At 43.9% G+C, this 57671-nt stretch carries 54 protein-coding genes, 1 pseudogene and 2 riboswitches (1 of these 57 running past the window's edge); of the genes and pseudogenes, 12 read left to right on the top strand and 43 right to left on the bottom strand.

The features are described from left to right. The 24 genes from purD to mneS form a co-directional block, all read right to left on the bottom strand. A protein-coding gene (gene purD / locus CJU60_RS16510; protein ID WP_095714335.1) for a phosphoribosylamine--glycine ligase crosses the window boundary here: on the bottom strand, positions 1-661 show its 5' portion. 608 nt of this gene lie to the left of the window's left edge; the window shows 661 of its 1269 coding nt (coding positions 1-661); the start codon lies at positions 659-661; its stop codon lies beyond the left edge, outside the window. A 15-nt stretch (positions 662-676) separates the two neighbouring features. Then, positions 677-2215 (bottom strand): bifunctional phosphoribosylaminoimidazolecarboxamide formyltransferase/IMP cyclohydrolase, encoded by a 1539-nt coding sequence (gene purH, locus CJU60_RS16505; RefSeq protein WP_024120448.1) that lies wholly within the window; start codon positions 2213-2215, stop codon positions 677-679. Further along, positions 2212-2799: a phosphoribosylglycinamide formyltransferase gene (purN, locus tag CJU60_RS16500; RefSeq protein WP_024120447.1), complete on the bottom strand. Its 588-nt coding sequence runs from the start codon at positions 2797-2799 to the stop codon at positions 2212-2214. The genes purH and purN overlap by 4 nt, the downstream gene beginning before the upstream one ends. Further along, complete coding sequence (gene purM, locus CJU60_RS16495) at positions 2796-3836, bottom strand: phosphoribosylformylglycinamidine cyclo-ligase (protein WP_095714334.1); 1041 nt, start codon at positions 3834-3836, stop codon at positions 2796-2798. Before purM ends, purN begins: the two co-directional genes overlap by 4 nt. A gap of 100 nt (positions 3837-3936) precedes the next feature. After that, complete coding sequence (gene purF / locus CJU60_RS16490) at positions 3937-5367, bottom strand: amidophosphoribosyltransferase (protein ID WP_024120445.1); 1431 nt, start codon at positions 5365-5367, stop codon at positions 3937-3939. Then, positions 5343-7571, bottom strand: coding sequence for a phosphoribosylformylglycinamidine synthase subunit PurL (gene purL, locus CJU60_RS16485; RefSeq protein ID WP_095714333.1), 2229 nt, complete (start codon positions 7569-7571; stop codon positions 5343-5345). Before purL ends, purF begins: the two co-directional genes overlap by 25 nt. Beyond that, on the bottom strand, positions 7555-8238 hold the full coding sequence (gene purQ, locus CJU60_RS16480) for a phosphoribosylformylglycinamidine synthase subunit PurQ (protein ID WP_024120443.1): 684 nt from the start codon (positions 8236-8238) through the stop codon (positions 7555-7557). The genes purL and purQ overlap by 17 nt, the downstream gene beginning before the upstream one ends. Continuing rightward, a complete protein-coding gene (purS, locus tag CJU60_RS16475; protein ID WP_010333246.1) occupies positions 8235-8489 on the bottom strand; it encodes a phosphoribosylformylglycinamidine synthase subunit PurS in 255 nt (84 codons plus the stop codon). Before purS ends, purQ begins: the two co-directional genes overlap by 4 nt. Next, the gene (purC, locus tag CJU60_RS16470) at positions 8482-9207 is read right to left on the bottom strand and encodes a phosphoribosylaminoimidazolesuccinocarboxamide synthase (RefSeq protein ID WP_095714332.1); all 726 of its coding nucleotides are present in this window, start codon (positions 9205-9207) and stop codon (positions 8482-8484) included. Before purC ends, purS begins: the two co-directional genes overlap by 8 nt. Positions 9208-9281: 74 nt before the next feature. Further along, entirely contained in the window at positions 9282-10577 is a 1296-nt protein-coding gene (gene purB / locus CJU60_RS16465; protein WP_095714331.1) for an adenylosuccinate lyase, read from the bottom strand. Next, positions 10574-11716, bottom strand: a complete 1143-nt coding sequence (purK, locus tag CJU60_RS16460; protein WP_095714330.1) for a 5-(carboxyamino)imidazole ribonucleotide synthase — start codon at positions 11714-11716, stop codon at positions 10574-10576. Before purK ends, purB begins: the two co-directional genes overlap by 4 nt. Then, positions 11709-12197: a 5-(carboxyamino)imidazole ribonucleotide mutase gene (gene purE, locus CJU60_RS16455; RefSeq protein WP_024120439.1), complete on the bottom strand. Its 489-nt coding sequence runs from the start codon at positions 12195-12197 to the stop codon at positions 11709-11711. Before purE ends, purK begins: the two co-directional genes overlap by 8 nt. 140 nt (positions 12198-12337) lie before the next feature. Next, positions 12338-12439: riboswitch (purine riboswitch) on the bottom strand. A 79-nt stretch (positions 12440-12518) separates the two neighbouring features. Continuing rightward, the gene (locus tag CJU60_RS16450) at positions 12519-12716 is read right to left on the bottom strand and encodes an NETI motif-containing protein (protein ID WP_044152785.1); all 198 of its coding nucleotides are present in this window, start codon (positions 12714-12716) and stop codon (positions 12519-12521) included. Continuing rightward, positions 12716-13270, bottom strand: a complete 555-nt coding sequence (locus CJU60_RS16445; protein WP_024120437.1) for a DUF2179 domain-containing protein — start codon at positions 13268-13270, stop codon at positions 12716-12718. The genes CJU60_RS16450 and CJU60_RS16445 overlap by 1 nt, the downstream gene beginning before the upstream one ends. Positions 13271-13484: 214 nt before the next feature. Then, entirely contained in the window at positions 13485-13652 is a 168-nt protein-coding gene (locus CJU60_RS16440) for a Fur-regulated basic protein FbpA (RefSeq protein WP_010333239.1), read from the bottom strand. A 129-nt stretch (positions 13653-13781) separates the two neighbouring features. Next, on the bottom strand, positions 13782-14579 hold the full coding sequence (locus CJU60_RS16435) for a hypothetical protein (protein ID WP_095714329.1): 798 nt from the start codon (positions 14577-14579) through the stop codon (positions 13782-13784). Between the two features lie 215 nt (positions 14580-14794). After that, positions 14795-16117 carry a hypoxanthine/guanine permease PbuG gene (gene pbuG / locus CJU60_RS16425; protein WP_024120435.1) on the bottom strand — a complete coding sequence of 441 codons (1323 nt, stop codon included), beginning with the start codon at positions 16115-16117 and terminating at the stop codon, positions 14795-14797. 135 nt (positions 16118-16252) lie between these two features. Further along, positions 16253-16354: riboswitch (purine riboswitch) on the bottom strand. 146 nt (positions 16355-16500) lie between these two features. Next, entirely contained in the window at positions 16501-17967 is a 1467-nt protein-coding gene (locus CJU60_RS16420) for a DUF4179 domain-containing protein (protein WP_095714328.1), read from the bottom strand. After that, complete coding sequence (locus CJU60_RS16415; RefSeq protein WP_010787821.1) at positions 17949-18482, bottom strand: sigma-70 family RNA polymerase sigma factor; 534 nt, start codon at positions 18480-18482, stop codon at positions 17949-17951. Before CJU60_RS16415 ends, CJU60_RS16420 begins: the two co-directional genes overlap by 19 nt. 106 nt (positions 18483-18588) lie before the next feature. Beyond that, entirely contained in the window at positions 18589-20130 is a 1542-nt protein-coding gene (gene guaA / locus CJU60_RS16410; RefSeq protein ID WP_095714385.1) for a glutamine-hydrolyzing GMP synthase, read from the bottom strand. Between the two features lie 161 nt (positions 20131-20291). Next, positions 20292-22496, bottom strand: coding sequence for a DUF4129 domain-containing transglutaminase family protein (locus CJU60_RS16405; protein ID WP_095714327.1), 2205 nt, complete (start codon positions 22494-22496; stop codon positions 20292-20294). A gap of 20 nt (positions 22497-22516) precedes the next feature. Next, a complete protein-coding gene (locus tag CJU60_RS16400; RefSeq protein WP_095714326.1) occupies positions 22517-23713 on the bottom strand; it encodes a DUF58 domain-containing protein in 1197 nt (398 codons plus the stop codon). Beyond that, positions 23713-24675, bottom strand: coding sequence for an AAA family ATPase (locus CJU60_RS16395; protein ID WP_024120431.1), 963 nt, complete (start codon positions 24673-24675; stop codon positions 23713-23715). The genes CJU60_RS16400 and CJU60_RS16395 overlap by 1 nt, the downstream gene beginning before the upstream one ends. Before the next feature lie 159 nt (positions 24676-24834). Continuing rightward, positions 24835-25707 carry a manganese transporter MneS gene (gene mneS, locus CJU60_RS16390; RefSeq protein WP_024120430.1) on the bottom strand — a complete coding sequence of 291 codons (873 nt, stop codon included), beginning with the start codon at positions 25705-25707 and terminating at the stop codon, positions 24835-24837. A gap of 412 nt (positions 25708-26119) precedes the next feature. On the opposite strand from mneS, the gene gabP reads away from it, so the two are divergent. From gabP to CJU60_RS21615, 6 genes are all read left to right on the top strand, one after another. Next, positions 26120-27529 (top strand): GABA permease, encoded by a 1410-nt coding sequence (gabP, locus tag CJU60_RS16380; RefSeq protein WP_059293380.1) that lies wholly within the window; start codon positions 26120-26122, stop codon positions 27527-27529. A gap of 86 nt (positions 27530-27615) precedes the next feature. After that, a complete protein-coding gene (gene cotA / locus CJU60_RS16375; protein ID WP_095714325.1) occupies positions 27616-29157 on the top strand; it encodes an outer spore coat copper-dependent laccase CotA in 1542 nt (513 codons plus the stop codon). A gap of 104 nt (positions 29158-29261) precedes the next feature. Next, entirely contained in the window at positions 29262-30248 is a 987-nt protein-coding gene (locus CJU60_RS16370) for a DUF4003 family protein (RefSeq protein WP_095714324.1), read from the top strand. A 13-nt stretch (positions 30249-30261) separates the two neighbouring features. Beyond that, the gene (locus tag CJU60_RS16365; protein WP_095714323.1) at positions 30262-31077 is read left to right on the top strand and encodes an alpha/beta fold hydrolase; all 816 of its coding nucleotides are present in this window, start codon (positions 30262-30264) and stop codon (positions 31075-31077) included. A gap of 82 nt (positions 31078-31159) precedes the next feature. Beyond that, the gene (locus tag CJU60_RS16360) at positions 31160-31369 is read left to right on the top strand and encodes a cold-shock protein (RefSeq protein WP_003234008.1); all 210 of its coding nucleotides are present in this window, start codon (positions 31160-31162) and stop codon (positions 31367-31369) included. Positions 31370-31553: 184 nt separating this feature from the next. Beyond that, positions 31554-31712 carry a hypothetical protein gene (locus CJU60_RS21615; RefSeq protein WP_038954158.1) on the top strand — a complete coding sequence of 53 codons (159 nt, stop codon included), beginning with the start codon at positions 31554-31556 and terminating at the stop codon, positions 31710-31712. 32 nt (positions 31713-31744) lie between these two features. On the opposite strand, the gene CJU60_RS16350 is transcribed toward CJU60_RS21615, so the two are convergent. Both CJU60_RS16350 and walM read right to left on the bottom strand, forming a co-directional pair. Continuing rightward, positions 31745-32791, bottom strand: coding sequence for a PD40 domain-containing protein (locus CJU60_RS16350; protein WP_095714322.1), 1047 nt, complete (start codon positions 32789-32791; stop codon positions 31745-31747). 65 nt (positions 32792-32856) lie between these two features. After that, positions 32857-33228, bottom strand: a complete 372-nt coding sequence (gene walM / locus CJU60_RS16345) for a cell wall metabolism protein WalM (RefSeq protein ID WP_081638245.1) — start codon at positions 33226-33228, stop codon at positions 32857-32859. A gap of 441 nt (positions 33229-33669) precedes the next feature. On the opposite strand from walM, the gene bdhA reads away from it, so the two are divergent. Next, positions 33670-34710, top strand: coding sequence for a (R,R)-butanediol dehydrogenase (bdhA, locus tag CJU60_RS16340; RefSeq protein ID WP_024120423.1), 1041 nt, complete (start codon positions 33670-33672; stop codon positions 34708-34710). 49 nt (positions 34711-34759) lie between these two features. On the opposite strand, the gene CJU60_RS16335 is transcribed toward bdhA, so the two are convergent. Further along, on the bottom strand, positions 34760-36181 hold the full coding sequence (locus tag CJU60_RS16335) for a sugar porter family MFS transporter (RefSeq protein WP_095714321.1): 1422 nt from the start codon (positions 36179-36181) through the stop codon (positions 34760-34762). A gap of 637 nt (positions 36182-36818) precedes the next feature. On the opposite strand from CJU60_RS16335, the gene CJU60_RS16330 reads away from it, so the two are divergent. After that, the gene (locus CJU60_RS16330) at positions 36819-37814 is read left to right on the top strand and encodes a potassium channel family protein (protein WP_095714320.1); all 996 of its coding nucleotides are present in this window, start codon (positions 36819-36821) and stop codon (positions 37812-37814) included. A 64-nt stretch (positions 37815-37878) separates the two neighbouring features. Here the strand turns inward: CJU60_RS16330 and CJU60_RS16325 are convergent, their stop codons facing one another. From CJU60_RS16325 to gutB, 3 genes are all read right to left on the bottom strand, one after another. Beyond that, the gene (locus CJU60_RS16325) at positions 37879-38847 is read right to left on the bottom strand and encodes a carbohydrate kinase family protein (RefSeq protein ID WP_095714319.1); all 969 of its coding nucleotides are present in this window, start codon (positions 38845-38847) and stop codon (positions 37879-37881) included. A gap of 106 nt (positions 38848-38953) precedes the next feature. Continuing rightward, the gene (locus CJU60_RS16320; RefSeq protein WP_095714318.1) at positions 38954-40342 is read right to left on the bottom strand and encodes a glycoside-pentoside-hexuronide (GPH):cation symporter; all 1389 of its coding nucleotides are present in this window, start codon (positions 40340-40342) and stop codon (positions 38954-38956) included. An 83-nt stretch (positions 40343-40425) separates the two neighbouring features. Beyond that, a complete protein-coding gene (gene gutB / locus CJU60_RS16315; protein WP_095714317.1) occupies positions 40426-41487 on the bottom strand; it encodes a sorbitol dehydrogenase in 1062 nt (353 codons plus the stop codon). 233 nt (positions 41488-41720) lie between these two features. Here gutB and CJU60_RS16310 point away from each other — a divergent pair, with 233 nt between their 5' ends. Continuing rightward, on the top strand, positions 41721-44228 hold the full coding sequence (locus tag CJU60_RS16310) for an NB-ARC domain-containing protein (protein ID WP_095714316.1): 2508 nt from the start codon (positions 41721-41723) through the stop codon (positions 44226-44228). Between the two features lie 90 nt (positions 44229-44318). Here the strand turns inward: CJU60_RS16310 and CJU60_RS21910 are convergent, their stop codons facing one another. The 4 genes and pseudogenes from CJU60_RS21910 to groES all read right to left on the bottom strand — a co-directional run bounded on the left by CJU60_RS21910 (position 44319) and on the right by groES (position 48254). Beyond that, on the bottom strand, positions 44319-44942 hold the full coding sequence (locus CJU60_RS21910) for an alpha/beta hydrolase (RefSeq protein WP_255238355.1): 624 nt from the start codon (positions 44940-44942) through the stop codon (positions 44319-44321). A gap of 210 nt (positions 44943-45152) precedes the next feature. After that, positions 45153-45475, bottom strand: a pseudogene (locus tag CJU60_RS21905) (hypothetical protein); the annotation flags it as partial. An 813-nt stretch (positions 45476-46288) separates the two neighbouring features. Continuing rightward, positions 46289-47923, bottom strand: coding sequence for a chaperonin GroEL (gene groL, locus CJU60_RS16295; RefSeq protein WP_010333214.1), 1635 nt, complete (start codon positions 47921-47923; stop codon positions 46289-46291). 46 nt (positions 47924-47969) lie between these two features. Continuing rightward, entirely contained in the window at positions 47970-48254 is a 285-nt protein-coding gene (gene groES, locus CJU60_RS16290; protein ID WP_003155970.1) for a co-chaperone GroES, read from the bottom strand. A gap of 238 nt (positions 48255-48492) precedes the next feature. Between groES and CJU60_RS16285 the strand changes: the two genes are divergently transcribed. Then, a complete protein-coding gene (locus CJU60_RS16285) occupies positions 48493-49227 on the top strand; it encodes a CPBP family intramembrane glutamic endopeptidase (protein ID WP_095714315.1) in 735 nt (244 codons plus the stop codon). Continuing rightward, the gene (locus tag CJU60_RS16280; protein ID WP_024120410.1) at positions 49224-49415 is read left to right on the top strand and encodes a DUF4305 domain-containing protein; all 192 of its coding nucleotides are present in this window, start codon (positions 49224-49226) and stop codon (positions 49413-49415) included. The genes CJU60_RS16285 and CJU60_RS16280 overlap by 4 nt, the downstream gene beginning before the upstream one ends. A gap of 44 nt (positions 49416-49459) precedes the next feature. On the opposite strand, the gene tatC is transcribed toward CJU60_RS16280, so the two are convergent. Genes tatC through moaC form a run of 4 tightly spaced genes read right to left on the bottom strand, consistent with a single transcriptional unit; the run spans position 49460 to position 51576 of the window. Continuing rightward, the gene (gene tatC, locus CJU60_RS16275; RefSeq protein WP_081638244.1) at positions 49460-50218 is read right to left on the bottom strand and encodes a twin-arginine translocase subunit TatC; all 759 of its coding nucleotides are present in this window, start codon (positions 50216-50218) and stop codon (positions 49460-49462) included. A 6-nt stretch (positions 50219-50224) separates the two neighbouring features. Then, complete coding sequence (gene tatAY, locus CJU60_RS16270; protein ID WP_010333210.1) at positions 50225-50398, bottom strand: sec-independent protein translocase protein TatAY; 174 nt, start codon at positions 50396-50398, stop codon at positions 50225-50227. A gap of 21 nt (positions 50399-50419) precedes the next feature. Then, positions 50420-51067 (bottom strand): redox-sensing transcriptional repressor Rex, encoded by a 648-nt coding sequence (locus tag CJU60_RS16265; RefSeq protein ID WP_010333209.1) that lies wholly within the window; start codon positions 51065-51067, stop codon positions 50420-50422. Next, positions 51064-51576, bottom strand: coding sequence for a cyclic pyranopterin monophosphate synthase MoaC (gene moaC, locus CJU60_RS16260; RefSeq protein WP_010333208.1), 513 nt, complete (start codon positions 51574-51576; stop codon positions 51064-51066). Before moaC ends, CJU60_RS16265 begins: the two co-directional genes overlap by 4 nt. 126 nt (positions 51577-51702) lie before the next feature. Here moaC and CJU60_RS16255 point away from each other — a divergent pair, with 126 nt between their 5' ends. Further along, entirely contained in the window at positions 51703-53631 is a 1929-nt protein-coding gene (locus tag CJU60_RS16255; protein ID WP_095714314.1) for an ABC-F family ATP-binding cassette domain-containing protein, read from the top strand. Positions 53632-53857: 226 nt separating this feature from the next. Here CJU60_RS16255 and tsaD read toward each other — a convergent pair whose 3' ends face one another. Genes tsaD through thiL form a run of 5 tightly spaced genes read right to left on the bottom strand, consistent with a single transcriptional unit; the run spans position 53858 to position 57494 of the window. Then, positions 53858-54898 (bottom strand): tRNA (adenosine(37)-N6)-threonylcarbamoyltransferase complex transferase subunit TsaD, encoded by a 1041-nt coding sequence (gene tsaD / locus CJU60_RS16250; RefSeq protein WP_059335927.1) that lies wholly within the window; start codon positions 54896-54898, stop codon positions 53858-53860. Next, positions 54891-55346, bottom strand: a complete 456-nt coding sequence (gene rimI, locus CJU60_RS16245) for a ribosomal protein S18-alanine N-acetyltransferase (protein WP_095714313.1) — start codon at positions 55344-55346, stop codon at positions 54891-54893. The genes tsaD and rimI overlap by 8 nt, the downstream gene beginning before the upstream one ends. A gap of 9 nt (positions 55347-55355) precedes the next feature. Continuing rightward, complete coding sequence (tsaB, locus tag CJU60_RS16240; RefSeq protein ID WP_095714312.1) at positions 55356-56045, bottom strand: tRNA (adenosine(37)-N6)-threonylcarbamoyltransferase complex dimerization subunit type 1 TsaB; 690 nt, start codon at positions 56043-56045, stop codon at positions 55356-55358. Next, positions 56026-56502, bottom strand: a complete 477-nt coding sequence (tsaE, locus tag CJU60_RS16235) for a tRNA (adenosine(37)-N6)-threonylcarbamoyltransferase complex ATPase subunit type 1 TsaE (protein WP_095714311.1) — start codon at positions 56500-56502, stop codon at positions 56026-56028. The genes tsaB and tsaE overlap by 20 nt, the downstream gene beginning before the upstream one ends. Positions 56503-56516: 14 nt before the next feature. Continuing rightward, complete coding sequence (gene thiL, locus CJU60_RS16230; RefSeq protein ID WP_095714310.1) at positions 56517-57494, bottom strand: thiamine-phosphate kinase; 978 nt, start codon at positions 57492-57494, stop codon at positions 56517-56519. Positions 57495-57671: the final 177 nt, after the last annotated feature.

Here is a 57671-nt window from a genome sequence, read left to right as displayed (position 1 = left end):
TGTCTCCATCAAAAGCACGCTTATGATCCTGGGCAATGACCATCGGATATACCTTTTCTCCTTTGACAAACGCCATGAGGGAAAACTCTTCGCCAGATAGAAATTCTTCAATTACGACAGATGCGCTCGCATCACCGAATTTTTCATCCTCAAGAAAATCATGCAGACACGCGATGGCTTCTTCTTCCGTCATCGCAACAGTTACGCCTTTTCCAGCCGCAAGTCCGTCCGCTTTAATGACAATCGGAGCGCCTTTTTCCTGCACATAAGCCTTCGCTTCTTCAAAGGATGTAAACGTGTCGTATTCTGCGGTCGGTATGTCGTATTTCTTCATTAAATCCTTTGCGAACTGTTTGCTTCCTTCGATGATTGCAGCGGCTTTTGACGGACCGAACACACGAAGACCGGCTTTTTCGAACTCATCAACAAGGCCTTCAATTAAAGGAACCTCAGGTCCGACAATGGTCAGCCCGACCTGATTTTCTTTTGCAAATGAGACAAGCCCGGCGTGGTCGCTTTCCTCAATGTTTACAAGCTGTGCAGAAGATGCCATGCCGTCATTTCCCGGAGCGGCAAATACCGTATCAACAAGGCTGCTTTGCGCCACCTTCCATGCCAGCGTATGCTCTCTTCCGCCTTTACCGATAATTAATACATTCACGTCGTTTTCATCCCCTTAATGTTTGAAGTGTCTGATGCCGGTGAATACCATGGCAATGCCGTACTCGTCCGCTTTTTTAATGGAATCCTCGTCACGGATAGATCCACCTGGCTGGATGATAGCTGTAACGCCCGCTTTTGCCGCTTCTTCGACTGTATCAGGCATTGGGAAATATGCATCTGATCCGAGTGCGCTGCCTTTCGCTTTTTCTCCTGCCTGCTCGATTGCGATTTTCGCTGATCCGACGCGGTTCATTTGTCCGGCTCCTACACCTACTGTCATGTTATCTTTTGCGAGAACGATCGCATTGGATTTCACATGTTTCACGACTTTCCAAGCAAGCTTCAAATCTTCCCACTCTTGCTCGTTCGGCTCTCTTTTTGTCGGAATGCTGATCTCAGCATCATTAAAGCCGTGCATATCTAAATCTTGAATCAGCAATCCGCCTTGTACAGATGTCAGCTGTTTTTCTTTTTGGACGGCAGCTGTCACATCAAGTGTCAGCAGACGGAGATTTTTCTTCGCTGTCAGGATATCAAGCGCTTCCTGGCTGAATGAAGGCGCAATGATGATTTCTAAGAAAATATGATGAAGCGCTTCGGCTGTTGGCTTGTCCACTTCACGGTTCAACGCGATAATGCCGCCGAAAATCGATGTTTTATCTGCTTCGAACGCTCTGTCAAACGCTTCTGCGATCGTTTCGCCAGTTCCCACGCCGCACGGATTCATATGCTTCACAGCAACCGCTGCAGGCTCAGTGAATTCACGAACAATTTGAACAGCTGCGTCCGCATCTTTAATGTTGTTGTAAGAAAGCTCTTTGCCGTGCAGCTGTTCTGCTTGCGCAATAGATCCTTTGACAGGAAGCGCGCTTTGGTAGAATGTTGCTTCTTGATGAGGATTTTCCCCATAGCGAAGCGATTGTTTTTTCTCAAACGTAACGGTGAATTGCTCTGGTTCTTTTTCACCGACAACATTTGTCAGATAGTCAGCGATCAGCGCGTCATATGCCGCAGTGTGGCGGAATACTTTTGCCGCCAGCTCGCGTTTTTTCTGAAGCGAAACATCGCCTTCTTCTTTGATTTGATTCAGAACAGGGCTGTAATCCGCTGGGTCAACGATAACCGTCACATCCTGATGGTTTTTCGATGCCGCACGCAGCATGCCAGGTCCGCCGATATCAATGTTTTCAATAGCCTCTTCGTACGTCACATTCTCTTTAGAAATCGTTTCTTTAAATGGATAGAGGTTGACGACAACCAGGTCAATTGGCGCAATGCCGTGTTCATTGATCTGCGCCATATGCTCTTCATTGCCGCGAACTGCGAGAAGACCGCCGTGAATATTCGGATGAAGCGTTTTTAAGCGCCCGTCCATAATTTCCGGAAAACCTGTCACTTCAGAAATTCCGATGACATCAACACCGTTTTCTTGAAGAAGCTTTTTTGTGCCGCCGGTTGAAATCACTTCAACGCCAAGCTCTGTCAGTTCTTTTACGAAAGGAACAAGATTTGTTTTATCTGAAACACTGATTAGTGCGCGTTTAATGGTCATGCCTTTTCACCTCTGTTATTTAATCCTAATAGCTCTTTAATCACACTCGGATACCATTTGTGCTCAAGCTTGTGAATGTGATGTTCAATGGTTTCTAATGTATCTTCTTCGGTAATTTCAATTGCCTTTTGAGCGATGATCGGCCCTGTATCCATTCCTTCATCGACATAATGAACGGTAATCCCGGCAACCTTCACACCCGCCCGGTATGCCTGTCCGACTGCGTCTATTCCAGGGAAAGCGGGAAGAAGGGAAGGATGGATGTTGATGATTTTTCCTCCGTATGCCTGAAGCAGCGTATCACCGATCAGTCTCATATACCCGGCGAGAACGATCAATTCTGCTTCATGAAGATGAAGCTGTTCAATAATGGCCCGTTCAAATGCGGCCTTGTTTTCATAAGACTTCGGCTCAAATGCAAAGGATGGAATCTGGAATCTTTCCGCCCGCTCGATGACTTTCGCCTGCGGCTTATCGCAAACGAGGAGCGAAACGGCTGCATCCCAGTTCTCCTCTTTCAAACGCGTGACGATGGCTTCAAAGTTTGAGCCGTTTCCGGATGCAAATACCGCAAACTTTTTCATGAAAGTGCAGCACCGCCGAATGTAACGCCTTCACCATGTTTTACTCGCCCGATCAAATAGGCTTTTTCGCCTTGGCTTTCAAGCGTTCCGATGACTTCGGTGAGATGTTCTTCTTTTACTGCGAGAACAAATCCGATGCCCATATTAAAGACGTTAAACATGTCTCCTTCTTTCAGCTTGCCATGCTCCTGCAAGAAAGAGAAGATCGGCGGGATCGGCCAAGAGCCGTGATCGATTTCCGCACTTAAGCCTTCAGGAAGCATACGCGGAAGATTTTCAATAAATCCGCCGCCTGTTACATGCGCCATACCATCAATGAGTCCGCTTTTCACAGCCGCAAGCACAGGCTTCACGTAAATTCTTGTCGGCTCAAGCAGTTCTTCGCCGAGCGGGCGTTCAAACGGCTCATACGTCTCGTCGAGATCAAGCTCTGCATCGTCCAGAAGCACCTTTCTCACAAGGGAAAATCCGTTGCTGTGAAGACCGCTGGAGCTTAGTCCGATTAAAAGGTGGCCTTCCTTGATGTTTTCGCCGGTCACGATTTCATCCTTTTCCGCTACACCAACTGAGAAACCTGCAATATCGTATTCATCAGCTGTATATAATCCAGGCATTTCAGCGGTTTCTCCGCCGACCAAGGCTGAACCTGATTGCTCACAGCCATCCGCAACGCCTTGTACGATCTGCTCGATTTTCACAGGGTCCGCTTTGCCGACCGCTAAATAGTCGAGAAAAAAGAGCGGCTCCGCACCTTGCGCAAGCACGTCATTGACACACATTGCAACAGCGTCTACACCGATCGTGTCATGTTTATTCATGGAAAAAGCCAGCTTTAATTTTGTGCCGACACCGTCTGTTCCCGAAATTAAAACGGGTTTCTGATAAGAAAGCTCCGACAGATCAAACATGCCGCCAAAGCCGCCAAGGCTGCCCATAACGCCAAGCCTTTTCGTGCGCTCCACATGTTTTTTCATCCGTTTTACAGCTTCATATCCGGCTTCGATGTCAACTCCTGCGTTTTTATATGCTTCAGACATCCTATTCACTCCTTTAAGGCGCTTTTCAAAATATCTCTCCGAACAAGGGCAGAAAGAGAAAGGCAGCCAAACTGCGCTGCCTTTATGTCATTTTCAAGTTTTATTTGGTTAACACCGCTTCTTTTACATGAGGAAGCACAGTGTCCTGATAAATTTCAGTCGGATATTTCCCTGTAAAGCAAGCAAGACATTGCCCGCAATTCGAGTCTTCGTATTTTCTGCCGATTCCTTTCAGCAGCCCTTCGACACTCAAAAATGAGAGAGTGTCGGCTCCGATTTCCTGACGGATTTCTTCAACCGAGTGAGAAGACGCGATCAGCTCTTCATGTGTGGACGTATCAATGCCGTAAAAGCACGGATGAGCGATCGGCGGCGAACTGATTTTCACATGCACTTCTGTCGCACCCGCTTCTCTGAGCATTGTTACGATCCGGCGGCTTGTTGTTCCGCGCACGATGGAGTCATCCACCATAACGACGCGTTTCCCTTCTACAACACCGCGCACCGCAGAAAGCTTCATTCTGACGCCCTGCTCACGAAGAGCCTGAGACGGCTGAATAAACGTTCTGCCCACATAACGGTTTTTGATTAATCCAAGCTCGTACGGGATGCCCGTTGCTTCCGCGTAGCCGATAGCCGCTGAAATACTGGAATCCGGAACCCCTGTCACGACATCAGCTTCAACCGCTGATTCCTGAGCGAGCATTTTTCCAAGGCTTTTACGCGCACTGTGCACGTTAATGCCGTCAATATTGCTGTCAGGTCTTGAGAAATAAATGTACTCCATGCTGCAAATAGAACGGTTGATATTCATGGAGAAGCGCTCTGATTTCATGCCATCATCATTGATAATCAGCATTTCTCCCGGCTCCACCTCGCGAAGGTACGTCGCACCGACGACATCAAATGCGCATGTTTCTGAAGCGACGACATAAGCGTCTCCCATCATGCCGATTGACAGCGGTCTAAGCCCGTTCGGGTCAAGCGCTACGATCATTTCTGTTTCAGTCATGATCAGGAACGCGTAGGCGCCTTTCAGCATAGAAAGCGAGTTTTTAATCTGATCCTTCAGCGTGAAGTGGCCGCTTCTTTTGATCAGGTGAGCCAAAACCTCTGTATCCGAAGAAGTCTGAAAGATGCTCCCTTGATTTTCAAGCTGCTGCTTCAGCTGAGTGGCATTCACCAAGTTTCCGTTATGGGCAAGCGCCAGGCTGCCGTTGTTTTGAGAGCGGAAGAGGAGCGGCTGAACATTTTCATATCCGCCGCCGCCAGCCGTTGCGTACCGAACGTGTCCGATTGCGCCTTTCCCCTTTACTTTGCTGAGCTCACCGTTTTGAAATACTTCAGTGATCAGCCCTTGACCTTTATGCGCCGTCAGCTTTTCACCGTCAGTCGCCACAATGCCCGCGCCCTCCTGTCCTCTGTGCTGGAGGCTGTGAAGGCCGTAATACGTGATTTGCGGGGCTTCTTCATGCCCCCAAATCCCAAAAACGCCGCATTCTTCATTTAAGCCTTTGATTTCAGCAAGCATGGGATAGCTCCTTTCCACGCGCGTTCAAGCTCTTTTGTCTGCGCATGAATCAATTGTTGTCCGTCTTGGTTTTGAACGCTCAGAAGTCCGTCAGCTGTTACCTCACCGATATGAACTGCATCTTGTACAGCTGCTTCAAACGCTGCTTGATGTTCTTTTTTCACAGAAACGACGAAGCGGGATTGAGATTCAGAGAATAATAACGCTGCTTCCCCTTCAACAGTCACGTTAGCGCCAAGGTTTTCCGTCGTCATGACACTTTCAGCAATCGCTACGCCTAAGCCGCCTTCAGATACATCGTGCGCTGATTGAACAAAGCCTTGTTTAATCGCGTCAAGCAGTGCCTTTTGGCGTGCCTGTTCTACATCTAGATCGATTTGCGGCGCTTTGCCGTAAATGCGGCCTTCTGTCATTTTTTGCAGCTCGCTTCCGGCAAACTCAGGTTTTGTTTCGCCGATGACGTACACGAGGTCGCCCGCTTGTTTGAAATACTGCGTTGTGATGTGTGCTGTATCTTCAATTAAACCGACCATGCCGATCACAGGTGTCGGGTAGATCGCCGTGCCGTTTGATTCGTTGTAAAGCGATACGTTTCCGCCGATCACAGGTGTGCTGAGAACGTTGCACGCCTCACTGATGCCGTCAGCCGCTTTTTCAATCTGCCAGAAGATTTCCGGTTTCTCCGGGTTTCCAAAGTTCAGGTTATCTGTAACCGCAAGCGGTTCTGCACCTGAGCAAACGATGTTGCGCGCCGCTTCAGCGACAGCGATTTTTCCGCCGACCTCTGGATCAAGGTAGAGATAACGGGCGTTACAGTCAGTTGTCATCGCCAGCGCCTTTTTCGTTCCGCGGATTCTGAGAACACCCGCATCAGACCCAGGAGCCACAACTGTATTCGTCCGCACCATGTAGTCATACTGGTCGTAAACCCACTCTTTGCTTGCGATCGTCGGCTGCTGCAGGAGCGCCTTCAGTGTTTCATTCGCATCGTCAATTTGAGGAGCCGGGACATCCGTCTCTAAAAATTCACGGTAGTAAGCAGGCTCTTGAGAAGGCTTGTGATAAACCGGCGCCTCTTCTGCCAAGGCATCAACAGGGAGCTCGCATACAACCTCACCTTTATGTGTCAGGCGCAGCAGTTTATCATCTGTTACACGTCCGACAGAAACCGCTTCAAGGTCATACTTGTCAAAAATATCGATGATTTCCTGCTCACGTCCGCGCTCGATAACAAGCAGCATCCGTTCCTGTGATTCAGAAAGCATCATTTCATAAGCAGTCATGCCTGTTTCACGCTGCGGAATCAAGTCAAGGTTCATTTCAATGCCTGAACCCGCTTTACTTGCCATTTCCGCGCTTGAGCTGGTCAGACCGGCAGCTCCCATGTCCTGAATGCCGACTAGGGCGTCACATTGAATGACTTCCAGACATGCTTCAAGCAAAAGCTTCTCCATAAACGGATCGCCGACTTGAACCGCGGAGCGCTTTTCTTCAGAAGCATCAGACATTTCTTCAGATGCAAACGTAGCGCCGTGAATTCCGTCACGCCCTGTTTTAGCGCCGACGTACATGACCGTGTTGCCGACACCCTTTGCCTGGCCTTTTTTGATGTCTTCATGATTGATTAATCCGACGCACATTGCGTTGACAAGCGGATTCCCTTCATAACTGCTGTCAAATTGCACTTCGCCGCCGACTGTCGGGATACCGATGCAGTTCCCGTATCCGGCGATACCTGCTACTACTTCTTCAAACAAGTACTTCACGCGCGGTGAAGTCAGTTCACCAAATCGAAGAGAGTTTAATACAGCGATAGGACGCGCACCCATAGAAAAGACATCACGGATTATGCCGCCTACGCCAGTCGCAGCGCCTTGGTACGGTTCGATGGCTGATGGATGGTTATGCGATTCAATTTTGAACACAACCGCTTGGTTGTCACCGATATCAACGATTCCGGCGCCTTCACCCGGACCTTGCAGCACGCGTTCGCCGCTCGTCGGGAATTTACGCAAAATCGGCTTTGAGTTCTTGTAGCTGCAATGCTCTGACCACATGACAGAAAAAATTCCGATTTCTGTGTAGTTCGGCAATCTGCCAAGAATGGATTCAATCAATGCAAACTCATCATCACTGACACCCATTTGCTGATAGATTTTCTCTTCTTTAATTTGTTCTTTACTTGGTTCAAGCAGTAGTGACATGAGTTTCCCTCCAATTTTTCACGATAGACTGAAACAATTTAAGACCGTCGGCGCTTCCAAGCAGTTCATCGACCGCGCGCTCCGGATGAGGCATCATGCCTAATACATTTCCTTTTTCATTTACAACACCGGCAATATCGCTGACACTTCCGTTAATATCGGAACCGTATGTGAAAGCAATTTGATTGTTTTCTTTTAATGAAGCAAGCGTTTCGTCATCACAGTAGAAATTCCCTTCACCGTGGGCAACCGGAATCGTAATTGCTTGGCCCTTTTCATAGGAAGAGGTGAATAATGTTTCGTCGTTCTGCACGATTAATTCAACCGGACGGCAAATGAACTTCAAGTCTTTGTTGCGTCTCATTGCACCTGGCAGAAGGCCAAGCTCCTGTAAAATCTGAAATCCGTTGCAGACGCCGAGAACAGGTTTTCCTTCAGCCGCTGCCTGTTTTACAGCTGGCATTATATTCGCAAAACGGGCGATGGCGCCGCATCTCAAGTAATCTCCGTAAGAAAAACCTCCCGGGATTAACACCCCGTCAAAGCCGTCAAGGCTTGTTTCCTCGTGCCAGACGTATTCCACATCATGACCGAGTTCATCCTTTACAGCGTGAAACATATCGATATCACAGTTAGAGCCAGGTAACACAATCACCGCAAATTTCACTGTGCGACTACCTCCTCGACCTCATATCTGTAATCTTCAATCACTGTATTCGCAAGAAGTTTTTCGCACATTTCTTTGACTAGCACGTCAAGATCACGGTCAGACTTTTCGATTGTTAGCTCCATGTATTTCCCGATGCGCACGTCGGCAACTTCCTTGTAAGACATACTGTGCAAGGCATGCTGGACAGCGCTCCCTTGTGGATCCAGTACACTTTCTTTTAAGCTGACATAAACTTTTACTTTATACATGATGAATGCCTCCCAGTCTATTGAAAATCTCTTCGTATGCGTCGGTTAAGCTTCCCAGATTGCGTCTGAATAAATCTTTGTCCAGCTTTTCGTTCGTGTCTTTATCCCACAAGCGGCATGTGTCAGGTGAAATTTCATCCGCCAAAAGCACTTTCCCGTCTGCATCTAAACCGAATTCAAGCTTGAAATCTATTAATCTGACGTGACAATCGTCAAAAATGCTTTGAAGCTCTTCATTTACTGTTTTTGTAATGGACTTAATGGTTTCTACCTGTTCAGGAGTCGCCGCTTTCAGCAGCCAAATATGATCTTCTGTGATGAGCGGATCACCCAGCGCGTCATCCTTGTAGTAAAACTCGATAATCGGCTGTTCAAGCTTCGTGCCTTCTGGAATGCCGAGACGTTTGGACATGCTTCCTGCCACAACATTTCTGACAACGACTTCCAGCGGCACAATCGTTACCTTTTTAATGAGCTGCTCTGTTTCCGAAATGCGCTCGATAAAGTGGTTGTTAACCCCTTTTTCGTGAAGGTGTTTGAAAATCAGGCTTGAGATCTCATTGTTTAAGCGCCCTTTGCCGCTGATTTCCGCCTTTTTTTCTCCGTTAAAGGCAGTTGCAGAATCTTTATACACCACATACAGCGTGTTTTCGTCGTCGGTTTTGTAAATCTTTTTCGCTTTTCCTTCATATAAAAGTTCATTCTTCACAATATTCACGGAAGGCCTCCTAACCCGAATGTTGGGAATTTTCAAACTAAGGCGGCAGGGAAGAAGCCGCCTAAAAGCTTCTTCTATGCTAAACCTAAACGTTCAAAGATCAGATCTACATTTTTCAGATGGTAATGATAATCAAAGCAGTCAGCAATTTTTTCCGGAGAAAGACGGGAAGTGATTTTCTCTTCCGCTTCCACAAGCTCACGGAACGGTACTTGCTTTTCCCATGCCTCCATTGCTTTCGGCTGCACTGTGTCATAAGCTTCTTCACGAGTCAGGCCTGTGTCAATCAATGCCAGCAGCACGCGCTGAGAGTAGATCAGACCCAATGTGCGGTCCATGTTGCGCTTCATGTTTTCCGGGAAGACCGTTAAGTTCTTCACGATGTTGGAGAAGCGGTTCAGCATGTAATTCAGTGCGATTGTCGCATCCGGAAGAATAATCCGTTCCGCTGAAGAATGAGAAATATCGCGCTCATGCCATAACGGAACATTTTCGTAAGCTGTCATCATGTAGCCGCGAATGACACGCGCTATACCTGTCATGTTTTCAGAACCGATCGGATTCCGTTTATGCGGCATAGCTGATGAACCTTTTTGCCCTTTCGCAAAAAATTCCTCGACCTCGCGTGTTTCACTCTTTTGCAGTCCGCGAATTTCAACCGCGAATTTCTCAATGCTTGTCGCAATCAAAGCAAGTGTCGCCATATAATCAGCATGGCGGTCACGCTGAAGCGTTTGTGTTGAAATCGGTGCGGCTTTCAGGCCAAGTTTCTCACAAACATACTGCTCTACAAACGGCTCAATGTTCGCATATGTGCCGACAGCACCGGAAATCTTACCAACCTCGATGCCTTCCTTCGCTTGTTTAAAGCGTTCCAGGTTGCGTTTCATTTCTTCGTGCCAAAGCGCCAGTTTTAAACCAAATGTTGTAGGCTCTGCGTGTACGCCGTGTGTACGGCCCATCATGACGGTGTATTTATGTTCTTTCGCTTTTTCTTTTATAATGTCAACAAATCTCTCAAGGTCCTTGAGCAGAATGTCATTTGCCTGTTTTAATAAGTAAGAAAGAGCGGTATCTACGACGTCAGTTGACGTTAAGCCGTAATGCACCCATTTTCTTTCTTCGCCCAGTGATTCGGATACAGCGCGCGTAAAAGCAACTACGTCATGGCGCGTGTCCTGTTCGATTTCTAATATGCGGTTGATGTCAAATGATGCGTTTTCGCGCATCAGCTTCACGTCTTCTTTTGGAATAACGCCAAGCTCCGCCCACGCTTCACAGGCAAGAATTTCAACCTCTAACCATGCTTGAAATCTGTTTTCATCCGTCCAAATCGCGGACATTTCAGGTCTTGAATAACGTTCGATCATTCTGCTTGTCCTCCGTCTCTATTTCTCCATTTATTTGTGATCTCCTGAATCCATTCGTCTTCAGGCTGCTTCATAAAAGTAATATGCCCCATTTTGCGGCCTTTTTTGATTTCATGTTTTCCGTATACATAAAGCTTTGCTTCTTTTAAAAGCTCTGGCTCTTCCTCTGGGATCTTCACTTCATCGCCGAGAAGATTCACCATCATGCCAGGCTTCAGCAGCTCCGTTTTTCCAAGCGGAAGGCCGCAGACCGCTTTGATATGCTGTTCAAACTGGCTTGTTACGCAAAGATCCAGCGTGTAATGTCCTGAATTGTGCGGTCTTGGCGCCAGTTCATTAACCAAAAGCTCATCGCCCTCTGTCAGGAACATTTCAACAGCAAGCGGTCCGACAAGGTTCAGCTCATCTGCGAGCTTAACGGCCAGCTCATCAGCCTTTTCCTGAATCCTTTCTTCAACCCGTGCAGGCACGATGCTTTGGAACAGAATATTATTGTGGTGAATGTTTTCTGCGGCCGGGAACGTCGAAATCTCTCCGTTTACCGATCTGACAACAATCACGGACAGTTCCATTTTAAAAGAAACCCAGCTTTCGAGAATGCAGGTTCCGTGCTCTAAAAGAGCTGAAGCCTCTTCTATTTGTGACGTTTCCTTGATGACAAATTGGCCTTTGCCGTCATATCCGCCGCGGCATGTTTTCAGCACTGCGGGAAGCCCCAGCGACTGAACCGCCTCTTTCAGCTCATCCATTGTTTTGACGATGCGGTAAGGTGCAACTTCACAGCCCGCGGATTGAATCGCTTTTTTCTCTGCTTCACGGTTTTGGGTAATGAGCAGCAGCTCACTTCCTTGCGGGAGATACGCATGACCTTTCAGCCAATGCAGCGCATCATAATCAATGTTTTCAAACTCATACGTGATAATATCACTGATCTCAGCCAATTTCCGAATCGCTTCGCGGTCGTTGTATGAAGCGGTGATTTCAATATCCGCCACCTGCCCGCACGGCGAGTCTTTTACCGGATCGACGACCGCGACTTTATACCCCATTTGTTTTGCGGAGACAGCCATCATTTTTCCAAGCTGTCCGCCGCCGATAATGCCGATGACGGCTCCCGGATAGATGATTTGATTAGACAAGCTGATCACTGCTTTCTAACACTGTTTGTTTTGTATTTTCTCTTCTTTCATCTAACTTTCTGGCCAGATCCTCGTCAAAAGCTGACAAAATTTGCGCCGCTAACAGACCTGCGTTCACAGCGCCCGCTTTTCCGATGGCTGTTGTGGCAACCGGCACGCCTCCAGGCATTTGCACGATGGAAAGAAGTGAATCGAGTCCGTTCAGCGCCTTGGATTGAACCGGAACACCGATGACCGGCAGCGTCGTTTTAGCAGCTGTCATCCCCGGCAGGTGCGCCGCTCCTCCAGCACCGGCGATAATAACCTTGATGCCTCTTTCTCTGGCTGTTTCAGCGTACTCAAACATGAAATCAGGCGTCCGGTGAGCGGAAACCACCTTCTTTTCGTACGGCACTTCAAGTTCTTCAAGTATGTCGCATGCGTTTTTCATTGTCTCCCAATCGGAAGTGCTTCCCATGATGATTCCTACTAGCGGCTGCATTCTGTTCCCACCTTCTAATGCTTTAGTTTTCAGAAAATAAAAAATACCCGGCTTTGTATTGTCTTATGAGGAAGCAATACAAACCGGGCATGGTGCATGTATCGGCAGTCGTTCGCTTCTGCGATATATCCATGTCAGTTTTATCGATCACTTTCCTGCATAGTCCGGCAATTTACGGTTGCCGGGTAGAAACTTATGGGCCATATTCCCAAGATTATATGAGGTCGTGTTTTGATTTCATGTTTATCTTAACAACGGACATGAATAATGTCAACGACATTATCGAACGATATAAAAATTCATTCTGCTAATGTTCGTGTTTTAGATCAATTTCCCTTCAAATACGATTTTTTTTCCGCACGGAACGATCTGAATTGACCCATTTTCCATCTTTTCCTTGAAAATCGGTTCTTCCATTCGACGTACAGGCATATATCCTTCTTCTTTCATTTGCTGAAGCACTGCTTCTATCGTTTGCTGTTCTGTCACTTCAAACTTTTTCTTCTTCGGCTTTGCCATTATTCTTTAATTCTCCTCTTCTTCACCGCTTTGACCCAGAAGCCGCCGTGGATCGTTTTTGGTTCATACGCAATAATAAAAGCTTTCGAATCAAGCGTTTTAATCGTATCATACAGCTGCAGCTCATATCTTCTCGGCGTCAAAATCTGCAGGGCCGTGCGGTCGCCTTCAAGCCCGCCGGCCACCCAATTCGTTACGCCGTAGCCTTTTTCACGAAGCTGCCTAGGAAGATCGAGGTCAAGCTCTTTTGTAATCACATTGACCATAATATAGCCAAGCGCCAGTTTTTCTTCGATTTTCATGCCGACAATAACGCCCAGTCCATAGCCGAGTGCGTACGCAATCACGTTTTGAATCTGGTCTAAGTTATCAAGCACAAGGCTCAGCCCTGTCACATAAACCAGAATTTCAATGGTGCTGATTCCGGCCGCTAAATACCGCTGGCCTTTCAGTGTTAAAATCATTCTTATCGTAAAAAATGATACATAAACAACATTGATAATCAGAATAATGAGAACCATTGCTAATCCGTTTGATAATAAGGTTTGCATCATTTTATAAAACCTCCTTACTCATTCAACTTACGTAAAGCATTCATATTCTACTAGAGAAATGAACCCTTTACAATCAGCTATGGCCGTCATCGCAGGCAAAATTTTTCGACACACTCTCTTCATCACTCAGCAATAGTTTACCCTCTTTCTGTCCTTTTCAAAATCCAAACAAAAAAGCCTGCTTTTCAGCAGACTCATTTTTCTTTATCTATTGTCACATCTCTTTTTTCATTTTCCGAAGGGACTCATATTCTTTCTCAAGTTCACTCAGCGTATAATCAGCGAGCTGTTCCCCTCTTCCGCGATAAAATTCTGAGAGCATTAATTTGGTTTTTAAAAATTCCTTCTTTTGATAAATCGCCTGACGAAGTAAATGGGCCATGTCCATCATCCTCCACCGCATTTTCCTCATCATACACGGATTAATCCTACAATTCAACTGTGTTTTTTAGATATATTTGTAAAAACTGTGACATCAAAAAAACCGGCCTTTTCAGCCGGTTTTTTTACATTAAAGCGGGATAAGCGATGCCGTAAAATATTCAGAAATAAACGGCCAAGTCACTGCCGCAAACAGCAGCGCAACGGCTAAAACAGCAAACACACAATAGATATAGTCAATTGGTGCCTCGCTTGCCGCCTGATACAGACGCTGTACATACAACGCCATCACAAAGAAGATCGAAAACAGCATTAACACTGTAAAAAGGACAGTCAGCATCGGTACATTCACAATCGCAAATATCATCCAAATGATTGAAACGGCGATCACCGGAACAAGCAATGAGCCAAAACCAGCCGCAGCTTCCTTGAATGATACCTTTTGCTTCATCATATACCGAGACACGGCCCATATCGAGAAGACCATAACAGCAAAAAAGACGAGCATATACACAAGAACAACAAAAAATCCGTCATAAAACGCGTGATGGCGCTCTCCAAAACCAAGCGGCCTGTTCCAGCTCGCCTTTAACTGAAACCAGTTTCCGATTGAAAAAACGATACTGAATATGAGCATTGAAATAAGACCATATTTATAATGAGAGAAACCATCTGCCACAACAGTTTTCGCCGGAGACTTTAATATTGAAAAAGCAAAGCCGCAATATCTGTTAATGGCTGCCCAAACAGAGGATAGCTTTTCTTTCACAGACGATTCTACGCGTTCCTTATGTTGTTTCTGCTTTTGTTTCTGCTTTTGCTTGCTTTGGCGGCTGGCTTTTCTGGACATCCGCGAAAGCGGCTCTTCATCTATTCCTTCATTCTGGTTAACTTCTTCTTCAAACGTTTCTTTTCTTTCTTCCGTCATGTTAGCAACTCCTATCAAAAATATACGGCGGAATACCATTCAGTAAGAAAATAAAACACTTATATAAGGTACCGAAGCCTTCCTGAACAGTCAAGTCATTTCCATTTAAGTAAACAATGGCGGCACATCTACATGACGGTATATGATATGAAATGGTTTTGCCTTTCGCAACAAAATAAAAAACCAGCCGCAACATCGCAGCTGGTTTTCATTCATTATTTCAAGAAAATAAAGTAAAGAATAAATACAACAAACAGTCCGTACATGATCGGATGAACCTCTTTGGCTTTTCCTTTGCACACCATTGTAATCGGATAGAAAATAAATCCGATGGCAATCCCGGTCGCAATGCTGTACGTTAACGGCATCATGATCATTGTAAGGAAAGCGGGAACCGCCACTTCGAACTTATCCCAAGCGATTTTGCCAAGCGGCGCTACCATTAGTGCACCGACAATGATCAGTGCCGGAGCTGTTACATTTGACGTAACGACTGATAGAAGCGGCGAGAAAAACATAGCGAGTAAAAAGAGAAACCCAGTTACAATTGCCGCAAATCCGGAACGAGCGCCCGCAGCAACACCCGAGCTTGATTCCACATAAGACGTTGTCGTAGACGTCCCAAGCACGGAGCCGATAACGATGGAAGTTGAGTCAGCTAAAAGCGCACGGCCCGCACGCGGCAATTTGTTTTCCTTCATTAAACCAGCCTGTGTTGCCACAGCAACCAGTGTACCAGCCGTATCAAAAAATCCGACAAACAAGAATGTTAAAATGACGATCAGCATTTGCACAGAGAAAATATCCGGCAAGTGAATCCAAGCTTGTCCAAAGGTCGATTCAAGGCTCGGCACACTTCCGACGATTTGAGACGGAACCGGAACCAAACCGAAAATCATCCCGGCAATCGCCGTTAACAGCATCCCGATAAACACGCCAGCGTTTACGCGAAGCACCATCAAAATAACCGTTACGATGACACCGAAAATCGTTAACAGCACAGGACCGCTGTGAATGTTTCCGATTGTGACAAGGGTTGAAGGATTCGATGCAATGATTCCTGAGCCCTGCAAGCCGACAAATGTAATAAATAGGCCAATCCCCGCTCCGACTGCCAATTTCAGCTCAGGCGGAATAGCGTTAATGATTTTTTCACGAAAACCTGTTAAAGAAAGAGCAACAAAGATCAGTCCTGAAATGAAAACACCAGACAAAGCGGCCTGCCAGGAAATCCCCATACCGAGAACGACAGAAAACGCAAAAAACGCGTTCAGCCCCATACCGGGCGCAATGGCAATCGGATATCTCGCAATCAATCCCATTAAGATACAGCCTGCTGCAGACGCCAAAGCTGTCGCCGTAAAGACCGCGCCTTGATCTATTCTCAATGCTTCCGGAAAATCTTTTACACTTTCCAAAGCAAGCGTAATCGGATTGACGAACAGGATATACGCCATGGATAAAAAGGTCGTTAATCCGCCGATGATTTCGTTGCGATAGCTGGTACCCAGCTCATCAAACTGAAAAAACTTTTTCAAGCTATATGACTCCCTTCACTCTTTGCTATTTATCCTGCCCTGAAATCGCCAAATAAAAAACGCCCCAATACATTTTGGGACGCTTGACTACAGACGGATTTCAGTTTGAATAAATAAACCTGTTTTATTTATATCAAACGAAAGAAATGTTTACGTAGTCAAGCCATTTACGGTAGCTTGGTAGAAACTTGCGAGCCATATCCCCGCGATTATACGAATTCATCTTATTTGATTTCTGAGTCTATTGTACCAACTTCAATTTGAAATGACAATATAAATAACGAACATTACTTATTAAAAAAATTGGTTTATTCGTCTATTGACTAATGGGCAACAAAGATAAAAACCGTATGCATGACTACATACGGCTTTTCAACTTTTGATTATTTTTTTTCGGCAGGCTGACTCACTTGATGCACTGGTACAGTAAACGAGAATGGCTTTAGTTGAATCAGGTGATTTAAAACGCCGTTATCAATATACAGACCGTACTCACTAAACTCAAAATGCTTTAAAGACAGCTTATCATTATAATCATCATCCAGTTCAAAAGTAGATACCATTTCGGCTGTGTTCATATTTTTCACTTTAGCTCTATTTGTTTTCAAATAATAACCTTCTTCATAATCACCCACTGGATCAGGCCAAGATTGCATTTTTTTCGTATCACCAAGGCCAATCGTTTCACCTATATTCACTAAATCATTTTCATTCATGCTTGAGGTATCAATTCCAGTGAAGCGGTAATGAACCATTACTTTCCTCCCTTTTTGGTTAATGTTATTGATTTCAATCCCTATGTTTTGATGGTTTGTTTCTGAAAAATGAAATGGCATCTCTGCATTTAGCGGGACGATTTCACTGACCTCTGCCTCAGATTTAATGTTTGCTATTAATGTTAGCTTTTTCGCTTTTGAATTGATTGGTGATTCTAGCAGTGTTTGTCCTTTTGCTCTTACCGTTCTCTCGTTTACTTTTTTGCGGTCTCCAAGTTCGATGTTTGACGATGTCATCTCATATGTGTTTCCTAAATCATCTTTGACTTCGTTAATTTCAACCGTATCATGCTTTGCTATGCCTTGATAATCTATTGTAAATTGAAGGACAGAACCGAGCTTTCCGTTCTCTACTTGAATATTGGAAAATTGATAACGATTGTGATGCACTGATACCACTTTTGAGCTTTCTAAATAACTCGCATTCTTTTTGGTAATAGGCAGTTTGAAACTCCAATTCCCCTGTATTTCATTGATATGAGTAATCACAAAAGGCGTGGTATCCCCATTTTTTATTTCGGCTCCTTTTGTATAAAGCCTTAATTGACCAGCGTATTGTTTATTATTTAATTTTTTGAGCATTAAGGAATCAAAGTCGATTGAAAAATTATCGTTAAAACTCGCTTTGCTCACATTATAGCTGAGCTCTTTTTCATCAGACTGGAGGTTATCAACAGTAAAGTTATAGACAAGCTGTCCGGCATCGTAGTATGAACTGTTCACAGATATAGTAATGCCTCGCGACTCCGCTTTTTCATTCAGATTTGTGACCAAATTGCTTTTAAACAATGATAGGCCAACTTTATCTTGAAACTCCTTATAAATTTGGCCGACAATGGGTATGCTTCCCATCGCTTTGTTTACAGAAGGCAGAAAAAGACCGGACGTTAAATACAGTATACCTACCACAGCAGCAACAGCCATTCCATTTGTAATGGTTCGTCCCCATTTAAAACGGCGCTTTGTGTTACTTTCATTTTCAGCACGAACGACAGCTTGATGTATTGCTTTTTTGAGTGCTTTCTTTGGCACTTCTATGTCATCATACAACTGCTTTACTTGGTGTTTTTCCATATTTTTTTATCCTCCTTTTCCAGCTCCTGTTTTAGTGATTTTCTTGCTCTATGTAAATGTGTTTTAATTGTGCCTTCTGCCATTCCTGTTTGTTCAGCTATCATTGAAATCGAATAATCTTGAAAATAATAGAGCTGAATTGTTAACTGAACATGTTCATCAAGTGTATCCAGCGCATTGCGCAAGTCTATATATTCTTCAATATTCCTTTGGTCCGTGCCAGTGTCATGATGGCTTTCAAACGGAACCAATTCTCCCTTCTTTTTCTTCATTGCAAAAATTGAATTAATAAGAATTCGGGTGAGCCACGTTAAAAAGTACTTTGGCTCTTTTAGTTTTTCTATACCTATAAAAGCTTTATAAGCCGTTTCCTGTACAGCATCAAGTGCATCTTCTTTATTTCTTAAATAGAGATAGGCTGTTTTATATAGAGTCTCCTGATGTGCCAGCATAAGCTTTTCAAAGGCTCGAGTATTTCCTTTTCTCGCCTTTGTAATCAATCTTTCTTCCTTCACCTTATCCACCTCCTATGTTGTTAGATATAAGAACTGCCAAAACGGTTTCAAAAAGTTAACAAAAAAACGCCCCTTTTATAAAGGGACGTTTTTCTTAGGTATTTACTTATTCCCACTCAATCGTCGCAGGCGGCTTACTTGTAATATCGTACACCACGCGGTTGATGTGCTTCACTTCGTTTACGATACGTGTCGAAATGACTTCAAGCACATCCCATGGGATACGCGCCCAGTCAGAAGTCATGCCGTCGATTGATGTAACGGCGCGGATTCCGATTGTGTAATCATATGTTCTTGCATCACCCATAACACCAACGCTGCGGATGTCAGGAAGAACAGTGAAGTATTGCCAGATATCACGCTCTAAGCCGTGATTTGCAATTTCTTCACGCAAGATTGCATCTGATTCACGAACGATTTCCAGTTTTTCTTCTGTTACTTCGCCAAGAACGCGGATTCCGAGTCCCGGTCCTGGGAACGGCTGGCGCCACACGATTTCATCCGGAATGCCGAGCTCTGTGCCAAGCGCGCGCACTTCGTCTTTGAAGAGCGTGTTTAACGGCTCGATCAGCTCAAACTGCATGTCTTCAGGAAGCCCGCCGACATTGTGGTGAGATTTGATCGTTTGCGCCGTTGCTGTACCGCTCTCGATGATATCTGTGTAAAGCGTACCTTGTGCAAGGTAGTCGATGCCTTTGAGCTTGTCCGCTTCATCATCGAATACGTAAATGAATTCATTACCGATGATTTTGCGTTTTTGCTCAGGATCAGAAACGCCTTTTAATTTATCTAAGAATCGATCTTGTGCGTCTACTTTAATCACGTTCATGTTAAAGCCTTCGCTGAATGTTTTCATAACACCCTCAGCTTCGCCTTTACGGAGAAGACCATGGTCTACAAAGATACAAGTCAGCTGGTCGCCGATCGCTTTATGAATCAAAACAGCAACAACAGAGGAATCAACGCCGCCGCTTAGCGCGCAAAGAACCTGTTTGTCTCCGACCGTTTCACGGATTTTTTGCATTTCGATTTCGATAAAGTTCTCCATTGACCATTCGCCTTCGCATTCGCAAACGCCGAATACAAAGTTTTTCAGAAGGTCATTGCCGTATTCAGAATGGCGCACTTCCGGGTGGAACTGAACGCCGTACCATTTTTTATCCGCTTTGCTCATCGCTGAGTTCGGACAGTGATGGCTTGTCGCATCAACAGTGAAACCTTCAGGCACTTCTACAACCAAGTCACCGTGGCTCATCCAAACCACTTGTTCATTCGGAAGATCTTTGAACAAATCAGGTGTTCCTTCGATGTGGATGTTCGCTTTGCCGTATTCACGCTGGCTGGCAGCTTCTACTTTACCTCCAAGGTAATGAGTCATCAGCTGCATGCCGTAGCAAATTCCCAATACAGGAACATCTAATTCGAAGATTTTCTCGTCACAGCGGAAAGAGCCTTCATCATATACACTGTTCGGACCGCCGGATAAAATAATTCCTTTTGGATTCATTTCTTTAATTTCTTCAGCCGTCAATGTATGCGGATGCAGCTCACTGTATACACCAAATTCACGGATGCGGCGTGTAATCAGCTGATTGTACTGACTGCCGAAATCAAGGACAAGAATCATTTCATTCACTAACTTTGTCATGGTTGTCACCTAATCTCCTCTAAGTTTTTTGACACAGAAAAAAACGAGGACAGATATGAAACACGCTCCGCCCTCTTTGGCAAGGCCGTTTGCCGGAGTCAGGCAACTCGCTCCCAGACTCCGATAATATTCACTAATTCTAACAACACGTCGATAAGCGGTCAAGACCATCTTCTTTTAATTAAATTTTCCCATAACTCTCTGGAATCATTCCAAAGCTTTGCCGAATCGTCATTTCTGTACAGCGCCCGTTCATAGTTTGCTGTCAGCTTTAACATGTCTTCAGAATGATATGTTTCGTTGATTCGTTTTGCATACTCCCGCAGCGTTTCGCTGTCACGTTTAGGCAGGCCTCTTCTTTTCATCTGTTTCAGGAGCGCGCCGTATGCCTCAAAAAACACATGCTGATCACTGCGGTGCTTCAATTTTCTCACTGTGAAAACAGGAAGCCATAACGAACGGAAAACATAAAGCAAAACCGCTGTCAAAAGAACCGCAACCATGGCGGCATACCAGCCTGCTCCAACGCTTGCATGCGCAGACGGCGTTTTTTTGGAAACGGCAGGCTCACGTTTTTCCTTTTGTTTTTGCTCTTTCTCCGGCTGTTTTCTCTTTTCTTTCTGTTCCTCTTTTGCTTTCTCAGGCGAGCTGCTGCTTTCGCTGCCGGAATCCTTTGTATCGGAGGAAGCAAACTCAGCCGGATTTGTGAACCCTTTTGTCGGCTCAAAAGTGACCCATCCCTGCTCTGGAAAATACACCTCTACCCAGGAATGGGCGTTGTTATTTGTCACTTCATAGATGCTGCCGTTTTTGTTCCCCGCTTCTTTATATTCACCAGACGTATATCCTTTTACCCAGCGTGCCGGAATGCCGGCCGAACGCAGGAGCACCACCATCGAGGACGAAAAGTTATCACAATAGCCCATCTTTGTTTCAAACAGAAATTGATCCACATAATCTTCATCATCTTTAGGGATGGTGACGTTTTCTGTTTCATAGGTGAACTCGTTTGATCCTAAATAATCCTCAACAGCTTTGACCTTATCAAACATATTATCGTGATCCTGAGTCAGCTTGATCGCTAGCGTTCTAACCCGCTCAGGCAGAGTATCCGGCAGCTGCATATAGCGGTCGCTGAATGTGTACTCCTCACTGTTTTGTCTCACTTTCACCTTTTTCAGCTCATCCTGTTTATAGACCGGGGAGTTGTACGTCACTGTATAACTGCCCATGTTCCGAATATCACCGGCCTGCTCACTGATCGGAGAAATTTGTTCAGTGTTCCCGTTCATTTCAAGCGAGACAGCCTGCTTAGGCTTAATATTTTGCGCACCAATCGGATACATTACATGGTTATATCCATAATGCTCATCGACCTTCACACGTACAGTGTTCCGCTCTGTGGAAACCTTATGATCAAACCACAGATTTTCAACGTTGCCTCCGCTAAGCTGATACGACATGCCCGTGTCTGTTTCAATCCAGCCTTTTCCCGTATACGTATCCTTTGTTTCCACGCGGAAATATGTGCGCTCTTTTCCCTGCCACGTGAAAACAGGGGTAGCGTCCTGCTGAAACGGACCGCCAAGCGATTCATCGTGATTCCCGTATCCGATTTTGCTTTCTCCTGCCGGCACACGATCATGATTGGTGACTTTTTTGAGAAAAGGAACGGGATCCGGCCAATTCGGATCTGATTTCGGCGCAGCAAGCCCAAATCCCACCGCGGCCAAAATCAGCACAGACAGGGGGAGAAACCATTTCAGAACAGCCGCTTTCGGTAACGTTATTCGTTCCATCAGCTTAATGCGTTCCAAATACAGAAGGCCCAGCATAAAGAAGCCAATCAGCACGATACGGATAACAGCGTAAGCGGCGTCATAAGGCGTAAATGTATCAAGAATCGTAATATACGCCACTGTCATCATAAAGAAAAATAAGATCCTCCTCTGGTAAATCACCCAGTAATGAAGGAGATAGACCAGCAGCCACAGCAGCACAAAAAACAGCAGGGTCCGAAAAGAAGGAATCATATTATCCCATTGTCCTGTCTGAATAAACGTGATATTCAAATAGACATCCTGTAAAAAAGAGCTGACCCAGCTTAAGTCAAAAATAGACCCTTGGTAAAACAGAATGTGTATCGAAATGAATGTAAATAAGACACAAAAAGGAACGGTGACAAACCACCTCATCCTGAAAAAAGTCAGCAGAAACGTCAAGCCGATAAAGACAATAAAAAAGCCTGTATGCTTCGTGTCTGTAAAATGGTCCAGCGGCCTGAGCCACTCCCACAGCAATAAAAAAGCCAGAAAATAAAATAACAGCAAGCTCAAACGGCTTCCCTTCTGGTCATCAAGCGGCATGTACACCGTCACCTCTCTTTCTAAACAACACGCGAAGCTCGGCCGCCTCTCATGATTTGAACTCTGATTTGGTGTTTCAGCATGCGTTCGATCATCATATGCTCACCTTGGGAAAGATCGGCGTCTTTCTCTTTTGCCAGTATAATGGTAACCGGACCGATCCCTGCTTCTGACGTTTTCATCAAATCCTCCGTGATCTGTCCCGTGACAATCACTTTATCAGCCTGGCGAACAGACGGCTTCCCAAGCTCCTCAGCCGCAAAACGGCTTACGCGGTCAGCAGCATCACAATCACAAACGGCTAAGTGATGGAGCATGTGTTTAAAATGCCGCTCTCCCTCCTGAATCGGAAAAATGGACCTTTCCTTTCCGACTGAAGCCAGACCTGCTCCTGCGCCATTTTTCAAAACAGAATGAAGAATCGAAGCTGTCACGGAAACGACCTCTTCGAATGCGTCAGAGCTAAAACGGTCCATCAGAAGAAACAGGTTTTTGCTTCTCGACGGTTCAAATTCCTTCGTCATCAGCTGGCTCCGTCTCGCCGAAGTCTTCCAGTCTAACGCCGCAAAACGGTCACCCGGCTGATAGTTCCTTACACTCGCTGCGACAGAAGAATGGTGCTGATGAACAGGTGATGCCCCGCTTACGCCATCTTCCTGATATCGCTCATTCAGCTGATATTGAAGAGGCTGAAAGAACGGGTAAACAAACACCGCATCGTCTGCCCCATAAAACGCCGTTTTTTCAATCAGTCCGAGGACATCCCCGGTCCGCACCCTGACGGCATGAAAATGATGCTCTCCACGCGGTACTGGCGTTATTTGATATGACATCGTGATGCTCCGTTTGAACCACGGGAATACCAGCTGTTTGGCCAAAGCTTCATCTCCGTTTAATGGCTCTAACCCTGACGGCAGACAATCTTCAATTACCATATACATCAGGGGAAACGGCAGTTTTCTTTTAAGCGTAATCGAAGCTTCCAGCCTGTCTCCCGCATGCAATTGCGTTTTGACGATATGCCGCGACACCTGAAAGGAGCGGAGCGGGTACATCGCCAGCAGCCCGGCGTATACAACAAAAGGGAGAAATGAATAAAACAAAAACCAGCTGACAAAGCCGCCCTGAAACATTGCATAAGAGAAAACAGCACCCGTCAATAACGTTAATACGAGCAGTTTCCACCCGTACATCAACCATTGAAATTTCTTTTTCATCAGCGGACCGACGACCTTTGAACCGGAACTTTCACGCCAGACATGATCTCCCGTATGATTGTTTCTGCCTGGATCCCTTCAAATTTTGCTTCCGGCTGCAGGAGCATCCGGTGCGGCAGTGTATAAGGGGCAAGATATTGAATATCATCCGGAATGACATAATCGCGGTCATGAAGCAGCGCAAATGCCTGGGCCGCTTTCATAAGAGCGATGGATCCGCGCGGACTGACGCCTAAGTGAACAGAGGCATGCTGTCTCGTCTTTTGCACGATTTCGACAATATATTCCTTCATGCTGTCATCAGCACGGACATCCTGCACTTCTCTCTGCAGGCGGATGAAATCTTCTTTTGAAATCACAGGCTCGAGTGTCTCAATCGGATGGCTTTTTTCCTGAAGAGATAAGACATCCAATTCCTCTTCAAAGGACGGATAGCCCATGCGAAGTTTAAATAAAAAACGGTCAAGCTGGGCTTCCGGCAAAGGATATGTCCCTTCATATTCCACAGGGTTTTGCGTTGCCATAACAAAAAATGGAGCGGCAAGCGGCATTGTGTTGCCATCTACCGTGACGCTTCCCTCTTCCATCGCTTCAAGCAAGGCAGACTGTGTTTTAGGGGATGTTCGGTTGATTTCGTCAGCCAGCACGATATTCCCCATAATCGGGCCCGGCCGGTATTCGAACTCCATTGTTTTCGCATTATAAATAGAAACACCCGTTACATCGGAGGGCAGCAAATCCGGTGTGAATTGAATTCGTTTAAAATCTGCGCCGATCGATTTCGCCAGAGCGCGAACCATCATCGTTTTCCCTACGCCCGGCACATCCTCAAGCAGCACATGTCCTTTGGCAAGAATAGCTGCTAAGCTGAGTTTTGCGATGTCCCGTTTTCCAACCATTACTTTATCAATATGTTCAACTGCTTTTCCCAGCAAAGGATGCAGGTCTTCTTGGTATGACATTCTCTTCCTCCTAGTCATCTACAAAAATCATCATATAGTAACCTAACTTTACCACAAAAAACGACCTGTATAAAAAAACGATTCTAGCAAATTACTGCCAATACATACAGAGCATTCAAACAAAAAAGCCTCCCATGACAGGAAGCTCTCATTACCCAGTTATTTGTTTTGCAAAGGCTCCATATGAACATGCGAATAATCAATCGCATGCTCCTCCTTCATTCTCCGCTCAATTTCATTCGCAATATCATGGCTTTCTGTAATATTTAACTCTGATGACACTTCAACCACTACATCTACGTGCACAGAGCTGCCCAAATATCTCGCCTTGATGTCTTTTAACCGGCTGACACCGGAGATTTTTTCGATCGTCTGTTTATAATCGGACATGTCCTTTACGTCAAAGCCATCAGTCAATGAATGCGATGATTCCTTAAAAATATCCCATGCCGTTTTGCAAATGAGAAGGCCGATGACAAATGCAGTCACCGTATCAATCCATGCAAGATGGAATTGCGCGGCCAAAATACCGATAAACGTGCCGACACTGACGAATGCGTCCGATTTATTATCAGCCGCCGCCGCAAGCAGCGCTTGGCTGTTCACCTTTTTGGCAAGCCTTTTGTTGTACTGATAGACAATCAGCATCATGACTGCCCCGCCTGCAGCCGTCCAAGCCGCAATCATATCCGGTGTTTCTTCTTTCACAGAAAAAATAGATTCACCGGCGCTGAAAAGCACTTGCAGGCCGACAACCATCATAATAAACGATGCGATAAGTGATGCAATTGTTTCCGCCCGAAAGTGGCCGTATGGATGATCTTCGTCAGGAGGCTTTTGAGAGATGCGGAGACCGATCAGCACAGCAACAGAAGCAATAATGTCTGTTGTGTTATTTAGCCCGTCTGCCGTAAGAGCTTCCGAGTGAAATACATAGCCGATGATCAGCTTAATCGCGGACAGCACAAGATACGCGGCAATACTGACCAGCGCCCCGGATTCTCCCTTTTTCAGTTCATCATATCTCTCCATAAAAAACCTCCTCTCCGCTCATGTTTTCCTATCATTATGATACAAAGCTGACCCGCAGTGGGTCTATAGAAACATGATTCACTCACCACAGAAAAATAGTGACGATAGAACAATTTTTACTCAATGCAAATTATTTTCATTTGTAAAAAGTGTTTCAAATCCAATGATACCAATACTTCTAGCCATCCAACACTTTTTCAAAAATATAACAAATCAAAAAAACGGGTAATTGACGGAAAATTTTTTCTTTTATTTCGAACATATTCACTCCCAAAACAGCAAACAAAACCCTACAAATTTGAAATAAACTGTTATATTTTCTGACATAAATTTTCGACAAAATGTATATTTATGTTACAGTTTCAATTATCATAATATTCAGTAACAACTCTAATTTTCAAGGAGGTAACATATGAACCAGTCTCAATCAGGATTAAAAAAAGAATTAAAGACCCGACATATGACGATGATTTCTATCGCCGGCGTCATCGGAGCCGGATTATTTGTTGGCAGCGGTTCAGTCATTCACTCGACCGGGCCCGGTGCCATTGTCTCTTATGCATTAGCCGGATTATTGGTCATCTTTATCATGCGAATGCTTGGTGAAATGTCGGCTGTAAATCCGACAAGCGGATCATTCTCCCAATACGCTCATGACGCTATCGGTCCGTGGGCAGGATTTGCAATCGGCTGGCTCTACTGGTTTTTCTGGGTTATTGTCATCGCTATTGAAGCAATCGCGGGAGCAGGCATTATCCAATACTGGTTCCACGATATTCCGCTGTGGATGACGAGCTTAATTTTGACGATTTTACTCACACTGACAAACATCTACTCTGTTAAATCATTTGGTGAGTTTGAATATTGGTTCTCCCTCATTAAAGTTGTTACAATCATCGCATTCTTAATCGTTGGTTTTGCATTTATTTTTGGCTTCGCCCCAGGCAGTGATCCAGTCGGTTTCGCAAATATTACGGGCCAAGGCGGATTTTTCCCGGAAGGCATAGGCTCTGTATTGCTCGGAATTGTTGTCGTGATCTTCTCCTTTATGGGAACGGAAATTGTTGCGATTGCTGCCGGTGAAACATCAAACCCGGTCCAATCTGTAACAAAAGCGACCCGATCCGTTGTATGGCGCATCATTGTCTTTTACGTTGGTTCAATCGCCGTTGTCGTTGCGCTTCTGCCTTGGAACTCAGCGAATATTTTAGAAAGCCCTTTCGTCGCTGTTCTCGAACATATTGGAGTGCCGGCAGCCGCGCAAATTATGAACTTTATCGTCCTCACAGCTGTACTTTCTTGCCTGAATTCAGGTTTGTACACCACATCCAGAATGCTGTATTCACTCGCAGAAAGAAACGAAGCGCCGCGCCGCTTTATGAAACTGAGCAAAAAAGGAGTTCCCGTACAAGCAATTGTCGCCGGAACATTTTTCTCTTATATCGCGGTCGTAATGAATTACTTTTCACCTGACACCGTCTTTTTATTTTTAGTCAACTCATCAGGCGCAATCGCCCTGCTCGTTTATCTTGTTATCGCTGTTTCCCAGCTGAGAATGAGAAAAAGCCTCGAAAAAACAAACCCGGAAGCATTGAAAATCAAGATGTGGTTCTTCCCGTTCTTAACCTACCTGACCATTATTGCCATCTGCGGTATTTTAGTATCCATGGCATTTATTGAATCTATGAGAGATGAACTGCTGCTGACAGGCTTTATCACAGGCATTGTATTGCTTTCTTATCTTGTGTTCAGAAAACGCAAGGTGACTGAAAAAGCATCAGCCAAACCGGTCACTCAGCAGCAGCCCGATATCCTGCCTTAACGGCAGGATTTTTTTGTCACCTTCACGTCCTTAATGTCATTAACTATAGTACCAATTAGGGAATATTTAGATAAGGACAGATGAAAATGACACTTGAAAAATTTGCGGATGCTCTCCCAATCCCAGATACACTAAAGCCGGTACAGCAGTCAAAAGATAGCACATACTACGAAGTAACCATGGAGGAATGCTACCATCAGCTTCACCGCGATCTCCCTCCAACCCGCTTGTGGGGCTATAACGGTTTATTCCCCGGTCCCACCATTAAGGCCAAAAGAAATGAAAACGTTTATGTGAAATGGATGAATAACCTTCCTTCAGAGCATTTTCTTCCGATTGATCACACCATTCATCACAGTGACAGCCAGCATGCCGAACCCGAGGTGAAAACCGTCGTTCATTTACACGGCGGCGTCACTCCAGATGACAGCGACGGTTATCCTGAGGCCTGGTTTTCTAAAGACTTTGAACAAACAGGCCCTTATTTTAAACGAGAGGTTTACCATTATCCAAATCAGCAGCGCGGAGCTATTTTATGGTATCACGATCATGCTATGGCGCTCACGAGGCTGAATGTGTATGCCGGGCTCATCGGTGCTTATATCATCCATGAACCAAAGGAAAAACGTCTAAAGCTCCCATCAGGTGAATACGATGTGCCGCTTTTGATCACGGACCGTACGATTAATGAAGATGGCTCTTTATTTTATCCGAGCGGACCGGAAAACCCTTCACCGTCACTGCCTAATCCGTCAATCGTTCCAGCCTTTTGCGGAGATACAATTCTCGTCAACGGGAAGGCATGGCCATACATGGAGGTCGAACCGAGAAAATACCGTTTCCGCGTCATCAATGCCTCTAATACGAGAACATATAACCTGTCACTTGATAATGGCGGAGAATTTATCCAGATCGGTTCTGACGGCGGACTTTTGCCGCGCTCCGTCAAGCTAAACTCTTTCAGTATCGCGCCAGCTGAGCGCTTTGATATCCTCATTGACTTCGCCGCGTTTGAAGGACAATCGATTATTTTAGCAAACAGCGAGGGCTGCGGCGGCGACGTTAATCCGGAAACAGACGCAAACATCATGCAATTCAGAGTCACAAAACCGTTAGCCCAAAAAGACGAAAGCAGAAAGCCAAAATACCTGGCATCTTACCCTTCAGTACAGCACGAAAGAATACAAAACCTCCGAACATTGAAGCTGGCAGGAACTCAAGATCAATACGGCAGACCCGTTCTTCTTCTTAACAACAAACGCTGGCACGATCCTGTCACTGAAGCACCGAAAGCCGGTTCTACCGAAATATGGTCGATCATCAATCCGACACGCGGAACACATCCCATCCATCTTCATTTGGTCTCCTTCCGTGTATTGGACCGGCGCCCATTTGATACAGCCCGTTTTGAAGAGCGCGGAGAACTGGCCTACACCGGACCCGCCGTTCCGCCGCCACCAAGTGAAAAAGGCTGGAAAGACACGGTTCAGTCCCACGCCGGTGAAGTCCTGAGAATCGCCGTAACATTCGGGCCATACACTGGGCGGTACGTATGGCATTGCCACATTCTTGAGCATGAAGACTATGACATGATGAGACCGATGGATGTGATTGACCCCCATAAATAAGGCCCAAAAAACTTGCCTGCTGCAGGCAGGTTTTTTTATCTATGAAACTTTTTTCTTCCATAAATCGTATAACTTAGAAACAGCGAAGAAAGGAGCGGCTTTTTATGCTGACAAACGATCTCAAAGATAAAACAAATCAATACATTTCAATTTATGACGAATTAAAATCAAAATTAAGGTGGAAAGTTGCTCATAATCAGATATTAATGCTCATCTCCTCTGCATATATTGTGAATAAAAGAGATTTTGATTTTCAGCGCTTTTACGATTTAAGCAGCTATATAAAATCAAACATCGGCAGCTTCTCAACACTCAATTCTCACCACCGCTTTACTGTCGCTTCAATTCTGGATATTCATTTTCAGCATGAGGCGAAGCAAGCGTTTCTTACTTTCATCGATGTGTACAGCCAAATGGTGAAGCTTGGATATAAACGGGATATTTTCACGTACCTTTCCGCTCTGATCATGCTCACCGGCAAGACCGAAACGATAAACCAAAGAGAACAGATGAACATGGGGCTCTCTGTTTATCAGCAGATGAAGAAAAATCACTATTTCCTCACTTCAACTCAAAATGTTCCGCTTGCCGTATTGCTTGCCCAAAACGAAAATGGTTTGCGGGCGCTGAACAAGGCAGAAACATGTTATCAGCTGCTGTCCGCTAATGGCTTTAAAAAAGGCCAATACTTACAACACGTCAGCCATATTCTTGCCCTGCAAAGTGAAAAAGACCCTGAAACCCTTGTTTCCCAATGCAAACTGATCTTTCAATCCATTACTGAATCTCATAAAAAGCCAAAAGATTTTCATTATCCCGATCTCGCCCTTCTCACATTCTTGGAAGAGCCGGACATCAAAACCGTTTTAGGCATCACTCATGAGCTGAACCAAGAAAAAGCATTTAAATGGGAAAAGGATATGAACTTCAAAATTGCTGTCAGCTTATATCTCAGCGAGTATATGGAGAAAAATCTGCTGATGGAATCAGGCCTATACACAGCAATTGAAACGGCCATCCAAGCACAGCAGGCAGCCGCGACAGCTGTGATCATCAGTTCATCAGCCATTCATTCACATGACGGAAACTAAAGGAGGAGAAAACATGCCATATATCACATTAGACGATCAGACCCGCCTATACTACGAAACTCACGGGAGCGGGACACCGATCCTATTTATACACGGCGTGCTTATGAGCGGACAATTTTTCCACAAACAACTTTCAGCGCTATCTGCCAATTATCAATGTATTCGTCTCGACCTTAGAGGGCACGGCGAATCCGACAAAGTTCTTCATGGACACACCATTTCCCAATACGCCCGTGATATCAAGGAATTTATGTGTGCGATGGAGCTTAAGCCTGCCGTCCTTGTTGGCTGGTCAATGGGCGCTTTCGTGGTATGGGATTATATCAATCAATTTGGGAATGATAACATACGAGCCGCTGTTATCGTCGATCAATCGGCTTCTGACTACCAATGGGACGGCTGGGGACACGGCCCGTTTGACTTTGACGGCTTGAAAACAGCGATGCACGCTATTCAAACTGAGCCGCTTTCATTCTACAAAAGCTTCATCAATAATATGTTCGCAGAGCCGCCAGCATCAACAGAAACAGAATGGATGCTTGCCGAAATTCTGAAACAGCCGACAGCCATTTCAAGTACGATTTTATTTAATCAAACGGCAGCTGATTATCGCGAAACCATTCAAAACGTTCATGTGCCGACATTGTTATGCTTCGGAGAAGACCGCAAATTTTTCTCAATAGAAGCCGGAGAACACCTGCGTGAGCATATTCCAAACGCAAAGCTCGTTACATTTTCTAAGAGCAGCCATTGTCCGTTTTTAGAAGAACCGGATGCTTTCAACAGCACGCTCCTGTCCTTTTTAGATGAGCAGATTGGAAAGTCATAAAGAAAAAGGAATTAGGAGATTAGGGCAAAGTATGAGACAATAAGAAATGTGCAGTAAAATACATGAGGGAAGAAGTGACTTTATGTCTTACTATAACAAACGAAATCAAGAACCGCTGCCAAAGGAAGATGTGAGTACTTGGGAATGCACAAAAGAAGACTGCAACGGCTGGACCAGAAAAAACTTCGCCAGCAGTGACACGCCATTGTGCCCTTTGTGCGGAAGTAAAATGGTCGACGGCATCCGTTCATTAGTGAATCTCCAAAACAACAGCCAAACGAAAACAAGTTAGCTCTTCCCTTTTTTAAAAGCAGTCTCTATCAGCAAACAATCCTCGATCAGAGATACGAATTTTATATCCAATAGCACGGCCTCCCGATTTGACGAGAGGCCGAGATAATGAAGCCCAAAACTGTAAACGTTTCGGGCTTTTTCACTTTCTATTATGGTATAATATGGATATTAGGGGTGATGATGTGATCAAAAACCAACAGCAGGCTGACCTGAAGAAACGAGCTTCAGTCAAAAAGTTGAATTTGGCTATTAACTCATGTGCGGAACTTATGAATTGGTCAATACCGATCATCCGTTTCTTTAAATGGCTCGGATCATTTGCCCTGCACCTCGTCCATTAAAAAAATCACTCAGCATTTGCTGAGTGATTTTTTCAGTTGATGACAGAAAAGCTGTTGATGATGCCATTCGGATTTTCCCATACTTTTTTGAACGTCTTCGTATCAAGGTCATAAGAATAAATTGTCCGAACCTTGGCTTCACGCCCTGTTTCGTCCTTCAGCTTTTTAGCCCCCTTGGCTTCGGCAAGGAAATAAATCTTCTTTCCGTCCTTGGAGAACTGCGGCTGCGCGTCAATTAACAGCTTAAATGTTTTCTGGTTTGAAATGATTTTTTCATAGGTTTTCGTGTCTGTATTCAGCATTTGAATAGAAGCCGTTTGCTCCGTTCCTTTTTGTGTATATGACGTAAACAGAATACGTTTATCGTCATCAGAAACAGCAATATCACTGATAAACTGCTCCAGGCTCTTAAGCTCATGAAGGCCGCTTTCATGACCGGCTGAAAAATGAATCTTTGTCGGTTCAGGATCGATTCCCTTCTCATTGGCTTCATCCGTTTTTTTGTAATCTTCTTCTACAGAATAATGAAGCAATGCAAATGAATCTGTTTTTTGGTTATAAAAGAAGCTGCTGACGCTGTCATCCTGGTCATTAGCGGCAGGATACAGGTTTTTGTACTTCTTCGTTTTCAAATCAAAGGATGCGATACGAAAATTGCTTTCGTCCGCTTTCCCTAAACGAAAATAGATTTTTGAGCGATCCTTTGATAAAAACAAGCTGTCCGCGCTTTCCGGACCTTTATAAAGCATAGTTTTCTTATCAGACTTAAGATCAAGCTTAAAAAGCCTCATCTCATTTTGATCGTTATTGCTTGTATAATAGAGCGCCTGCTGCTCTTGGTCCAAGGCAAATGCCGGATAGCTGGTCAGCTTCGCCTCGTGGATCACCTTATCATTTTCATAATACTTCGTCAGAAGATCGGTATCGGTAATCGAAACCAGAAGCTTCTCACTGTTCTCCGTGTTCACGGAAACATCGGCGGCACTCTCACTGCCTTTATCTTTAAAAGAATAAAACATAATACCCGCAGCTGCCGCCAAAACAACGACGATTGCCAATAAAACGATTCCTTTTTTCATCTCTTATCTCCACCAATAGAAAAAGCAAGAATGCGACTTCTTGCTTTACAGATTTAAACTATGTATTAATAGCTGTAATGTCCCGCTACTTTTCCTTTGCTTAATGGGTATCCCAGCGCTTTAAAAGCTTTAGGGCTTACATCCAGCACTGCATGAGGCATTCTGCCAACATCATTTTTATAAACCGTAATCACCTTTTTAGGCTTCGCTTTAGCATAAGCTCTGATTTTTGTCCCATTTCTAGGCACGTCAAATCCGATCTTTGTCGCACAGTCCCAATGTCCAAGTTTTTTACCTGAAGAGCCTTTTTTCCCAACTCCGTTATACCAAGTAATATTTCCGTTCACATGTTTTGCACTGGCATCTGCTGAAAAACTGAAAGCTCCCAAAGTACTTCCTACTAAGATAAAAGCGGCTAAAATGACTTTCTTCAACATTTCGTCCCCCTGTTTGTTAACATCTAGGAAAAATTATACACGATCAATCAAGGATTTTTTATTTCAATATCCTTACAGTAATGTTACAAAGTCGAAAAAAATCTCCTCTGCTAAAATAAACCATGGAAGATTATCCTATTATAATGACAGCATTAGCGTTATAATTGTTGATAGAGTAGTTGTCGCATTCAATATGAACGAACCATTACCGTATTGTTCAAGCCAAATTCATAGTTATGTAAACCAATCATACTCTCTCATCATAAAGAAAAAAGAGTGTGCGAGACTCTTTTTTCTTCAAAGTTTCTTATTTCAAAAAACGTAGATTATATTATATATAAGTTTTATCTTTTTTTGGTTTTAAAAAATGGCGATTTTGTGAACAGTTCATATTGATCGGTGCGGAATTACTCATATCAAAAGATATAGGAGTGGTAATCCATGAAGGCAGCTAGATGGCATAACCAAAAGGATATCCGTATTGAAAATATTGAAGAGCCAAAAGCGGAACCGGGAAAAGTCAAGATCAAAGTCAAATGGTGCGGCATCTGCGGCAGTGATTTACACGAGTATTTAGGAGGCCCGATCTTTATCCCGGTGGACAAACCCCATCCTTTAACAAAAGAAACAGCACCTGTCACAATGGGGCATGAATTCTCCGGTGAAGTTGTTGAAGTCGGGGAAGGCGTTGAAAACTATAAAGTCGGAGACCGAGTCGTTGTGGAACCGATTTTTGCAACACACGGACATCAGGGTGCGTACAACCTTGATGAACAAATGGGATTCCTCGGGTTAGCCGGAGGCGGCGGCGGATTCTCTGAATACGTTTCTGTAGATGAAGAGCTGTTATTCAAACTTCCTGAGGAATTATCATATGAACAAGGCGCACTCGTTGAACCTTCTGCGGTCGCTTTATACGCTGTCCGCTCAAGCAAAATCAAAGCCGGTGACAAAGCGGCTGTATTCGGCTGCGGCCCGATCGGACTGCTTGTCATTGAAGCGCTGAAAGCTGCGGGTGCTACTGAAATATATGCTGTTGAGCTCTCACCTGAGCGCCAGCAAAAAGCTGAGGAGCTCGGCGCCATTATTGTGGATCCGTCCAAAACAGACGATGTAGTGGCACATATCGCAGACCTTACAGGAGGCGGCGTTGACGTAGCCTTTGAAGTAACCGGGGTTCCAGTCGTTTTGCGCCAAGCGATCCAATCTACAACAATCGCCGGTGAGACAGTGATCGTCAGCATCTGGGAAAAAGGCGCTGAAATTCATCCGAACGATATCGTAATCAAAGAGCGTACAGTGAAAGGAATCATCGGGTACCGTGACGTATTCCCAGCTGTATTGTCATTAATGAAAGAAGGCTATTTCTCAGCCGATAAACTCGTTACGAAAAAGATTGTCTTAGACGATTTAATCGAAGAAGGCTTCGGAGCTCTGATCAAAGAGAAAAACCAAGTGAAAATTCTTGTCAGACCAAACTAAACATACAAAAAAAGAATCCGCATTCAAGTGCGGATTCTTTTTATTCCACTTAGCCAATCACTTCAGCGCCGGACTCTTCTTTAACCTCACTGCGATCATGAGCACGGAAGCTTTCCTCAAGCTGCTCAAGCGAAAGACCTTTTGTTTCCGGTAAAAACTTGTTCACAAACAGAATCGAGCAAATTCCCAGCGCAACGAAGATGAAGAACGTTGTTGATAACCCAATGCCTGCCATCAAAATAGGGAAAGTCAGACTGACTGCGAAATTGACCATCCACAAGCAGAATACCGTAACACCCATTCCCAGACCGCGAAGGCGCAGCGGGAAAATTTCTGAAAGCATCAGCCATGTCACTGGTGAAATCGCACCCTGCTGAAACGCCAGGAACGAAACCGTTAATGACAGAACCACATATGGAAGCGCAGGCGATCCTTCCAGCACAAGTGAAAATATCCCGATCAGCAGCAATGCCGTTGTCGTTCCGATCAGCCCTGTAATCAGCATCGGCCGGCGACCGACTTTACCGAGCAGCCAAATTCCGACGAACGTAGCCAGGACGGAGATCACACCATTGGCAATATTCCCGATCAGCGCTGCTTCCGTTTGAAATCCGGAATCTCTTAAAATTTCAGTGCCATAATACATGATGGAGTTTACACCCGTAATTTGCTGTACAATCGCAATTCCGATTCCTATGAATACAATTCGGCGCACCCACGGCACTGCAAGATCTTTAAACGTAGCTTTCTCAAGCTTATCCTCTCTTTTGAAAGCGGATTCAATTTCAGCCAGCTCAGAAGCAGCGCGTTTTTCGTCCCTGATTTTCTTCAAAACCCCTAAAGCATCTTCATTCCTTCCTTTTGAAACAAGCCAGCGAGGACTCTCAGGCATTCTGATCATTCCAAAGAACAGGAATACGGCCGGAAGAGACGCTATCACGAGCATAAATCTCCATACATTGGAGCTGTCTCCCATTGTCGTCCCGAGGATGGCATTAAAAACAAAGGCCAATAGCTGTCCGGATACAATCATTAATTCATTCTGGGTCACCATCCGTCCTCTGCTTTCCACTGGTGACATTTCCGCTAAATAAGCAGGCACCGTCACTGATGCGCCCCCCACGGCAATTCCAAGCACAAAACGGGAGATGATCATGATTGTTACGTTTGGAGCCAGTGTACACCCAATCGTTGAGATAAAAAATATAATGGCGAGGAAAAGAATATTTTTACGGCGTCCGTTAAAATCAGACATTCTTCCGCCAAGCACAGCTCCAAGTGCAGCTCCAAAAAGAAGAGAACTGGTGACGAGCCCCTCTGTGAAAGCATTAAGATTAAGCTGATCAGGCTCACCCATATATGGTAAAGCTCCATTTAATACCCCGGTATCATAACCGAAGAGAAGCCCGCCGAAAGTCGAAACTAAAATAATTGTGCGTAAAAATGACATTTGACTGCCTTTTGTATTCATACCGTTTCCCCCAGTCTTTTTCAAAATCGGTCACTGCGTATTTCAAAAACGTATTCTAGGGTGCCGCCTTCCTCAAATGCCGTGAGCAGGCCGCAGAAAAAAGTTCAAAATGTCTTTTTTCACTGGCTTTATAACCTTCCCTTCTTTTCAGCATGTGTTGAAGTCAATTGATTTGGAAGCGATTTCATTTATTACTAAACAACAATGGGTATATTTTTGGTGTTCGACTTAATGAATTGTCATATTATAGTCACTTTGTAGTGTTGTTATAGTAATTTCATAGTGATATATTTGTCACTTCTGATATTATCATAATTTCAAAAACGCTTTCAGTCAATATAAATTTCTGAAAATTCCTTAACTTCATGTCAGTAAAATGACCACTTCAAGGGGAAATTGAACTTTTTCCTTGCCGGAAATGTGGAATCAGTATGTATTATCTGTGAATTTTTGTTTCATTTCTGTCTTCATCAAAATGAGTAAGTGTTGGGTAACTTCCCCTATACAAATCTTCTCTGCATGATTCGCTGCTCAAACATTCAAATGTTTGTTTCAGATTCAAGACAAAAGGAAATAGAAGAGGAAAATAAAGATGGCTAAATGGCTGGCTCTTATTGAATAGGAGGAGGCAATAAAATTGAATGAGATTTATATCTTTGCAGGAATTTTATTGTTGGCAGCGGGGATGATTGATTTTATATGGACAACATTATGGCTTGAGAGCGGAGCCGGTCCGATCACAAGATGTTTGTCTGCATGGCTGTGGAAAGGCTTCCGTAAGATCAGCGGAGATCACGCAAAGGTTCTCAGTACGGCAGGGCCGCTGCTGTTATGCATGACATTATTGGTGTGGATCGGTTTATTTTGGAGCGGCTGGACTTTTATCTTCTCAAGTGATCCTCACTCTCTCGTAGTTACTCAAAGTAAAGAACCAGCCTCCTGGTCAGACCGGGCTTATTTTTCTGGATATGTGATGTTTACATTAGGAAATGGCGACCTTACACCGAACGGTGCCCTTTGGAAGCTTGTGACAGTCGGTGCTACAGCTGAAGGTCTGCTTACGATTACTTTTTCTGTCACGTATTTGATTTCTGTCTTGAGTGCGGTTAATCAAAAGCGCTCATTCGCCCAGAGTGTACTGAGTCTTGGGCATAACGGAACAGCGATTGTCCAAACTGCGTGGAACGGAAGACATTTTCACGACATGGATTTGCTTCTCGTCACATTTTCTTCAGAGCTGGGAAAGCTGACCGCTCAGCATAACGCCTTCCCCATTCTACATTTTTACCATAGCACACAGCGCGAGGAATCTTCCGTCATTGCAGTCACTGTACTGGATGAAGCGTTAACCATTTTGACATATGGCATTCCTAAGCAGTACCTTCCGAATCAGCTGCACATAAAAGAAGCGCGCTCCAGTGTCAAAAACTACTTAGACACCGTTCATACAGCATATATCCATCCGGCTGAACAAGAACCGCCGGAGCCCAACCTCTTGAAGCTAAGGGATTGCGGCATACCAACCCTATCGGAGCAAACATTTCGAACAGCGGTAAAATCTTTAAAAGAACGGCGGCAATTGCTTTTGGGCATTGTTCAAGCGGGTGCGCGTAAGTGGCCTGCACAAGAGTAAGGGGTAAAAAAGAGGATGCCTCCCAAAAGTCAAAAAGACTTTTAAGAAACATCCTCTATTTTTATTACAAAGATAAAGAAGCTTCAATCTCTTCCATACGCGGCAGTGCATCAATCGCTCCAATTTTGGTGCAGACAAGAGCGCCCACCTTATTGGCAAAAGACACGATATCACGCAGCTGTTCAAAATCAGTTTCTACCGATTGAATCTTATCTGTACCAGCTAATTTGAACAAAGCCGCTCCGACAAAAGCGTCTCCCGCTCCAGTAGAATCAATCGAAGTGACAGGAATACTCGGAATGATTTCATGTTCCTTGCCATTAGACAGCAATGTTCCGTTTTTCCCAAGGGTCACGGCAACCATCTCGGCTCCGATACCATGGAGAATATTGACGCCCTCTTCATGATCCTTCGCACCAGTGATGATCTCCAGCTCCTCGTCACTCACCTTAACAAAATCACTTAAAGCAATGGCTCTTTTTGCAGCACTAACAAACTCAGAGACTCTTCCCTTCCATAAATCCCCTCGATAGTTAGGATCAAATGAAAGAAATTGCCCTTTATCCTTCGCAATGGACATAAGCCGTAAATAGGCTGTACAAAATGGATCAGATAACAATGCCGTCGCTGAGCCAAAATGAAGGATTTTCGCTTGATTCATTTTATCCTGATCGACATCTTCGATCGTAAACAGAGCATCCGCGCCCCTATTGAAAACAAAATCGCGCTCTCCATTATTCTTTAATGAAACAAAAGCAAGCGTTGTAGGTGCTTTCTCATCCATCACCAGCATAGAGGTATCCACATGAACAGCATCTAACGTTTGCTTCAGAAAATACCCAAAGGGATCCTTCCCTACTTTTCCTGCGAAAGCAGCGTCCCCTCCCAGCTTGGCAATCGCCGCTGACACATTTGCCGGTGCACCGCCGGCACTTTTTAAAAATTGACGCCCTTTCTTTAAATCAACGTCCACATCGGTACAAAAGAAATCGATCAATAACTCCCCAATACAAACAACAGATTGACTTCGCATGTTATCACACTCTTTTTACATATTCTAGATTACAGTCTCAGTATATTACTTTCAGTCATAAATACAACCTTTTACATCGAATATTAGAAACATTAAATATATTCACTTACCTGGATTTCTTCTCAAGCTCGGTGATGATCTGTTTATATCTTTTTTCAGTTAAAGGATAAAAGGCTATGAGGATGATAGAGAGTAAAATAAATAGTCCCGGAATTAAGGCATTCATATGTTTAATCGCATTCAGTGACGTCACGGTTTGATCAGTATTCGCCACATATCCTGCGATTCCTAAATAGATGGCAGAAAACGAACCGGCCAGTGCAACACCTAACTTATTGATAAAACTCATACTGGAAATCACCACTCCGTCGGCACGAACCCCTGTCTTCCATTCCGCATAATCAACACAATCGGCAACCATTCCCCAAGCAAGCGTATTTAAAGGGGTTGTAAAGAACCCTGAAGCAAATAGCCAGATGAAAATGAGCGTCACCGAAGAATACGCCGTAAAATGCAGACCTGCATACGAGATCAGTGACAAAACAGCCGATATGACCATCACATTTTTCCTGCCCCACTTCTCAGAAAAGTATGGAATAAACAAGTTACTGATGAGGGCTGCGCCAAAAAATAAAACGGTTCCAAAGAACACCAATTCCTTTTGATTCACGTTATACGTAAAGTAGTACACCATTGTACTGATTTTAATATTAAACCCGATTGCAAAAGCTAAAAATGATGACGTTAGAATCAGCAAAGGTTTGTTTTGAAACAAAACAGATAACGTCTTTTTCATTCCCTGTTTCTTTGTTTTCTTAGGCGCAATCCGCTCACGCACAGTAAAGAAACTAAAGAGGTTCAAAGCGATGCTAACAATGGCATAGACGAGAGCTGTCATTTGAAACCCAAATGCCTGGTTCTCTCCTCCCAAAGCTGCTGCAAGCGGTGTTGCGCAGGAGATGGATAGAAGGATTCCGACATAAACCAAGATCATACGAGTTGTTGTTAATACCGTCCTTTCTTTTACAGAATTCGTCATCCGTCCCGTTAAGCTGTTCACCGGAATCGTTTGCATACTAAAGGACATGCCGAGCAGAATATAGGTAATATACGCATATACGATGTTTCCCGTTGCTCCAAAGTGAGGCGTGGTGAAACACAGGACAGTAAATAATGCGAAAGGAAATGCAACCCACAGCAGATAAGGCCTTGCCTTTCCCCACCTTGTGTTCGTTTTATCTAAAATAACCCCCATAATCGGGTCAAAAATAGCATCCAGCACCCGCACAACAAGAAATAATGTAGCGATGACCGCAGGCTGTATGCCGCCGATGTCCGTGTAATAAAACAGCAGGTATGCGTTTACAAATTGAAACACAATATTATACGACATATCACCGAAGCCGTATCCGATTCGTTCAAGCCAGGACAGACCGGCACTGGATTTTGTTTGATGTTTCGCCTTCATTACCGTTGCTTTTTCTGTTTGAATCATCTTTTCCACCCCAAGAATCCGTTTTCAATATTGAATACAAATCCAGTAAATAAGAGGGAGAATACGAGATTCTCCCTGTTCACTCAGCTATTCGGATAAACCATCACTTTTAAACATTCATTCTTAAATTGCAGTGCCCGCTCCATCGCCTCTTGCGTATGCTCCAGCGCATATTGATCCGTCACAAGGTGTTTGGTGTCAACAATACCCGAAGCAACGAATTCAATTCCTTTTGGATACGTATTGGCATAACGGAAGATGCCGTATATATCAATCTCATTGTCTGCGATAAATGGCACATTTAGCGGAATTTCATTCTGAGAAGGCAAACCGACAATCGCAAGCTTTCCGCCGCGTCGTACAGAAGCCAATGCAGATTGCAGTGCCGCAGGATTCCCCGCTGTTTCCCAAGCAACGTCAACGCCTCTATCATTTGTGATTTTTTTAATTTCTTCAAGAGCATCTTGTTCACGGATATTAATCACATGAGTAGCTCCCATTTTTTTCGCGGCATTTAACCGCAGCGGCTCTAAGTCGGTCACAATGATTGTACTGGCTCCAAATGCTTTAGCGGCTGCAACAGCCATTAATCCAACAGGGCCCATTCCCATGATCGCAATCGTTGATCCAGGCTGAAGCTTCGTTCTCATCGCTGCATGGATACCGACAGAAAACGGTTCAATCAAGGCAGCATCCTCATAGGAAAGTGAATCTGGAATTGAGAAAACAAAGTCCTGTCTGATTTTGATATATTGTACAAACGCGCCGTCTACCGGCGGTGTGGCCAAAAACTGTACATCCGGACAAAGGTTATAACGCCCTTCTTTGCACGCTTCACAGCGTCCGCACGTAACACCAGGTTCAACAGCGACGCGGTCACCGACTTTGAATTGATCAACAGACGAGCCGACAGCCGCGATTTCTCCCGCGCACTCATGTCCGAGGATAAATGGCTTTTCCACTACATAATTGCCTATTCTGCCGTTTGCATAGTAATGCAGATCCGATCCGCAAATCCCGACAGCCATCACCTTAATCAACACTTCATCCTGACTGATGTCAGGTACAGGCAATGTTTCTATTCTGATTTCTCTTGTGTTATGCATAATAGCTGCTTTCATGGTTTTAGGTACTGTATGAGTCATTACGGCAAATTCCTTTCTTTATGAATACTTCTAACGACATATGGCCGCTTCATCAAGAAATGTAAGTGCATACATTTTTGCGTTTTCTGTTACTGTCCTCATTTTATCTGCTTTTCAGAATGTTCAACAGCTTTTCATGCTGTATAAAAGGACAGCCGCACTGTACTTTTTGATTTTTCATATACAAAACTAGAAGGATTGATAAAATAGTACTAATAGGAGGTGCAGGTTTTATGGCTGAACTTGAAGATCGAAAACAATTTGCAGAATTGCTGGCATCTGGCGTAAAGTCATTAAAACTTCATCCAGATTATAAAGTCAGAAGGAATAAGAACGAAAAAACAAGACAGTCTTATTTAGACAACATTTCACACCAGCTGGGAGTTTCCCCAAACACGATTAAAAGCTGGATCGGACAGATGGGTGTGAACTATGTTCCCGGAAGAATAGAAGACGGAAAACTGTTCGGAATGATCTGGATCATTCTAGAAAAAACCGATATGAATATACAGTGGTTTACTGACCTGCTTGAGACCACCACTATACCGGTAATCAAACCTGCACTGCCTGTATGGGCGGCCTCATGTCTTAAAAAAGCGAAAATAGTACGGCAGGACAATTCATTCGGAGCACCGCTTGATCAAGATATTGAAAAAACAGTCAAACGTTTATTTCCCGATATTCTCGACCATAAAACGAATGCGCTTACAGAACAGATGCCTTTGACACACAACTTACCGTCACGCTGGTCGGGTCACTTTATAGGAAGAAGATTTGACATCGAGGCGATACGGCAATGGATGCTTTCCCCATCACCCGTCTGTTTAATTACCGGATGGGCAGGCACGGGAAAAACGACAACTGCTCTAGAAGCAGCCTATTCCTGTATCGGCGATTCCTCAGATTGGCCGGCATTCAACAGCATCATCTGGCTCAGTGCTGATTGGAAAGGATTAAGCTTTAGCGATTTTTTAAATACGATTGCATACCAGCTCGGACGCGCTGAACAAATCGATAAATCAATCAATGAAAAACGATTCGTCGTCCGCAATGCGTTAGCCAATTACACCAGAGAAAAACCGATACTGCTGATCGTGGACAGCATAGACACTGCTGAAAGAGACATTCACGAATTTATCACCAGCCTGCCCCAAGGCGTGAAAGTCCTCCTCACAGCACGTGAAAACTTGAAGCAAACCTATCGGGAAGGCTTCGGAGAAATGGTAACTATCCAGCTGAGCGGCCTTGAACAAACAGATGCCCTGGAATATTTTCATCAAGAAGTGAACCGCTGCCTGCAAATGTGCAACGATCCAACTAAACAAGCAAAGCTAGCGCAGCTGCTGGAACTATCTCCAGAACTGAAGAGCGAGTTCATTTCAGCGACTGCCGGAAACCCGAAAGCCATGGCACTCAGCATCGCCTATATGTCAGACGATGACATGCCCGCTCAGCAGCTGATTCATGAGCTCGGAAAAGCAGGCTACTCACTATTAGATCTGTTTGATTTTCTATTTGGGCGCACATGGCACAGATGCAATGAAGACACCCGGAAGCTATGGCAGGTGCTATGCTTTTTCAGCAAGCCGCCAGATGAAAAAAGCCTGGCGGCAGCAGCCGGATTAGACGCTCGCTGTTTTCATTACGCAGTTGAACAAATGCGATCTTTTGCTCTGATTCAGCCCGAACGAAGCAAAGGAAGTACACAGTACTTAGCACACCAAACCGTTGTCGCATACGGAGAACAGCACTTATCCGAAAATCAGCAATATGAAAAAGAAGCCCGCAGCCGCTGGGCGCACTATTATATTGATTATGCCGAAGCCCATTTAAAGCGAGAACAGCCCAACTCTATCTATTGGAGCTATCTGCTGGGACGGAATTTAGATCAAATGAAAAAAGAATGGCCAAACATCTTAAAGGTCATCAAATGGGCAAGCGAAACCGGACAAAATGAAATCCTAAATGAACTCATCACCCGCATCAGCCATTTTCTAAGCAGAATCAACCTGCCCCTGCGAATCGAATACGGACGTAAAGCCGCCGACGCCGCCCATCAATTAGGCCAACACACACGAGAAGCATTCTTCCGAATCGACACAGCAGGCTGGGCACTCATGGAAGTCAATGATTTAGACAGGGCGCTTCAACAAATTGAAGCCGGCCTGAAAATGCTGGAACAATCAGACACTGAAGAGCAAGACGTTCACGATCTAAAGGTATGGGGACTCGCACTGCAATCGAGACTGTTTTTAAAAGCCGGAAGTCATGAAAAAGCGGAAACAATTTTAATCGAAATCAAAGATGAACCGATTTCCCCTGCGATTCAGCACAGAGTTCTATTGGTTCGCGGAGATCTGAGCTTTGTGAAAGGTCATAATGAAGAAGCCATTCAATTATACGAAGCGGCAAATCAAATCAGCTCCATGTATGGGGGCGAAAAAACGATAGAAGCCTACTTCAATTTGGGTGTGGCTTACGTGAAATGTGATCTGTTTGAGAAAGCGGAAGAAGCCTTTGAGCAGATGCTTTATGACAAACACAACGCGAATCAGGTTGAGCTGATTTATTATTATTATGGGATGGCGCAGCTGTTGCATCGTAAAGGAGAGAAAACGAAAGCGATGGAAGCTAATCAGAAAGCGATTCGTTTGATTGATTCGTGGGAGCCTGCGATTGGGATTCGGGGAGACGTGGAAGAACTGGCAATGGTGATTAAAGAAAACGACTATTACTCATAGTTGTTCTGTCAGCAATCTCATGCTGTTTCTTTATTATAAATAGGAAAGGCCAACTGAAGTCGCAGTTGGCCTTTCGTTTCTTATTAAGGTCTACAAATGTACTGAACCAGGTTTTCCTGTATGTATTCTTTCTCGTATAAAGGAAAGCGTATCATTTGCCAGCTTTTTGCGACAAAGAACAATACCGGAATGACCACAATTGTAGACATATCTTGTGGGCTTCCCCCAACTTTCCCATAAATAATCTGCATCTTTTAAGTCAATATATTGATCGTGTTTAGCTGAAATCAGCAGAATGTTATCTTTATTAACTTTTGGCAAGGCTTGACTAGGATCTGTGATATTCCAATATTTCACTAAATCTTCATAGGTCACACTATTTTGTTCTAATTCCTCTCTTATAAATTTACCCGGGATCGTGTTCCATATCGAATAAGAAAGGCGATTGGCATAAAAGATTGATACCACTACATCAATTTGAGAATCTAAGGTAGCAATTAGATTAGTAACCCATCCCCCTAAGCTTACTCCCGCTATGATAACAGGGCCTTTTTTATTTGCTTTTATCCAGTGAATGAACGCCCGTAAATCTACAATAGACTGTCTTGTCGACTCAATTGTACGATCAATGTTTGCACTAATCATCAACTCGCCACTATACAGTGAATTTTCCGGTTCTCTTTCAAAATGGTATGGTAGAGAATAATAATACATGTTCCAGCCTAAATCGTTCATTATACGATTATGAAATATTTTTTTGATTCTATCGAACGAATCCATGCGCCAGCCGTGTACAAAGATAACATTGGGTTGATCTATATCATTTTCATTTAAAAAAACCTCCCCTATTAAAGTGTCATTAACAGGATTCCCAGATTGCATTAAAGATTCATAGCTAAATGTTCCAACCTTATAATTTTTTCCTGACTCATTCAAATCAATTGAAACATCAGCTATATTTGCACTGTAAAATTCTTCTCTATCATCTATATCGGCTGTAAAAGCAGCAGAAAAATGTTTATCTTTGCTTCTTTTTCTGTGTAAATCATATAAAGCCAAGCGATCTATCATTTTTGAGAAATGCACTATTAAGTCCTCCTTGATAATCAAAAAACTAATATTAGAGTTGATAATTGGATTGTCTGTCTCCATAGAGTCGGGACGGATTTTATCAAGAATCTAACTTCATCGACAGTGAATTTTTGGGGATCGGATGTCATTATTCTGTCTCTCTTTATTCTTAACAAAAAAGACGAGTTCCTTATTGCAAGGAAAACATCGTCTTTTAGTAGCTAAAAAAAGCAGCACAAATAGACATTTTAACAGGATTTCTCTTTGACAGCGCTTTCCTAGAGGAAACCGTCTAAAAGTGTTGGTGGCACTATTTATCTAGATAACGGGGTCTTTTTTTGTCGTATGAGAGTATACCAATATTGTCTCCTGTCTGCAATAGAGAGAAAGGTAACAGAGGTTGGGACGAATAATTTTCAACCCCATAAGTGAATGGATATAGAAAATGACCAAAAATAAATAACTCAATGCCCTTCCTCTTTGTGGATAAGGGCTCTTATTATTTCAATTACTTATTGTTTCACTTTTATTTTGGTCGGGCTCATAATATCATGGATAAGCCCAGAATAGGCTGGAACCTTCTCGCTGCATTCCAAATAATGCCTCGTGTTATTTTTTGAGACGATGGAATTCAACTCACTTCTGGTTTTCAGCAGTCGAAGATAAGGTCCTGCGCGTCCTTAAAAATCACAAAGGAAATCAAAACAAAGTCAAGATGCAAATAAAGCATGAATTGTATGATGAGAATTTTGTATTTTAGTCGATAGAATAGTCTATATCGGGGTTACCTACCGTTTATCAAAACTATTGAGTATCGATATAAAACAGTGCTAAAAAAATCAAACCACAAAAGACAGAAAAAAAGAAGCCTCTCACAAGTTCGGTGAACTCATGAGAAGCCTCGAAAATTTATAAATGGCATCAAAAGGGCATCAAAAATGACGTCCGTTGCCGACAAACCCTTGTTTATCAAGGGTTTTTTGTCGGTGTTACATCATGCCGCCCATACCGCCCATGCCGCCCATATCAGGCATTCCTGCGCCGCCGGCATTTTCTTCCGGTTTGTCAGCGACAACAGCTTCAGTTGTTAAGAGCATTGCTGCTACAGAAGCTGCGTTTTGCAGTGCAGAGCGTGTTACTTTCGTTGGGTCAACGATACCTTTTTCGATCATGTTTACCCATTCGCCAGTTGCAGCGTTGAAGCCTACGCCGATTTCTTCGTTTTTCAGGCGCTCAACGATGACAGATCCTTCAAGACCTGCATTGTGCGCGATTTGACGAATTGGCTCTTCAAGCGCGCGAAGCACGATGTTGATACCTGTTTGCGCATCACCTTCAGCTTCAACGGCAGCCACTTTGTTATATACGTTGACAAGCGCTGTACCACCGCCGGATACGATGCCTTCTTCAACAGCTGCGCGAGTTGAGTTCAGGGCGTCTTCGATGCGAAGTTTACGCTCTTTCAGCTCAGTTTCAGTCGCAGCGCCGACTTTGATGACAGCTACGCCGCCAGCAAGTTTAGCAAGACGCTCTTGTAATTTTTCTCTGTCGAACTCAGAAGTTGTTTCTTCCACTTGTGCGCGGATTTGAGTGACGCGTGCAGAAATTTTATCTGTTTCGCCAGCACCTTCAACGATTGTTGTGTTTTCTTTTGTAACCACAACTTTAGAAGCGCGTCCCAATTGTCCGATTTCAGTAGATTTCAGGTCAAGGCCAAGATCTTCTGTGATGACTTCTCCGCCAGTAAGGACAGCGATGTCTTCAAGCATTGCTTTACGGCGGTCACCGAATCCAGGAGCTTTAACAGCAACTGCGTTGAATGTGCCGCGAAGTTTGTTCACAACAAGTGTTGCAAGAGCTTCACCTTCAACATCCTCAGCGATCAGAAGCAATGGTTTGCCTTGCTGAACAACCTGCTCAAGCACAGGAAGGATTTCTTGAATGTTTGTGATTTTTTTGTCTGTGATTAAGATGTAAGGATTGTCAAGAACCGCTTCCATCTTATCAGAATCAGTTACCATGTAAGGAGACGCATATCCGCGGTCGAATTGCATACCTTCAACAACTTCAAGCTCAGTTGTGAAGCCTTTAGACTCTTCGATTGTGATAACGCCGTCGTTGCCTACGCGCTCCATTGCTTCAGCGATAAGGCTTCCGACTTCCTCATCAGCAGCAGAGATCGCAGCAACCTGAGCGATAGATTCTTTGCCTTCGATTGGCTTAGAAATTTCTTTCAGATTCTCGATCGCAACGTTTACAGCTTGTTCCATACCTTTACGCACGCCTACAGGGTTAGCGCCTGCTGTTACGTTTTTAAGGCCTTCACGAATCATTGCTTGCGCAAGAACTGTCGCAGTTGTTGTACCGTCACCGGCAACGTCGTTTGTTTTGCTGGCTACTTCAGCTACAAGCTTAGCACCCATATTTTCAAACGCGTCTTCAAGTTCGATTTCTTTAGCGATTGTTACACCGTCATTAGTGATTAACGGAGAACCGAATTTTTTCTCTAGAACCACGTTGCGTCCTTTTGGTCCTAAAGTTACTTTTACAGCATCAGCAAGTGCATCAACACCGCGAAGCATTGCGCGGCGAGCTTCTTCACTAAACTTAATATCTTTTGCCATGTGTACGAAACCTCCTCGAATTTTTAAGTAGTTGTTTATTTAAGAATTAGCCGATAACAGCTAAAATGTCACTTTCACGTAAGATTAAGTATTCAGTACCTTCGTATTTCACTTCAGTACCTGCGTATTTTGAGAAGATAATGCGGTCGCCCTCTTTTACTTCTAAAGCAACGCGCTCTCCGCTTTCTAACACGCGACCTGAACCAGCTGCCACGATTTTGCCTTCTTGCGGCTTTTCTTTTGCAGAATCCGGTAACACAATTCCGCTGGCAGTTTTTTCTTCAGATTCTACGAGTTCAATGACAACGCGATCACCTAATGGCTTTAACAATGTAATAACCTCCTCAATAGTATGAATATGTAATTTTAGCACTCAGCACTAAAGAGTGCTAACACAATTCTTATAATAAAGAATCTCACTTCCAATTTCAAGTGATAAGATAAAAAATTTTTCACGCTTACATCATTCTTTTTAGCTCAGATATCCCTTGGCTTTTTCACCCCCGATTCAATTATGTTACAATAGCTGTAGACAAAAGAAACCCATTTAACAAAGGAGTACATACCATTTGAGAAAACAGTATTGGTTTATTATTTTGACATATATCATCATGCAGTTTTCAGCAGTAATCGGGATTCCCTTGTTATTTAAATTCGGTTATGCGGGAGGACAGCCCACAAAAGAAAATCTGCTGTACGCGCAGGGATTATGGTCCGTCATCAGTTTTATTGCCTGTCTGATTGTTGTTTTGCTCATTCTCAGAACTGTGCCTAAAACTACGCTGCGGAACGAAAAGAAAGACTCGGTCGGACTTTCGATCCTTTGGGCGATAGCCGGTTTTTTCATAGCCCTTTTCTCTCAAGGAATAGCCGGTTCTATTGAATATTATGTATTTGACATCGGGAGAGAATCAGAAAATACTAAAGCCATCCTGGATGTGATCCAGGCAGTCCCGCTCATGATTATCGTTTCTTCTATCATCGGGCCTATATTAGAAGAAATCATCTTCAGAAAAATCATTTTCGGCGCGCTGTACGAAAAAACAAATTTCTTTATTGCCGGACTGATCAGCTCCATTATTTTCGGAATTGTTCACGCGGATTTAACGCACCTTCTGCTGTATACGGCAATGGGCTTTACCTTTGCATTTTTATATGCGAGAACCAAACGGATTTGGGTGCCGATTTTCGCCCATGTAATGATGAATACATTCGTCGTCATTATGCAGCTTGAGCCTGTTCAGAAATACCTTGAACAGCAAAGCACACAAATGCAATTGATTATTGGAGGATTATTTTCATGAGAAACCCGATAGTGTGGGGAATGATCTACTTTGCCGTAGGGTGCATCTTTACTTATCTCGCCGCAAGCTCGCCAGGCAGCATGTGGTCATTTTACTCCATCCTGCTGATGGTGTTCGCTGCATACAACATCAGCATTTCTTTTAAGATGTTCGCCTTTTCATTTAAAATAAAGAAGAACCAGAAATAAAGAAAATCCATTTCTCTCTATGAGAAATGGATTTTTTATGTTGGCTAAGAAGAAACGTCCTGATCGGCAGCACTGTTTTTCTGCGCTTTCCGATAGGCAGCCTTCGATATTAAAATACTGATTTCATACAAAATCAAGAGCGGAACAGTCACCATCATATGAGACAAAAGCTCAGGTGGTGTGATCAGAGCAGCAATCACAAGCAGCGTAAAGTACGCATACTTTCTGATTTTCGCTAAGAACATCGGTGTCACAATTCCAAGCCTTGTCAAAAACATAAGGATGACCGGCATTTGAAACAACAGTCCAAACGGAATCGTCAGCTGCAGAAGAAAATGAAAATATTCATTAATTCCAATCACCTGAGTGACATTCAAATCCTGAGATATCCGTTTCATAAAATCGACAACAAAAGGAAATAAAATATAATAGGAAAAAGATAAACCCGCTAAAAACAGCAAAATAGAGATCGGAATGTAGCTGAGCGTTACTTTGCGCTCCTTTTCATAGAGGCCCGGGCTCACAAAAGCCCAAAGCTGATAAAGAATAACCGGCGAAGTCAGGACAATCCCGATGATAAACGCAAACTGCATAAACACATAAAGCGGGTCTGTCAGATTAAACGCGTTGAGCGTGAGCTCCTTCGCTTCATCCGTTTCTTGCAGATACACTATAATCGGCTTCGCTAAAAAAAATCCCGCGATAAAGAAAACGACAAACGCCAGCGCCACAACCAGCAATCGTTTTCGAAGCTCCGCAATATGCTCCAGCAGCGACATTTGATTCACTTTCATTTGTGTCATCCTAACTTACTGATTCTCTTTCTTTTTTTCCTCATCATCACTCGCTAATCCTTTAGTAGCATTTTTGAATTCACGAAGTGTGTCTCCAGCCGCTTTTCCCAACTCAGGCAGCTTTTTGGGGCCAAAGATAATCAGAGCAACGATTGCGATAACAGCAAGGCTTCCAGGACCGATCGGCATATTTGGGCTCCTCCTTTCCGTTTACTCGATTTCCTCTAAAACAGAATAATGCTTCAAGAAATAAACCAGTGACTGAAGCTCTACAGCTAAATCTATATGATGAATTCGAATGTGTTCCGGCACATTCAAACGGGCCGGCGTAAAATTAAGAATACCCTTGATCCCTAACGCAACCAATCTGTCGGTAATCGATTGGGCCGCTACTGCGGGCACTGTCAGAATGGCAACTGATTCGCCTTTTACATGTTTTTCAAGATCATCGAGGTTAAAGACGGGCACACCGCCTACCTCAGTTCCTATTTTACTCTCATTTATATCAAAAGCCATAGAAATTTTTGTGTTATTATTTTTTGTGAAATTATAGTGAAGAAACGCTGTTCCTAAGTTTCCGACACCAATCAGGATAACGTCTGTCATTTCATCCTGATCAAGCGTTTTTCGGAAAAATGACAGCAAATAATCGACATTATATCCGTATCCTTTTTTGCCAAGAGCTCCAAAATAGGAAAAATCCCTGCGAATCGTGGCAGAATCAACCTTTACGGCATCGCTGAGTTCAGCGGATGATACACGCTGTTTTCCTGACGCATGCAGATTCTTTAAAAAGCGATAATATAGCGGCAGCCGTTTTGCCGTCGCCTGCGGAATTTTTGATTGATCCTTATTCATTTTTGGTCCTCCAAATTATACTCGGATAGTTCTCTTTTAAAGTCACCGTTTTTTCCGCCTGTCTTTTCCAGCAAGCAGGTAGGGCCGATGACCATCCCCTTATCAAGCGCCTTGCACATATCGTAAACAGTAAGGGCACACACCGATGCAGAAGTTAGCGCTTCCATTTCCACACCTGTACTCCCTTTCGTTTTGACCTGTGCTTTTATATGAAGTATAACTTCTGTTTCTTTTATTTTCCAGTCAAACGAAATATCGACCCCGCTCAAGGATAGCGGATGGCACATCGGAATGATATTTGATGTTTGTTTCGCAGCCATAATACCCGCCACCTGAGCGACAGCAAGTACATCTCCTTTGCCGATATCATGGCTTTTTATTTTCTCGTACACTTCACTCTTCATGTGTACGCTTGATACAGCCGCCGCAGTACGGACAGTCGAAGATTTTTCGCTGATATCCACCATCTGGGCTCTGCCCTGTTCATTAAAATGAGAAAATCCATTCATAGTAAAAACTCTCCTTAAACAGATCATACACTATTTTCTTCTCTATGTCTTATTCGGCCAATGTATTGTTTGCTGAGTTCTGGTTCATAAGCTACACTTAACTTATTATAGCAGAGGTGAAATAATATGATGATCTTACAAATTAATCAGCTTTCCAAATCATTTGGTGCTGATACTATTTTAAACAATATAAAGCTGGAAGTCAGAAACCGTGATCGCGTCGCAATTGTAGGAAGAAACGGCGCTGGGAAATCTACACTCCTTAAAATTATCGCAGGTCACCTTTCATATGAAAAGGGTGAAATGATCAAGCCGAAAGATATCACAATGGGCTATTTGGCCCAGCATACCGGCTTGGATTCTAAGCTTACCATAAAAGAAGAGCTGCTGACTGTTTTTGATCACTTAAAAGCAATGGAAAAAGAAATGCGAAACATAGAAGAAAAAATGGCGACAGCTGACCCAAGTGAACTGGAAAGCATCATGAAAACCTACGACCGCCTTCAGCAGGAATTTAAAGATAAAGGCGGCTATCAGTATGAAGCAGATGTCAGATCTGTGCTGCACGGTCTCGGCTTCAGCCATTTTGACGATTCAACACAGGTGCAAAGCCTGAGCGGAGGTCAGAAAACAAGACTGGCCTTGGGTAAGCTTCTGTTAACACAGCCTGATCTTCTCATTCTAGATGAGCCGACCAACCATCTGGACATTGATACGCTGACATGGCTTGAACATTATTTACAAGGCTATTCAGGCGCGATTCTGATTGTTTCTCACGACCGCTACTTTTTGGACAAAGTGGTGAACCAGGTGTACGAGGTATCAAGATCAGAAAGCAAAAAGTATCACGGCAACTACAGCGCTTATCTAGACCAAAAAGCTGCCCAATATGAAAAGGATCTTAAGCTGTATGAAAAACAGCAGGATGAAATCGCCAAGCTGCAGGACTTTGTAGACCGAAATCTGGCGAGAGCCTCAACGACAAAAAGAGCACAAAGCCGCCGGAAACAGCTTGAACGGATGGACGTCATGTCAAAACCGCTCGGCGACGAAAAATCAGCAAATTTTCATTTCAATATTACAAAACAGAGCGGGAACGAGGTCCTGCGGGTTCAGGATCTGACCATCAGCTATGAAAACCAGCCTCCGCTTCTGACAGATGTGTCGTTTAGGCTTACAAGAGGAGAAAGCGCCGCTCTTGTAGGTCCCAACGGAATCGGAAAATCAACCCTGCTGAAAACATTAATAAACACATTGAAGCCGGATCAAGGAACAATAGCGTACGGTTCAAATGTCAGTGTCGGTTACTATGACCAGGAACAGGCTGAGCTGACTTCCTCTAAACGCGTCATTGATGAGCTGTGGGACGAGTATCCGGAGCTTCAAGAGAAAGAAATCAGAACGTGCCTCGGAAATTTCTTATTCTCCGGGGATGATGTGCTTAAACCTGTCCATTCCCTAAGCGGGGGCGAAAAAGCAAGAGTGGCCCTGGCAAAGCTGATGCTGCAAAAAGCTAACTTTCTCATTCTTGATGAGCCGACGAACCATCTAGACTTAGACAGCAAAGAAGTTCTCGAAAACGCATTGATCGATTATCCGGGCACATTGTTATTTGTCTCACATGACAGATATTTTATTAACAGAATCGCAACAAGGGTATATGAGCTTTCTCCAAACCATATTGAAGAATATCTCGGAGATTACGATTATTATACAGAGAAAAAAACACAGCAGCTGGAATTGGAGAAAATGAAACAGCAAGAGGAAACTGAAAAAGCCACGGTTGCAATGAAATCCGACTCTAAACGTTCTTATGAGGAAGAAAAAGAATGGAAAAAGAAAGAACGACAACGACTCAGACGCATAGAAGAAATTGAAACGACAGTTCAAACCATAGAAGAAAAAATCAGTCACAATGATGAATTACTTTGTGATCCGGAAGTATATCAGGACCACGAAAAGGTACAAGCCATCCACGCTGACAACGAGAAACTCAATCAAGAATTGGAAAACCTATTATCAGAATGGGAAGAACTATCCACAGAAGAAGATTAAAAAAGTCAAGCACCTCTTTTTTAGAGGTGCTTTTTATCCACAGAAAATAGCCTTATAAGCAAACGAAGAAAGCGGTTTATACACAGTATCCACAAAATATTCTGAATTTATCCACTTTATTAACAGCCTCTCAACCCCTTTATCCATCTATATCTCTATAATTGCTCACAGATATGTGGATAAATTGAGAATTATCTGTTAATAACAATAAAAAAGCCTCACGCCATTATGTCGTGAGACCCTGGTAAGAAGTCAGTTCAAGACCAGGCTGGCCATTCATATCATATGATCCGCGAATCCCTTTTTCAAAAGCAATTGTACCGGCCGCAGCAATCATTGCAGCATTATCCGTACATAAGGATAGCGGAGGAATGATGAGCGCCGTCCCCTCATGCTGGGAAAATTCCTTCTGTAACGCAGCTCTGAGTCCTCTGTTTGCAGCTACTCCGCCGGCCAAAAGAACCTGTTTGACACCATATTCTTTTGCAGCGCGTGCCGTTTTTGTCACTAAGACATCAATGACGCTATTCTGAAAACTGGCAGAAAGATCTTCCGGCGCAATTTCCTGTCCTTTTTGAGCCGCGTTATGAAGCGTATTGATCACAGCTGATTTCAGCCCGCTGAAGCTGAAATTATAAGAGCCTTCTTCAAGCCATGCGCGAGGCAGAGGAATAGTGTCATTCCCTGATTCCGCAAGCTTGTCAATCTGCGGTCCGCCTGGATACGGGAGACCCATTGTTCTCGCCACTTTGTCATAAGCTTCCCCTGCTGCATCATCGAGTGTTTCCCCGATTACTTCAAATGAACCGTGTTCTTTCATATAAACCAATTCAGTATGGCCGCCAGAAACGACCAATGCAAGCGCTGGAAAAACAATCTCTTCTACTAAACGGTTTGCGTATATATGGCCCGCTATATGATGGACTCCAACTAACGGAATATGATGCGCAAAGCTCAATGCTTTAGCGGCGTTTACCCCGATTAGCAGTGCTCCCACCAATCCCGGGCCTTCAGTAACTGCAATCGCATCTATGTCACGATATGTCATGTCTGCTTTACGGAAAGCCTCTTCGATCACTAAAGTGATTTGCTCCACATGATGTCTTGATGCTATTTCCGGCACAACCCCTCCGAATCGTTTATGGCTTTCAATTTGAGAGGCCACAACGTTCGAGACGATTTCTGTTCCGTTTTTTACAATAGCTGCTGCCGTTTCATCGCAGCTCGTTTCGATTCCTAATATATAAAGATCTTTTTGCTCATTCATTTATCATCACCCACATAATTAACGCATCTTCCCCGTTATCAGTATAATAGTTCTTTCTTATTCCGCCGGGCTGCATCCCGAACTTTTTATATAAACTTTGAGCAGGGTGATTGGAAACCCTCACTTCAAGCGAAAGCCGCCTCGCCTCTTTTTCTTTACAAAGCTCGAGAGCTGAACGAAAAAGTGCTTCTCCTAAAGACTGGCCCCTATACTCTGGTTTAATCGCTATATTTGTGATTTGGGCGTCGTCCATCACAATCCAAATCCCGCAATAACCCGCGATACAATCGTCCTTTTCAATCACGAGATAGTGGGCATACGGATTTTCAAGCAATTCATGATAAAACGAATCCTTCGTCCAGGGAGACGTAAAGGAGGATGTTTCAATTTCGTATACGTGATCAACATCATCAAGCTGCATTTTTCTGACTGCTGCTTTTGTTTTCATCCTATCACCCTACTTTTGACTTTCAATCCATTTCGCTTCAGCTTCTGCAAGCCGCAAATAATCCGGCACAAGCCCGTGAATATCAGCAGCTTCCCTATCCGCACCCAAGTAAGCCAATTCTGAAGGGCGGGGATTATGCTGAACCGCAGACCCTATGATTCCTTTTGTTCCTAATACATCCAGTATCGTCTCCTTGTGTATGGATGTATCATTTCCTAAAAACAAAACAGGGCGATCTTTCTCTTTTAGCATCTCCAGCCACTCTGTCAGCATCACATTTTGATCCGGCACAGCCTGTTCTAAAAGCCCGTTTTTATATTCATAAAGACCTGTATACACCTGTCCGCGTCTCGCATCAAATATAGGGCTGATCAGACCGTCAAAGTGACGTCCATTTGCCGCGAGCGCTTCAAGACTTGAAACAGCAGAAATCGGAATGTTTAAAGACCAGGCAAGTGTTTTGGCAATGGTTACACCGATTCTCACCCCTGTGTACGAGCCAGGACCTTTTGCGACAACAATTTTAGAAAGATCCTGCGGGGTTGTATCACAATCATTCAGCAAAGAATGAACAGCAGGCATCGCTCTCACAGAGTGATTCTTTTTTAAATATGTCATGTATTCTGCTATGACAGTGTTGTCCCGAAGCAGCGCTATGCCTAAAGTATAATTCGATGTATCAATTGCTAATATTGTCATGTCTACTTATCTCCTCACAAAGCATTTCATACCGATTCCCCACAGCTGTAAAGGTGATCTCTCTTTCATCATCACCAGCTCTTTTAATGGCAATTTGCAGTCGCTCCTGCGGAAGCTGCTCTTCAATTAAATGTGCCCATTCCACTAAGCAGACACCTTGTCCATGAAAATATTCATCAAGTCCTAAGTCTTCACTCTCGTCTTCCATTCTGTATACATCCATATGATAAAGAGGAAGTGAACCATCGTTATATTCTTTTATGATCGTAAACGTCGGACTGTTTACAACACGTGTAATTCCGAGTCCTTCAGCAAAACCTTTTGTAAAGGTTGTTTTCCCAGTTCCTAAATCGCCCTCTAATGTCAGGACGTCCCCAGGCTTTGAAAACGATGCAGTCAGCTTAGCAATCGCTTTTGTTTCTTCAGGATTTACAGTTCTCCATTTTAATTGCTTCACACGAGTCACCCGTCTTATTTAAAATGATTATATCCTTTTTTCTCTAAAGTCATTGTTTCTTCATCTGTCTTTAATACGACATTGGATTCTGTCTTTTCACGGACACATCCAATCTTTTTAATTGGCAGTTGAAGTCTGCTGCACTCCTGCTGTAACACTTCCCAGTCTTCCTTTGAGATCGTCCCAGTCAGCTCAAAATCCTCTCCGCCAAACAAAGCCCATTCCTTCCATTGGGAATTTAACTTAGGCAAGTCCGGATGAACTGGAAGAAGGCTCTCGTCAATTTCTATTGAAACAGAGCTGGATTCAGCAATTTCATGCAATTCACTTGCCAATCCGTCACTAATATCATTAAGAGCCACACGCTGAGCGTTCGAGCATAGTCTGCCAACACTCACTCTTGGGTGAGGCCGTTTATGCCTATTGATAAAGTGATCTGTTTCAAATGATGTTTCCGGATGAGAGGACTCTTTTAGCAGCAATGAAAGTCCAGCGGCAGAAGAACCGATTTCACCAGTGACAAAGACAATATCATTCGGCTTTGCCAAACTGCGCAAACAGGCACGTCCCTTTTCAACTTCCCCAATCACAGTCACTGTGACGACTAGTTTATCGTTAGTAGAAACTGTATCACCGCCAATCAGGTCCATACAGTATAGTTTCGCCAGTTCATTCATTCCTTCATACATTGCCTTGATTTCTGATGCCGTCCATTTTGAAGGCACCGCAAGAGACACTAAATAAAACTTAGGAATACCTCCCATTGCGGCAATATCACTTATATTTATAGCCAACGCCTTATATCCAATGTCCTCCGGCGAAGAATAGCTCAATTTAAAATGCACGTCCTCTACCATTGTATCGACACATACAATTTCCTGCACACCGTTTTTCGCTGTGTAAAGAGCGGCATCGTCTCCAATTCCTACATCAACGGAAGAATGGTGAATGGTTCGCGGAGTAATACTATTAATTAAATCAAACTCATCCATTAACCAAACCTCCTTTTGGTCTGATTATGTTTTATATGTACTGTATCTAGTGTATCGGATTATGGTGAAATATCCAAGATGTTGCCGATATAAAGAAAGCTTGGCTATCATACCAAGCAAAAGATGTAATAAAAGAAAACACAAAAAAAACGAAAACATGATCGTTTCGTTTACAAT

Source organism: Bacillus sp. 7705b (assembly GCF_002289525.1).
Taxonomy (GTDB): Bacteria; Bacillota; Bacilli; order Bacillales; family Bacillaceae; genus Bacillus; species Bacillus halotolerans.
This window is presented reverse-complemented; position numbering and strand designations above follow the sequence as displayed.

Bases quoted from the DNA above. Each gene is read 5' to 3' on its own strand.
- bdhA (WP_024120423.1), top strand. From the start codon at position 33,670: ATGAAGGCAGCTAGATGGCATAACCAAAAGGATATCCGTATTGAAAAT.
- tatAY (WP_010333210.1), bottom strand. From the start codon at position 50,398: ATGCCGATCGGTCCTGGAAGCCTTGCTGTTATCGCAATCGTTGCTCTG.
- CJU60_RS16400 (WP_095714326.1), bottom strand. From the start codon at position 23,713: ATGAAAAAGAAATTTCAATGGTTGATGTACGGGTGGAAACTGCTCGTA.
- CJU60_RS16265 (WP_010333209.1), bottom strand. From the start codon at position 51,067: ATGAATAAGGATCAATCAAAAATTCCGCAGGCGACGGCAAAACGGCTG.
- purF (WP_024120445.1), bottom strand. From the start codon at position 5,367: ATGCTTGCTGAAATCAAAGGCTTAAATGAAGAATGCGGCGTTTTTGGG.
- CJU60_RS16405 (WP_095714327.1), bottom strand. From the start codon at position 22,496: ATGCCGCTTGATGACCAGAAGGGAAGCCGTTTGAGCTTGCTGTTATTT.
- cotA (WP_095714325.1), top strand. From the start codon at position 27,616: ATGACACTTGAAAAATTTGCGGATGCTCTCCCAATCCCAGATACACTA.
- purM (WP_095714334.1), bottom strand. From the start codon at position 3,836: ATGTCTGAAGCATATAAAAACGCAGGAGTTGACATCGAAGCCGGATAT.
- purS (WP_010333246.1), bottom strand. From the start codon at position 8,489: ATGTATAAAGTAAAAGTTTATGTCAGCTTAAAAGAAAGTGTACTGGAT.
- CJU60_RS16335 (WP_095714321.1), bottom strand. From the start codon at position 36,181: ATGAATACAAAAGGCAGTCAAATGTCATTTTTACGCACAATTATTTTA.
- moaC (WP_010333208.1), bottom strand. From the start codon at position 51,576: ATGAATGGATTTTCTCATTTTAATGAACAGGGCAGAGCCCAGATGGTG.
- CJU60_RS16370 (WP_095714324.1), top strand. From the start codon at position 29,262: ATGCTGACAAACGATCTCAAAGATAAAACAAATCAATACATTTCAATT.
- CJU60_RS16420 (WP_095714328.1), bottom strand. From the start codon at position 17,967: ATGGAAAAACACCAAGTAAAGCAGTTGTATGATGACATAGAAGTGCCA.
- CJU60_RS21910 (WP_255238355.1), bottom strand. From the start codon at position 44,942: ATGTATTATTATTCTCTACCATACCATTTTGAAAGAGAACCGGAAAAT.
- walM (WP_081638245.1), bottom strand. From the start codon at position 33,228: ATGTTGAAGAAAGTCATTTTAGCCGCTTTTATCTTAGTAGGAAGTACT.
- tsaD (WP_059335927.1), bottom strand. From the start codon at position 54,898: ATGAATGAGCAAAAAGATCTTTATATATTAGGAATCGAAACGAGCTGC.
- CJU60_RS16310 (WP_095714316.1), top strand. From the start codon at position 41,721: ATGGCTGAACTTGAAGATCGAAAACAATTTGCAGAATTGCTGGCATCT.
- gabP (WP_059293380.1), top strand. From the start codon at position 26,120: ATGAACCAGTCTCAATCAGGATTAAAAAAAGAATTAAAGACCCGACAT.
- CJU60_RS16450 (WP_044152785.1), bottom strand. From the start codon at position 12,716: ATGGCAAAGCCGAAGAAGAAAAAGTTTGAAGTGACAGAACAGCAAACG.
- CJU60_RS16395 (WP_024120431.1), bottom strand. From the start codon at position 24,675: ATGTCATACCAAGAAGACCTGCATCCTTTGCTGGGAAAAGCAGTTGAA.
- guaA (WP_095714385.1), bottom strand. From the start codon at position 20,130: ATGACAAAGTTAGTGAATGAAATGATTCTTGTCCTTGATTTCGGCAGT.
- purE (WP_024120439.1), bottom strand. From the start codon at position 12,197: ATGCAGCCGCTAGTAGGAATCATCATGGGAAGCACTTCCGATTGGGAG.
- CJU60_RS16255 (WP_095714314.1), top strand. From the start codon at position 51,703: ATGATGATCTTACAAATTAATCAGCTTTCCAAATCATTTGGTGCTGAT.
- mneS (WP_024120430.1), bottom strand. From the start codon at position 25,707: ATGGAGAGATATGATGAACTGAAAAAGGGAGAATCCGGGGCGCTGGTC.
- CJU60_RS16445 (WP_024120437.1), bottom strand. From the start codon at position 13,270: ATGATGCAAACCTTATTATCAAACGGATTAGCAATGGTTCTCATTATT.
- CJU60_RS16365 (WP_095714323.1), top strand. From the start codon at position 30,262: ATGCCATATATCACATTAGACGATCAGACCCGCCTATACTACGAAACT.
- rimI (WP_095714313.1), bottom strand. From the start codon at position 55,346: ATGAAAACAAAAGCAGCAGTCAGAAAAATGCAGCTTGATGATGTTGAT.
- CJU60_RS16280 (WP_024120410.1), top strand. From the start codon at position 49,224: ATGAGAAACCCGATAGTGTGGGGAATGATCTACTTTGCCGTAGGGTGC.
- CJU60_RS16440 (WP_010333239.1), bottom strand. From the start codon at position 13,652: ATGGCCCATTTACTTCGTCAGGCGATTTATCAAAAGAAGGAATTTTTA.
- CJU60_RS16320 (WP_095714318.1), bottom strand. From the start codon at position 40,342: ATGATTCAAACAGAAAAAGCAACGGTAATGAAGGCGAAACATCAAACA.
- thiL (WP_095714310.1), bottom strand. From the start codon at position 57,494: ATGGATGAGTTTGATTTAATTAATAGTATTACTCCGCGAACCATTCAC.
- CJU60_RS16360 (WP_003234008.1), top strand. From the start codon at position 31,160: ATGTCTTACTATAACAAACGAAATCAAGAACCGCTGCCAAAGGAAGAT.
- tatC (WP_081638244.1), bottom strand. From the start codon at position 50,218: ATGACACAAATGAAAGTGAATCAAATGTCGCTGCTGGAGCATATTGCG.
- CJU60_RS16435 (WP_095714329.1), bottom strand. From the start codon at position 14,579: ATGACGGAAGAAAGAAAAGAAACGTTTGAAGAAGAAGTTAACCAGAAT.
- gutB (WP_095714317.1), bottom strand. From the start codon at position 41,487: ATGACTCATACAGTACCTAAAACCATGAAAGCAGCTATTATGCATAAC.
- CJU60_RS16325 (WP_095714319.1), bottom strand. From the start codon at position 38,847: ATGCGAAGTCAATCTGTTGTTTGTATTGGGGAGTTATTGATCGATTTC.
- CJU60_RS16350 (WP_095714322.1), bottom strand. From the start codon at position 32,791: ATGAAAAAAGGAATCGTTTTATTGGCAATCGTCGTTGTTTTGGCGGCA.
- purH (WP_024120448.1), bottom strand. From the start codon at position 2,215: ATGACCATTAAACGCGCACTAATCAGTGTTTCAGATAAAACAAATCTT.
- purN (WP_024120447.1), bottom strand. From the start codon at position 2,799: ATGAAAAAGTTTGCGGTATTTGCATCCGGAAACGGCTCAAACTTTGAA.
- tsaB (WP_095714312.1), bottom strand. From the start codon at position 56,045: ATGACAATATTAGCAATTGATACATCGAATTATACTTTAGGCATAGCG.
- purL (WP_095714333.1), bottom strand. From the start codon at position 7,571: ATGTCACTACTGCTTGAACCAAGTAAAGAACAAATTAAAGAAGAGAAA.
- purB (WP_095714331.1), bottom strand. From the start codon at position 10,577: ATGATCGAACGTTATTCAAGACCTGAAATGTCCGCGATTTGGACGGAT.
- groL (WP_010333214.1), bottom strand. From the start codon at position 47,923: ATGGCAAAAGATATTAAGTTTAGTGAAGAAGCTCGCCGCGCAATGCTT.